At 62.7% G+C, this 57,671-nt stretch carries 50 protein-coding genes (2 of these 50 running past the window's edge); 15 read left to right on the top strand and 35 right to left on the bottom strand.

The window, feature by feature from the left end; translation table 11 throughout:
• From IGS60_RS18365 to IGS60_RS18355, 3 genes are all read left to right on the top strand, one after another.
• Positions 1-387 carry the 3' portion of a peroxiredoxin gene (locus IGS60_RS18365; RefSeq protein ID WP_034750445.1) on the top strand. 84 nt of this gene lie to the left of the window's left edge, so the window shows 387 of its 471 coding nt (coding positions 85-471); its start codon lies beyond the left edge, outside the window; the stop codon is at positions 385-387.
• Positions 388-676: 289 nt separating this feature from the next.
• Entirely contained in the window at positions 677-2,488 is a 1,812-nt protein-coding gene (locus IGS60_RS18360) for a PhoH family protein (RefSeq protein WP_230505765.1), read from the top strand.
• Between the two features lie 136 nt (positions 2,489-2,624).
• Complete coding sequence (locus IGS60_RS18355; RefSeq protein ID WP_230505764.1) at positions 2,625-3,299, top strand: site-2 protease family protein; 675 nt, start codon at positions 2,625-2,627, stop codon at positions 3,297-3,299.
• A gap of 24 nt (positions 3,300-3,323) precedes the next feature.
• Here the strand turns inward: IGS60_RS18355 and IGS60_RS18350 are convergent, their stop codons facing one another.
• Positions 3,324-4,691 (bottom strand): NAD-dependent succinate-semialdehyde dehydrogenase, encoded by a 1,368-nt coding sequence (locus IGS60_RS18350; protein ID WP_230505763.1) that lies wholly within the window; start codon positions 4,689-4,691, stop codon positions 3,324-3,326.
• Between the two features lie 50 nt (positions 4,692-4,741).
• Here IGS60_RS18350 and yidD point away from each other — a divergent pair, with 50 nt between their 5' ends.
• The 3 genes from yidD to IGS60_RS18335 all read left to right on the top strand — a co-directional run bounded on the left by yidD (position 4,742) and on the right by IGS60_RS18335 (position 6,890).
• A complete protein-coding gene (gene yidD, locus IGS60_RS18345; protein ID WP_230505762.1) occupies positions 4,742-5,410 on the top strand; it encodes a membrane protein insertion efficiency factor YidD in 669 nt (222 codons plus the stop codon).
• A gap of 255 nt (positions 5,411-5,665) precedes the next feature.
• Complete coding sequence (locus tag IGS60_RS18340) at positions 5,666-6,607, top strand: bestrophin family protein (protein ID WP_230505761.1); 942 nt, start codon at positions 5,666-5,668, stop codon at positions 6,605-6,607.
• An 82-nt stretch (positions 6,608-6,689) separates the two neighbouring features.
• Positions 6,690-6,890 (top strand): heavy-metal-associated domain-containing protein, encoded by a 201-nt coding sequence (locus tag IGS60_RS18335; protein WP_070219128.1) that lies wholly within the window; start codon positions 6,690-6,692, stop codon positions 6,888-6,890.
• 47 nt (positions 6,891-6,937) lie between these two features.
• Here IGS60_RS18335 and IGS60_RS18330 read toward each other — a convergent pair whose 3' ends face one another.
• From IGS60_RS18330 to IGS60_RS18295, 8 genes are all read right to left on the bottom strand, one after another.
• Positions 6,938-7,666: a glutathione S-transferase gene (locus IGS60_RS18330; protein WP_205602270.1), complete on the bottom strand. Its 729-nt coding sequence runs from the start codon at positions 7,664-7,666 to the stop codon at positions 6,938-6,940.
• A gap of 21 nt (positions 7,667-7,687) precedes the next feature.
• Positions 7,688-8,107, bottom strand: coding sequence for a Cu(I)-responsive transcriptional regulator (cueR, locus tag IGS60_RS18325; RefSeq protein WP_070219126.1), 420 nt, complete (start codon positions 8,105-8,107; stop codon positions 7,688-7,690).
• Position 8,108: 1 nt separating this feature from the next.
• Positions 8,109-10,514 (bottom strand): heavy metal translocating P-type ATPase, encoded by a 2,406-nt coding sequence (locus IGS60_RS18320; RefSeq protein WP_230505760.1) that lies wholly within the window; start codon positions 10,512-10,514, stop codon positions 8,109-8,111.
• 72 nt (positions 10,515-10,586) lie between these two features.
• Positions 10,587-11,306, bottom strand: a complete 720-nt coding sequence (locus IGS60_RS18315; RefSeq protein WP_306798498.1) for a FecR family protein — start codon at positions 11,304-11,306, stop codon at positions 10,587-10,589.
• Positions 11,307-11,313: 7 nt separating this feature from the next.
• Positions 11,314-16,404: an S-layer family protein gene (locus IGS60_RS18310; RefSeq protein ID WP_230505759.1), complete on the bottom strand. Its 5,091-nt coding sequence runs from the start codon at positions 16,402-16,404 to the stop codon at positions 11,314-11,316.
• 16 nt (positions 16,405-16,420) lie between these two features.
• Entirely contained in the window at positions 16,421-18,031 is a 1,611-nt protein-coding gene (locus IGS60_RS18305) for a ShlB/FhaC/HecB family hemolysin secretion/activation protein (RefSeq protein WP_230505758.1), read from the bottom strand.
• 209 nt (positions 18,032-18,240) lie between these two features.
• Positions 18,241-20,496 carry a CHASE2 domain-containing protein gene (locus IGS60_RS18300; protein WP_230505757.1) on the bottom strand — a complete coding sequence of 752 codons (2,256 nt, stop codon included), beginning with the start codon at positions 20,494-20,496 and terminating at the stop codon, positions 18,241-18,243.
• The gene (locus tag IGS60_RS18295) at positions 20,493-22,115 is read right to left on the bottom strand and encodes an HD family phosphohydrolase (RefSeq protein WP_070221163.1); all 1,623 of its coding nucleotides are present in this window, start codon (positions 22,113-22,115) and stop codon (positions 20,493-20,495) included. Before IGS60_RS18295 ends, IGS60_RS18300 begins: the two co-directional genes overlap by 4 nt.
• 198 nt (positions 22,116-22,313) lie before the next feature.
• Between IGS60_RS18295 and IGS60_RS18290 the strand changes: the two genes are divergently transcribed.
• Positions 22,314-23,210, top strand: a complete 897-nt coding sequence (locus tag IGS60_RS18290) for an MBL fold metallo-hydrolase (RefSeq protein ID WP_070290539.1) — start codon at positions 22,314-22,316, stop codon at positions 23,208-23,210.
• Between the two features lie 169 nt (positions 23,211-23,379).
• Here the strand turns inward: IGS60_RS18290 and IGS60_RS18285 are convergent, their stop codons facing one another.
• From IGS60_RS18285 to rpsF, 7 genes are all read right to left on the bottom strand, one after another.
• Positions 23,380-24,393 carry an inorganic phosphate transporter gene (locus IGS60_RS18285; RefSeq protein ID WP_070221141.1) on the bottom strand — a complete coding sequence of 338 codons (1,014 nt, stop codon included), beginning with the start codon at positions 24,391-24,393 and terminating at the stop codon, positions 23,380-23,382.
• A 39-nt stretch (positions 24,394-24,432) separates the two neighbouring features.
• On the bottom strand, positions 24,433-25,059 hold the full coding sequence (locus IGS60_RS18280; RefSeq protein WP_010400015.1) for a DUF47 domain-containing protein: 627 nt from the start codon (positions 25,057-25,059) through the stop codon (positions 24,433-24,435).
• Positions 25,060-25,152: 93 nt separating this feature from the next.
• Positions 25,153-26,538 (bottom strand): replicative DNA helicase, encoded by a 1,386-nt coding sequence (locus tag IGS60_RS18275; protein WP_034750488.1) that lies wholly within the window; start codon positions 26,536-26,538, stop codon positions 25,153-25,155.
• Positions 26,539-26,673: 135 nt separating this feature from the next.
• Positions 26,674-27,129, bottom strand: a complete 456-nt coding sequence (gene rplI / locus IGS60_RS18270; protein ID WP_034783456.1) for a 50S ribosomal protein L9 — start codon at positions 27,127-27,129, stop codon at positions 26,674-26,676.
• A gap of 27 nt (positions 27,130-27,156) precedes the next feature.
• On the bottom strand, positions 27,157-27,447 hold the full coding sequence (rpsR, locus tag IGS60_RS18265; protein WP_010400024.1) for a 30S ribosomal protein S18: 291 nt from the start codon (positions 27,445-27,447) through the stop codon (positions 27,157-27,159).
• Positions 27,448-27,472: 25 nt separating this feature from the next.
• On the bottom strand, positions 27,473-27,772 hold the full coding sequence (gene priB / locus IGS60_RS18260; RefSeq protein WP_034783455.1) for a primosomal replication protein N: 300 nt from the start codon (positions 27,770-27,772) through the stop codon (positions 27,473-27,475).
• Positions 27,773-27,792: 20 nt separating this feature from the next.
• Entirely contained in the window at positions 27,793-28,182 is a 390-nt protein-coding gene (rpsF, locus tag IGS60_RS18255; RefSeq protein WP_034750499.1) for a 30S ribosomal protein S6, read from the bottom strand.
• Between the two features lie 275 nt (positions 28,183-28,457).
• On the opposite strand from rpsF, the gene lexA reads away from it, so the two are divergent.
• A complete protein-coding gene (lexA, locus tag IGS60_RS18250; RefSeq protein ID WP_034750502.1) occupies positions 28,458-29,093 on the top strand; it encodes a transcriptional repressor LexA in 636 nt (211 codons plus the stop codon).
• A gap of 236 nt (positions 29,094-29,329) precedes the next feature.
• On the opposite strand, the gene IGS60_RS18245 is transcribed toward lexA, so the two are convergent.
• The 16 genes from IGS60_RS18245 to leuC all read right to left on the bottom strand — a co-directional run bounded on the left by IGS60_RS18245 (position 29,330) and on the right by leuC (position 47,512).
• Entirely contained in the window at positions 29,330-30,571 is a 1,242-nt protein-coding gene (locus tag IGS60_RS18245) for a cystathionine gamma-synthase family protein (RefSeq protein WP_230505756.1), read from the bottom strand.
• A gap of 43 nt (positions 30,572-30,614) precedes the next feature.
• Positions 30,615-32,138 (bottom strand): amidophosphoribosyltransferase, encoded by a 1,524-nt coding sequence (purF, locus tag IGS60_RS18240; RefSeq protein WP_034750508.1) that lies wholly within the window; start codon positions 32,136-32,138, stop codon positions 30,615-30,617.
• Positions 32,139-32,176: 38 nt separating this feature from the next.
• Positions 32,177-32,665 carry a CvpA family protein gene (locus IGS60_RS18235; protein ID WP_070221159.1) on the bottom strand — a complete coding sequence of 163 codons (489 nt, stop codon included), beginning with the start codon at positions 32,663-32,665 and terminating at the stop codon, positions 32,177-32,179.
• Between the two features lie 20 nt (positions 32,666-32,685).
• The gene (locus IGS60_RS18230; protein ID WP_070221138.1) at positions 32,686-33,672 is read right to left on the bottom strand and encodes an SPOR domain-containing protein; all 987 of its coding nucleotides are present in this window, start codon (positions 33,670-33,672) and stop codon (positions 32,686-32,688) included.
• Between the two features lie 24 nt (positions 33,673-33,696).
• On the bottom strand, positions 33,697-34,995 hold the full coding sequence (folC, locus tag IGS60_RS18225) for a bifunctional tetrahydrofolate synthase/dihydrofolate synthase (protein ID WP_230505755.1): 1,299 nt from the start codon (positions 34,993-34,995) through the stop codon (positions 33,697-33,699).
• A 108-nt stretch (positions 34,996-35,103) separates the two neighbouring features.
• Positions 35,104-35,976 carry an acetyl-CoA carboxylase, carboxyltransferase subunit beta gene (gene accD, locus IGS60_RS18220; RefSeq protein ID WP_010400390.1) on the bottom strand — a complete coding sequence of 291 codons (873 nt, stop codon included), beginning with the start codon at positions 35,974-35,976 and terminating at the stop codon, positions 35,104-35,106.
• A 197-nt stretch (positions 35,977-36,173) separates the two neighbouring features.
• Positions 36,174-36,971 (bottom strand): tryptophan synthase subunit alpha, encoded by a 798-nt coding sequence (trpA, locus tag IGS60_RS18215; RefSeq protein ID WP_070311155.1) that lies wholly within the window; start codon positions 36,969-36,971, stop codon positions 36,174-36,176.
• A gap of 99 nt (positions 36,972-37,070) precedes the next feature.
• Positions 37,071-38,321 carry a tryptophan synthase subunit beta gene (gene trpB / locus IGS60_RS18210; protein WP_230505754.1) on the bottom strand — a complete coding sequence of 417 codons (1,251 nt, stop codon included), beginning with the start codon at positions 38,319-38,321 and terminating at the stop codon, positions 37,071-37,073.
• Positions 38,314-38,997, bottom strand: coding sequence for a phosphoribosylanthranilate isomerase (locus IGS60_RS18205; RefSeq protein ID WP_230505753.1), 684 nt, complete (start codon positions 38,995-38,997; stop codon positions 38,314-38,316). The genes trpB and IGS60_RS18205 overlap by 8 nt, the downstream gene beginning before the upstream one ends.
• Before the next feature lie 22 nt (positions 38,998-39,019).
• The gene (truA, locus tag IGS60_RS18200) at positions 39,020-39,823 is read right to left on the bottom strand and encodes a tRNA pseudouridine(38-40) synthase TruA (protein WP_230505752.1); all 804 of its coding nucleotides are present in this window, start codon (positions 39,821-39,823) and stop codon (positions 39,020-39,022) included.
• A gap of 381 nt (positions 39,824-40,204) precedes the next feature.
• A complete protein-coding gene (locus IGS60_RS18195; RefSeq protein ID WP_368858620.1) occupies positions 40,205-42,682 on the bottom strand; it encodes a FimV/HubP family polar landmark protein in 2,478 nt (825 codons plus the stop codon).
• Positions 42,683-42,937: 255 nt separating this feature from the next.
• On the bottom strand, positions 42,938-44,065 hold the full coding sequence (gene asd, locus IGS60_RS18190; protein ID WP_230505750.1) for an aspartate-semialdehyde dehydrogenase: 1,128 nt from the start codon (positions 44,063-44,065) through the stop codon (positions 42,938-42,940).
• Positions 44,066-44,110: 45 nt separating this feature from the next.
• Positions 44,111-45,181, bottom strand: coding sequence for a 3-isopropylmalate dehydrogenase (gene leuB, locus IGS60_RS18185; protein WP_230505749.1), 1,071 nt, complete (start codon positions 45,179-45,181; stop codon positions 44,111-44,113).
• Positions 45,182-45,192: 11 nt separating this feature from the next.
• Positions 45,193-45,840 (bottom strand): 3-isopropylmalate dehydratase small subunit, encoded by a 648-nt coding sequence (gene leuD, locus IGS60_RS18180; protein ID WP_034783435.1) that lies wholly within the window; start codon positions 45,838-45,840, stop codon positions 45,193-45,195.
• Positions 45,841-45,891: 51 nt separating this feature from the next.
• Positions 45,892-46,014 (bottom strand): entericidin A/B family lipoprotein, encoded by a 123-nt coding sequence (locus tag IGS60_RS18175; RefSeq protein ID WP_010400408.1) that lies wholly within the window; start codon positions 46,012-46,014, stop codon positions 45,892-45,894.
• A 94-nt stretch (positions 46,015-46,108) separates the two neighbouring features.
• Positions 46,109-47,512, bottom strand: a complete 1,404-nt coding sequence (gene leuC / locus IGS60_RS18170; RefSeq protein ID WP_230505748.1) for a 3-isopropylmalate dehydratase large subunit — start codon at positions 47,510-47,512, stop codon at positions 46,109-46,111.
• Positions 47,513-47,824: 312 nt separating this feature from the next.
• Here leuC and IGS60_RS18165 point away from each other — a divergent pair, with 312 nt between their 5' ends.
• Positions 47,825-48,961, top strand: a complete 1,137-nt coding sequence (locus IGS60_RS18165) for a S41 family peptidase (protein ID WP_230505747.1) — start codon at positions 47,825-47,827, stop codon at positions 48,959-48,961.
• A 65-nt stretch (positions 48,962-49,026) separates the two neighbouring features.
• Here IGS60_RS18165 and IGS60_RS18160 read toward each other — a convergent pair whose 3' ends face one another.
• Both IGS60_RS18160 and IGS60_RS18155 read right to left on the bottom strand, forming a co-directional pair.
• The gene (locus IGS60_RS18160) at positions 49,027-50,922 is read right to left on the bottom strand and encodes a chemotaxis protein CheA (RefSeq protein WP_230505746.1); all 1,896 of its coding nucleotides are present in this window, start codon (positions 50,920-50,922) and stop codon (positions 49,027-49,029) included.
• Positions 50,922-51,776, bottom strand: coding sequence for a protein phosphatase CheZ (locus IGS60_RS18155; protein ID WP_070291820.1), 855 nt, complete (start codon positions 51,774-51,776; stop codon positions 50,922-50,924). Before IGS60_RS18155 ends, IGS60_RS18160 begins: the two co-directional genes overlap by 1 nt.
• A 466-nt stretch (positions 51,777-52,242) precedes the next feature.
• Here IGS60_RS18155 and IGS60_RS18150 point away from each other — a divergent pair, with 466 nt between their 5' ends.
• From IGS60_RS18150 to IGS60_RS18125, 6 genes are all read left to right on the top strand, one after another.
• A complete protein-coding gene (locus tag IGS60_RS18150; protein ID WP_070221114.1) occupies positions 52,243-52,710 on the top strand; it encodes a universal stress protein in 468 nt (155 codons plus the stop codon).
• 154 nt (positions 52,711-52,864) lie between these two features.
• On the top strand, positions 52,865-53,509 hold the full coding sequence (locus IGS60_RS18145; RefSeq protein WP_070221113.1) for a response regulator transcription factor: 645 nt from the start codon (positions 52,865-52,867) through the stop codon (positions 53,507-53,509).
• 336 nt (positions 53,510-53,845) lie between these two features.
• A complete protein-coding gene (locus tag IGS60_RS18140; RefSeq protein ID WP_070221155.1) occupies positions 53,846-54,652 on the top strand; it encodes a Crp/Fnr family transcriptional regulator in 807 nt (268 codons plus the stop codon).
• A 251-nt stretch (positions 54,653-54,903) separates the two neighbouring features.
• Positions 54,904-55,101 (top strand): hemin uptake protein HemP, encoded by a 198-nt coding sequence (hemP, locus tag IGS60_RS18135; protein WP_034750559.1) that lies wholly within the window; start codon positions 54,904-54,906, stop codon positions 55,099-55,101.
• Between the two features lie 85 nt (positions 55,102-55,186).
• Entirely contained in the window at positions 55,187-55,513 is a 327-nt protein-coding gene (locus IGS60_RS18130) for a hypothetical protein (RefSeq protein WP_070312866.1), read from the top strand.
• Between the two features lie 48 nt (positions 55,514-55,561).
• A complete protein-coding gene (locus tag IGS60_RS18125; RefSeq protein WP_230505745.1) occupies positions 55,562-56,791 on the top strand; it encodes a DUF2325 domain-containing protein in 1,230 nt (409 codons plus the stop codon).
• A 15-nt stretch (positions 56,792-56,806) separates the two neighbouring features.
• On the opposite strand, the gene IGS60_RS18120 is transcribed toward IGS60_RS18125, so the two are convergent.
• On the bottom strand, positions 56,807-57,671 hold the 3' portion of the coding sequence (locus IGS60_RS18120; protein WP_230505744.1) for a sulfite reductase subunit alpha. The gene runs 500 nt beyond the window's last position; 865 of the gene's 1,365 nt are visible here — the last part of the coding sequence; its start codon lies off the right edge, out of view; the stop codon is at positions 56,807-56,809.

The following is a 57,671-nucleotide window of genomic DNA, read 5'->3' as shown; positions in this document are numbered from 1 at the left end:
CCGGCCAAGGCCACGGTACTGTTTTTCTATCCGAAGGACAACACCCCTGGCTGCACCACTGAAAACATCGCCTTCCGTGACGCGTATCCGCAATTTGTCGCCGCCGGCGTGGAAATCTACGGCATCAGCCGCGATTCCCTGCGCTCGCACGAAAGCTTCAAAGCCAAGCTGGAACTGCCGTTCGAGCTCATTTCCGACCCGGACGAAGCCGTTTGCCTGCTGTTTAACGTCATGAAGATGAAACAGATGTACGGCAAGACCGTACGCGGCGTCGAGCGCAGTACGTTTGTGATTGACGCCCAAGGCCGATTGGTGAAAGAATGGAGAGGCGTGAAGGTCGCAACTCACGTGGAAGAAGTGCTGGAATTCGTAGCGCATCTGAATTGATCGTTCATTTTGATCCAATGCGCGTTGTCGGCTTCCAGCAAGCCTGGTTCAACCGCAGTTCAGTTCACGGTACCTATCGCCATTTTGAGTCAACGAAGCGCCTCCATCCACTCCGCCAGACGGGCCTGCAGCCCGCCGATGGCGTCCATGACCGGCCATGCTGCCGGCCTCCCGGCAGTTATTCGTCCTGTAGCATTGTTGTTCCCCCGCATCCACCCCATGAGAAGTGCCGCCAGAAGCTGGCTGCCCATGGGCGATTCATTCCAGAAATTTTTTGATTGAGATCCTGATGCCACTGCCAAAATTACCGAGCAAGCCAGCCACCATCCTGGCCACCCAAGATTACCCAACCGCAGGCGCAGCGCGCCCGGCCACCAAAACCCCGGCAGCCAAGAAAGTGGCTGCACCGATCATTGAAGCGGCGATCGCCGAAGTTGCCAAACCGGTCCGCAATGCGGCCACGAAGATCAAGCAAGTGGCGGCCCTGATGGTCGCCAAGCCGGCTCCTGCGCCCGCACCGGTTGCGGCCGCGCCTGCCGCCGTTGCCGCGCCTGCAGCGAAAGCCAAGCCGGCGGCAAAAGGCAAGGTCACGCCGATCAAGCCCGTCAAGCAGGCAGAGCAGCCGCATCCGGCCAAGCATAAGCCTGTGGAAGTGCAGCTCAAGTCGTCCGCCAGCCGCGCCGCCGATCAGCGCGGCATCAGCAAGCTGTTCGTGCTCGACACGAACGTGCTGATGCACGATCCATCGTCGCTGTTCCGCTTCGAGGAACACGATGTGTACCTGCCGATGATGACCCTGGAAGAGCTGGACAACCACAAAAAGGGCATGACGGAAGTGGCCCGCAATGCGCGCCAGGTGTCGCGCACGCTCGATGCCCTGATCAGCAACACGGATGACGACGCCATCGAACACGGCATCCTGCTGTCCAAGCTGGGCAACAAGGACGCCAAGGGCCGTCTGTTCTTCCAGACGCGTTTGCAAAGCGCCGACCTGCCGGTAGGCTTGCCAGTGGGCAAGGCCGACAACCAGATCCTGGCCGTCGTGCGTTCGCTCGAGTCGGAACAGGAAGGCCGCCCCGTCGTGCTGGTGTCGAAAGACATCAACATGCGCATCAAGGCGCGCGCCCTGGGCTTGCCGGCCGAAGATTACTTCAACGACCATGTGCTGGAAGACACGGACTTGCTGTACTCGGGCATCGTGCAATTGCCGGACGACTTCTGGAACAAGCACGGCAAGGACATGGAATCGTGGCAGGAAAGCAAGAACGGCTACAGTTCCACCTTCTACCGCGTGACGGGCCCGTTCATTCCATCGCTGCTGGTCAACCAGTTCATCTACCTGGAACCGAAAAACGGCGAAACGCCGTTCTACGGCCAGGTGAAGCAGATCAACGGCAAGACGGCCGTGCTGCAAACCCTGCGCGACTTCAGCCACACGAAGAACAATGTGTGGGGCGTCACGGCGCGCAACCGCGAGCAGAACTTCGCGTTGAACCTGCTGATGAATCCGGAATGCGATTTCGTCACCCTGCTGGGTCAGGCCGGTACCGGCAAGACCCTGCTGGCCCTGGCCGCCGGCCTGGCGCAAGTGCTGGAAACCAAGCTCTACAATGAAATCATCGTCACCCGCGTGACGGTGCCCGTCGGCGAAGACATCGGTTTCCTGCCAGGCACGGAAGAAGAAAAGATGTCGCCATGGATGGGCGCCTTCGACGACAACCTGGAAGTGCTGAACAAGTCCGACTCCGATGGCGGCGAATGGGGCCGTGCGGCAACGCAAGACCTGATCCGCTCGCGCATCAAGATCAAGTCGCTCAACTTCATGCGCGGCCGCACCTTCGTCAACAAGTTCCTCATCATCGATGAAGCGCAAAACTTGACGCCAAAACAGGTCAAGACCCTGGTCACGCGCGCCGGTCCCGGCACGAAGATCCTGTGCCTGGGCAACATCGCCCAGATCGACACGCCGTACCTGACGGAAGGCTCGAGCGGCCTGACCTACGTGGTCGACCGCTTCAAGGGCTGGACCCACAGCGGCCACGTCACCCTGGCCCGCGGCGAGCGTTCGCGCCTGGCCGACCACGCCAGCGAAGTGCTGTAAGTTATAGCGGGCGGCGTCAGCTGCCCCAGTCATTCGAAGCCCCGGCTGCAGCGATGCAGGCGGGGCTTTTTTCATGTGCGCGACTATTTCCTGCGGCATGTTCTAATACCGCTCCTTCTTTCTGGACACCTTGCCGATGCCTCCCGCCCTGCAGTTGCTGCTCTGCTTCATCGTTTTCATGCTCCTCCACATTTCCGTCATGGCGGCCTGCGCCAGGCTGTTCGGCATCACGGTGCGCAGCATCAGCTATGGCGTCGGTCCCACCCTGCTGACCTGGGGCAAAGTGCGCGTCAAGCTGCTGCCGCTGGCCGGCAATCTGGTGCTGAAAGATACGCGTGAGGAAACCTTGTATGACGACGATCCCTGCCTTGACGCCTACAACTTCCAGCCGCTGTGGAAGCAGGCGCTGCTGCCATTGAGCGGCGTGGCCGTGCTGCTGGCCTTGTCACTGGGCATCATGGGAGCCTCGGGCTGGGAGCGCTTTATCGCCGCCTTCGGGCACATCGTCGCTGGCGCGCTGGCGCCGTTGTCGAAGGCGCAGGAATTGCTGGGTGCAGGGGAAACATTTGCCCGCACGCATGGTTTTGCACTGGTGTTCGCCCTGTTCTCGCTGAAACTGTGCGCCTTTAATCTGCTGCCGTTTGCCGGTCTGAATGGGGGCCAGGCGCTGCTGGCCATCGCGCGCGGCGGCAAGCCGTATGTGACGTGGGAAGAGACGGCAGCAAAATGGCTGTTGCTGCCGGGGCTGGCGATCTTGCTGGCGTGGGCAGCGGCGTTCGGCTGGTATGGCTGGCAGGCGCTGGGGGCGTAAGGAAACGCCCCCAAGGTCGCCCGGTCAGCCGACCAGCACCAGCTTGCGGTTGACGAATTCCATGATGCCCAGGTCGGACAATTCGCGGCCGTAACCCGAATGTTTCACGCCGCCAAATGGCAGTTCAGGCGCCGTGACGGCGGGCGAGTTGATGAATACCATGCCCGTGTCGATGCGGCTGGCCATGCGTTTGCCGCGCGCGACGTCTGCCGTGATGATGGTGCCACCGAGGCCGAAGGGAGAATCGTTGGCCAGGGCGATCGCCGCGTCGTCATCCTTGACGCGGAAAATCATGGCGACGGGGGCAAAGAATTCCTGGTAGTAGACGGGATTGCCAGGCGTGACTTCGGTGAGAATGGTCGGCGCCATGAAGTAGCCGGCACGCTCGATGCGCTTGCCGCCCAGCAGCACTTTCGCGCCGCCTTCCACGGCCTGGCCAACTTGCTTGACGGCCAGCTCCAGCGCCGATTTGCTCGACAGCGGCGCCAGGGTCGTGGCGGGATCCATCGGGTCGCCTGGCTGCAGCTTGGCCAGTTCGGCCTGGAAGCGCTCGACAAAGGTATCGGCAATGCTGTCGAGCAGGATAAAGCGTTTCGAGCCGTCGCACACCTGGCCCGCATTCTGGATGCGGCCGATGACGGCCAGCTTGACGGCCAGGTCCATGTCGGCGTCGTCCAGGACGATGAAGGCATCGCTGCCGCCCAGTTCCATCGTGGTTTTCTTCAGGGCCTTGCCGGCCGTGGCCGCCACGGAGGCGCCGGCGCGCTCGCTGCCCGTCAGCGCCACGCCCTGCACGCGCGGGTCGGCAATGGCGGTGGCCACTTGCTCGCTGGACAAGAATGCGTTGCTGTAGGCGCCTGCCGGCGCGCCCGCGTCAAGGAACAGTTTTTCAAAGGCCAGTGCGCACTGGGGCACGTTCGACGCGTGTTTCACTACCAGGGTATTGCCCGCCATCAAATTCGGACCCGCAACCCTGGCCAGCTGGTAATACGGGAAATTCCACGGCTCGACGCAGAAGATCACGCCCAGCGGCGCGATTTCCACGCTGGCCTCGCCGCGCTTGACGTCAAGTTGTTTGGGCGCAAGGAATTGCTCAGCATTATCCGCGTAGTAGTCGAGGATTTTCACGCACAGCGACACTTCCTGCCGCGCTTCCTTGAACAGCTTGCCCATTTCCATGGTGATCAATTTGGCGAAGGCATCGCCTTGTTCCTTCAGCAGCATGGCCGCTTTCTTGACGACTAGCTTGCGCTCGGCAAAGCTGCGCTGGCGCCAGTCGCCCTCGAAAGTCGCGGCTGCCTGGGCCAGCATACTGTCCATTTGCGCATCGCTATGCGGCGTGAAGGTCTGCTCGATCTGTTCGCTGTAGGGATTCGTGGTCTGATAGCTCATCTGGTTTCCTTGGTCTTGGCCCCCGGGAGTGCGTGGGGTAGCTGGACAGTATGCTGGCGGACGCGCCGCGCGACAGTACGCACGCGAACATAGCGGCGAATGGCCGCAGGCGGCATGGCGAGCACCGGCCTATCTCTCTTTGCCACGTGTCCCATGCATGCGGGCTTGCCGCTATTCTTTTTTGCAGACCTGTCGTATGCTCGAGTCAGTGCCGCAAGGCAAACGGCAAAGGAAGCAATATTTTCACCTTCGACACCTGCGGCAAGCACCTGGTCCTGTGGGCGATCCGCGTCTACCAGCGCCATCTATCTCCCTGGAAAGGATTTCGCTGCGCCTACCGCGTGCTGACGGGGCGCGACAGCTGCTCCGCCTATGGCTACAAGGTCATCGCGCGTCACGGCTTGCGCGCCGGACTGGCGCTGCTGCAACGGCGTCTGCGCGCCTGCGGCGAACGCCATCGCCGATACCTGGCGCTGCATCCGCAGACGCGGCGCAGTGCGCGCCGCCAGGCCCAGGCGGGATTTTGCGACTGCGACGTACCTCTGCTGGACTGCGCTTGCGACTGCGCCGACGTGGCCAGCCTGGCTGACTGCTCCCGGCCGGGCCGCGGCAAGAACCCGGCGTGGTTCCGCAACGGCTATACGGCCAGTGCCGCACTGAAACGGCAGCAGGAAGAACACCGCAAGAAGATCAGGCAGCGACAGGAATCGGATAGCTAAATTCACACAATAACTTACAAATGAAATATTCATTCATGAAATGAATAATACCCATTATCACTGTGAATTGGCTGGAAACGGATCGGCGGCCTATACTTAAACCGTCTCCCCTACACTGCTTCCCATGCACACCCTGCTCAGCCCGCATACATCGCGGGCTTTTTGTTCCCGGCCATTGCCACTGCATCTTTCCTCTTTTACCGATTACCGGGCCCGCCGTTCCCCGCCAGCCCAGCCTCCAGCAAGGAGCGCAGCATGATCGTGCGCGAGCGTCCTTCGGCGCTAAGGCTGTTCCTCGTGGTGCGCGGCTCCGTCCTGCCGCGCATCCGCACCACGCTCATCGTCAATACCCTGATCGCCACCCTCGTCACCTGGTGCCACGGCACCTTGTTCGACCACAAGGTGATCTTGACCACCATCCCGTTTACGCTGATCGGCTTGCCGCTGGCCATCTTCCTGGGCTTTCGCAACACGGCCGCCTATGACCGCTACTGGGAAGCGCGCAAGCTGTGGGGCGAACTGGTCTTGCGCAGCCGTAATTTCTCGCGCCAGTGCCAGACCATGATACGCGGCAACACGCCGGCCCACGCGAGGCTGGGCCTCGATGACGTGCGCGTGCGCATGATTTACCGCACCATCGCCTTTTGCCACGCCCTGCGCCACCAGCTGCGCGACACGCGCGGACCGGCCGACTTGCAGCCGCTGCTGCGTCCAGCCGAATGGGAAGCGGCTTGCCAGGCATCGAATCCATCGGACTACCTGATGCTGCAGATGGGCCACGACCTGGCCGACTGCGTCCGGCAAGGCCGCATCGACAGCATCCTCACCGCACAGATCGATAACACGGTTTCGGCCATGGTAGCGGCGGGCGCGTCGTGCGAACGCATCCGCAGCACGCCGATTCCGTTTTCGTATTCGCTGTTGCTGCACCGCACAGCCTATCTGTACTGCTTCCTGCTGCCGTTCGGCCTCGTCGATTCGCTAGGCTTCATGACGCCGTTCGTCGTCGCCATCGTTGCCTACACTTTCTTTGGCCTCGATGCCCTGGGCGACGAGATCGAGGAGCCGTTCGGCGAAGACGCCAACGACCTGCCGCTGTCGGCCATGTGCCGCGCCATCGAAATCAGCTTGCGCGAATCCGTGCAGGACGAGAACGTGCCGCCGCCCATGCAAGCGGACGATTTCCTGCTGAATTAATGCGCACGCCAGCTTCCCCTTGACCTTCCCACCGGGGCAAGGATTACAGTGAACGTACCTAATCATTCAAGGAGTGCTTGCCATGTATCAGTTACAAGTTGAAAACATGAGCTGCGGCCATTGCGTCGGCTCGGTCACGAAAGCGGTGCAGGCCATCGATCCGCAAGCCCAGGTGCAGATCGACCTGGCCAGCAAGCGCGTCACGGTGGAATCACCCGCCGAACTGGGCGCCATCAGCGCCGCCATCGTGGAGGCGGGCTACCCCGTTACCAGCGCGCAGTAACAGCCACAACAGCATTACGACAGCCGGCCTTTGCGCCGGCTGTTTTTTTATCCGTCCAGCTCGGGATAGTGGCGGAAGATGCCTTCCTCATTGAATGCAATTCTGCGCTTCGACTGCAGGTAGCGGGCGATGTTCGGCCGCGCCGCCACCATATCGTGCAGCTCGGACAGGAACGGATATTCGGGTGCCAGGCGCGCCATGGCTTGCGGAAACGCATAACGCAAGCCGGCCAGCATCTGGAACAGCGACAGGTCGCCATACGTGAGCTTTGCGCCCACCAGATACTGGCCCCGGCTGCGATTATTCAGCAGGACCTGGGTAAAATAATCGAGGAATTTCGGCAGCCGTGTTTCGCGGAAATCCGCGCTGCGCAGCATGGCCGCCTGTTTCTGTTCCTCATAATATTGATTCATCGACAGCGGGTGATGCGTGTCGTGCACTTCCGTCAGCCAGTCGGCCATGGTCAGTTGCAGCTGGTTCAGCCATAAACGGCCGCTTTCCGCGCGCGGTGCCAGGCCCAAGCGCCGGCCCAGATACAAGAGGATATTCGTCGTCTGGCCGATCAGCATGTCGCCGTCGCGCAGCACGGGCGGTGCGTAGGCGGCCTGTGGCGTAGCACCGCCATCGAGGCAGGCCAGCATGGCGGGAACGCCTTGCCCCTTGCGTTCAGGTAAACGGGCGATGTCGCGGTAGTCGGCGCCCGCCTCTTCCAGGGCCAGGCGGATGAATTCGCCGCGTCCCTGTATCGTGGGCCAGTAATACAGTTCATACGCCATACGCACCTCCGTTGATTTAACTCAATGGCAGCAAGCCTTCGCTTCCGTGTCGCTGGCCAGCCCCAGGCTTTGCAGGATGGGGCAATCGGGCTTGTCATCGCCATGGCACGACTGCGCCAGGTGAGCCAGCGTGTCGCGCATTTCCGTCAGTTCGGCGATGCGCTTGTCGAGCTCGGCGACGTGGGCCAGGGCGATGCCTTTCACGTCAGCGCTGGCGCGCTGGTCGTTTTGCCACAGCGACAGCAGCTCGCGGATCTGCTCCAGCGAAAAACCCAGCCCCCGCCCGCGCTTGATGAAGCGCAAGGCGTGCAAGTCGTTCGGCGTGTAGATGCGGTAGCCGGCGTCGCTGCGCGCGCTGGGTTTTAACAATGAAATACTCTCGTAGTAGCGTATCATTTTTGCCGATACGCCCGTTTCACTGGCTGCCTGGCCGATATTCATCCTATGACTCCTTGGTATGCGCGCTGCCTGCATGACTGCGGGCTTTCCAGCGGCGCAGCAACAGGGCATTGCTGATCACGCTGACGGAACTGAAGGCCATCGCCGCGCCCGCCACCATGGGGTTGAGCAAGCCGAAGGCGGCCAGCGGAATGCCGATCAGGTTGTAAATGAAGGCCCAGAACAGATTCTGCCGTATCTTGCTGTAGGTGCGGCGCGAGATATCGATGGCGTCCGCCACCAGGGCCGGATCGCCGCGCATCAGCGTGATGCCGGCCGCATGCATGGCCACGTCCGTGCCCGTCGACATGGCGATGCCCACGTCGGCAGCGGCCAGCGCGGGCGCATCGTTGATGCCGTCGCCCACCATGGCCACCTTCGCGCCCTCGCCTTTCAGCGCAACAATTTTAGCGGTTTTATCGGCCGGCAGCATTTTCGCCGCCACCGTGTCGATGCCCAGCAGCTTGCCGACGGCGTCGGCGCTGCCCTGGTTATCCCCGGTCAACATCACCGTGCGGATGCCCAGGCTGTGCAAATGGGCAATAGCCGCCTGCGCATTCGGCTTGACCTGGTCGCTGAAGGCGAACAGGCCCAGCAGCTCCGATCCCGAAGCCAGCCACGAGATCGTATTACCCGTGTTTTCCAGCGACAAGGCTTGTGCCGCCAGCGGTTCCATGTCCACGTTTAACTCCTGCATCAGGCGCGTGCTGCCCAGTTTCAGGTCCAGGCCGTCGACATGCGCCGCCAGGCCGCGGCCCGGCAAGGCCGCCAGAGCCGTGGCCGGCAAGGGTTCGATGTGGCGCGCGCTGGCCGCATCCAGCACGGCAGTAGCCAGGCTGTGTTCGCTGCCGCGCTGGATGCTGGCCGCCAGCTGCAGCAGCCGGGCATCGTCGATGCCGTGCGCATGCAGAGCTGCCAGGGCGGGCTTGCCGATAGTCAAGGTGCCCGTCTTGTCGAACACGACGGTATTGACGGCGTGCGCCACTTCCAGCGCTTCCGCATCCTTGATCAGGATGCCGTAACGGGCAGCCACGCCCGTACCGGCCATGATGGCCGTCGGCGTGGCCAGGCCCAGCGCGCATGGGCAGGCGATGACCAGCACGGCCACTGCATTGATGATGGCGTTCTCCAGCTCGCCGGTGGCGAACCACCAGCCCAGCATGGTCAGCAGCGCCAGCAGCAGCACCACGGGCACGAAGATGGCGCTGACCTTGTCGACCAGGTGCTGGATCGGCGCCTTGGCGGCCTGCGCGTCTTCCACCAGGCGGATGATGCGCGACAAGGTCGTCTCGCCGCCCACGGCCTGGGTACGTACCAGCAACAAACCATCGGCATTGATGGCGCCGCCCGTCACCTTGTCGCCCGGATGCTTATCGACCGGCAAGCTTTCACCCGTGATCAGCGATTCGTTGATCTGGCTGGCGCCTTCCACCACCACGCCATCGACGGCCACCCGTTCACCGGGGCGTATCACCACCAGGTCGCCCACTTTCACCTGTTCCACGGGCAAGTCGATCTCGACGCCGTCGCGGCGCACGCGGGCCGACTCCGGACGCAAGACTTGCAGCGCGCGGATGGCCGAAGCCGTCTGGCGCTTGGCGCGGCTTTCCAGCCATTTGCCCAGCAGCACGAGGGTGATGACGACGGCCGATGCTTCAAAGTACAAATGCGGCAGCATCTCGCCCGCCGTCAGCCATTGATAGACGGACAAGCCATACGCGGCGCTCGTGCCCAGCGCCACCAGCAAATCCATATTGCCGCTGCCGGCACGGGCCGCCTTCCAGCCCGCCTTGTAGAAACGCGCGCCAAAGTAAAACTGCACGGGCGTGGCCAGCGCGAATTGCATCCAGCCGGGCAGCATCAAATGGATACCGCCCCACTCGAGCAGCATGGGCAGCATCAGAGGGAAGGCCAGCACGGCCGCGAACGCCACTTTCATGCCGTCGCGGTTGGGGGCCACTGCGGGCGCGCTGGCCTGGCTGGCGGCAGGAGCCTTGGCCTCGTAGCCGGCCTTGTCGATGGCGGCGATCAGGGTGGCGGCATCGGTGCCGCCCGTGACCTTGATGCGCGCGCTTTCCGTGGCCAGGTTGACGCTGGCGGCCAGCACGCCCGGCACTTTCAGCAGGGCTTTTTCCACCCGGCCCACGCACGAGGCGCACGTCATGCCGGCGATGTTCAGATCGATCTCGCGCTGCGCCACCGTGTAGCCGGCCTTTTCCACGGCGGCCTGCAAAGCGGCCAGGGGAATCGGCGTGTCGGAACTGATTTTGGCCACTTCGGTGGCAAGGTTGACGCTGGCCTGGGTCACGCCCGGCACGGCGGCCAGGGCTTTTTCCACGCGGCCCACGCACGAGGCGCAGGTCATGCCTTCGACCGTGAACGATTGCAAATAAGGGGAAGCTGGCTGCATGGCGCTGATCCTGTAGATAAGAGGTGATGTCTACAGGATCGTCCCTACCATGATGGGAAGGTCAAGCGAAAATCAGCGTACTTCGCAGTCGATAATGTTCGACTTGCCCGACGTGCCATTGCTGGCGGTCTGGCCGATGCTGGAATTGAACGCAGACGGCGGCATGAACTTGATGCCGGGATTGACGGGCACCACCACCGGCGGCTGCCTGAAGTTGGGCGTAAAACCAAATTGCCCGGCAGAAAAAACTTGCGACCCGGCAGGATTGCTCACATGAATCAGGCCATCGAGCACCTGCACATACAGACCCGGCGCCAGCGGCTGGCTTACGCGGACCGGTCCCGGTCCCGGCAACGACGGCGTCGCAGGCGGGACGACGGTGGCAATGAACGTCGTGCCGCGAATGCCGATGGTGGCGGCTGGCGTCTTCATCTCGAAGCGCTCCTTGTTGCGCTTGCCCAGCAAGCCCGTAACGGAACGCAAGCCCCCCTTGAGCAGGCTGAAGACGGCATGGTCGCCATCGGGCTGCTCGGCCGTATAGCTGAATTGCTCGATCACAAAACTGGTATTCGGTTTCAAGGTGATTTCGCTATTGTCGATCAGCTTGATCAAGGCATAGGTCTCCTTTTCCGTCAGCAAGGTGTCGCCCTGCTCGACTTCCGACTTGATGGCCAGGATCTTCACCTTGCCATCGGCCTTCTTCGCCATCAGCGGACCACTCAATTGCATGACGGTACCGGCCACCTGGCCGGCCCAGGCATGCGCGCCCACGCACATCAAGGCCAGCCACAAGAAAGCCTTAATTGCAGTACATTTTTTTAACAGATTCATTTTTTGTAAGTCCTGTTGAGTCACCTGCGGAGGCGGTAACATCCTTGTCGTCCGGTACCTTGTCAGCAGGCTTGGCCGGCAGTTTGGAAACGAGCGGGACGTTGGCATAGTCGGCCTGCTTGATGACGTTCAATGTGTTATTGATGATGAAGTTGATGATCACGGGCTGTTCGACGGTCGTGACGGGCAGGAAAATGGCGTCCGCCATGCTTACCGTGCCATTCGGCGCCTGCAAGCCGACGCTGGTGCGCTGGCGATTGATGCGCACGCCCTGCGTGCCCGTGATGCTGCCCGTTTTCGCCAGCACGCTCATGCTGGCAGCGGCCGGCAAAGTGAAACTTGCCGTGTCCGCAAACAGCACATTGCCTTCTGCGCTGGCGGTAAAATTGCCGCCGCTGGCTACGCGGGAGTTGCCCTTGATACTGATGTCGCGTCCCGCCGCCAGGCTGATGTCGCGCGCCGCTACCAGTTGCGCGCCATCGCCCAGCAGTACGTCCGTGCCGGCATTGAGCGCGATGTCATTGCCCGCGATCCTGCCGTTGACGGTAACGGGGCTGTGCGCCGTCACGCTGACGTTGCCGCCATTGGCATCGATATTGCCAGCCGTGACGCCGCCCGTATTGTCGATGGCGATATTGCCCGCGCCAGTGGTCAGCGTTCCGAGCGCCAAGGCGCCCGGCGCCGAGGTATTGTTCAGCGCAATGCCGCCCCCGGCACGATTGCTGGCGCTAAAACTGCTGACCTGATTGCCCGCATTACTCAGCACGATGCCGTCGCGCGCCTGCGCGGTCAGGCTGCTGGCGAGCACCGCACCGTCCTGGCCGATGGCGCCGTTCAAGGCGCTCAGCTGCACATCGTTGGCCGCCAGGCTGGCGAAGCGCAAGTCGCCAGCCACTTGCGTGATGGCCAGCTGGCCCGCCAGCCGGATGGCGCCGGCAGTCTGATTAAAGCTGTTGGCGACGAGCAAGTTGCCATTGCCGCTCAACACGCCGCCGCCTTGCACGTAACGATCCGCCGACAGGCTGCCGTTCAGCAACAGGCTGCCGCCGTTGACTTCCAGGCTGGCCAGCAGGGAACTATCCGGCGCCTTGTCACCGAGGGTCAGGCTGCCGCCCGTCAGCAGTAAGCCTGCGGACGCCGTCAGGTTTTTCAGGATGGTGTTGCCGGCCGCCGCGCTGTAGGTCACGATGCCCTTGCTGTTGCTAAAGTCGACAGCCAGCACGTTCGCGCCTTCCGGCACCACGCCGCCGTCCCAATTGGCCGCATCGCTCCAAAAGCCGCTGCCGCTGCCTACCCAGGTCGACAATTGTTTTTGCGCAATCGTCGCCTGCGTCGTGCCGCCCGTCGAGGTCAGCAGGTAATTACCCGCATCGGCGCCGCCCAGGCTCAGGTTCGTCACGAATACCGTCTTGCCCGCGCCCGCATTCTTGTCGCTGAAGCTGGCCAAGGCCGACAGGTCCAGGCGGTCACCGGCAACCCGGTCATCGCCAAAACCGAGCGCGGCGCCCGTCGTGCCGTCATAGACCTTGTTGACGCCGTTAAATTGCACGTTGAGGGTGCGCGGCGTGATGGCGAAAGTCGTCGTGCCGCCCATGGTGATGTCGTACTTGGTCGACCACAGGCCCGTCGCCGCATAGCTGCCCACGTTGCGCGCGTTGCTGCCGTAACCGAGGCTGCCATTCACGCCCGTGTCGCCGTCGATCAATCCCACATAGGCGATCGAACCGAGGAAGGCGGCCAGCTGGCCATCGTAGACCTTGCCCGTGGCATTGCCCGCGAGGTTCACTTGCAGCGGCTTGAGGAAAGCCTTCAGCATCGGCGTCGTGTAGCCTTCGTAAATGCGCCACACGCTGCTGAAATTGTAGTCGCCGAAGCTGCCCTGCTGCCGCATCTGCGCCGTGCTGCGGCCGCTGGAGCCGCCGCCACCGGTCTGCACCAGCGATGTTTCATAATTGAAAAAACCATAGCTGAACGGGGAACCGGCGGACACGCGGCCGGCCACCGCGCCCACGGACGCGTAGCCGTCGCCGCTCACGGCGCCGCTGCTGAAGACATGGCTGACGCTGCCCGTGCTTTCACCGACCAGCCCGCCCATGTTTTCCATGGACAGGATGGGATCGGCGGTAACGGCCCGGCCCACGGCGCCGCTGGCATATGCATCGTCGATGCTGCCGCCGTTCAATCCCACGAGGCCGCCGATGCTGCGCGCGCCGCTGACATTGCCGGTGGCATAAGACTGGCTCAGCGCGCCCTGGTTGTTGCCGACCAGGCCGCCGATCATCTCGCGCGCGCCCGTCACCACGCCGGTGGCGTACGAAGTCGCGATGCTGGCGCCGGACGCATTCGATCCCGCCAGGCCGCCGATGGCGCCGCCGTTGTCGGCATTGACGCCGGTGACGGCGCCGCTGCTGGCCGACAGCGTGATGGCGCCGCCGTTGCTGCCCACCAGGCCGCCCACATTGCGCTGGCCGCTGACGGCGACGCCGCTGTTCACGCCGGATATAGTGCCGCTGACGACCTCGCCCGCCAGCGCGCCCACGTTCGCCCTGCCGGTGACGCTGCCGCCGCTCAGGGTCAGGTTGCGCAAGGTGCCGCCCTGCACCGTGCCAAACAGGCCTGCCGCCAGGCCAGGCACCAGGCTGCGGTCGATTTTCAAATTGCTGAGCGTAAATCCGCCGCCATCGAACACGCCGGAAAAACCGCTGCCGCTGCCGGCGATCGGCACAAAGCCCTGGCCATCGTTCCAGTTCGCCGTGCCGCTGGCGTCGATATTGCCGGCCAGGCGATAGCTGTTGCCCAGACCGAGGCTGGCGATGCCTTGCAAGCCATAGATATCGGCGAGCAGATAAGGTGTGGCGGCACCGTCGCCGCCGGCCACGCGCAGGAAACTGGCGCCGCTGCCGATGGTGAAGTTTCTAGCGCTAAATCCTGGCAGGGCCGCCGCGTTTTGCACCCAGGCGCCGCCGTCGAGCACAAAGCTGCCGCCCACCGTCACGGCGCCCGTGGCCGTGATGGCGGAACCGGAATTGAGGTGCAGATCGCCGCTCCTGGCAAGCGCATCCGATATCCGCAAGCCGCCCGTGTTCGTGCCGTCGCCGATGGTCAGCGACGCGGCCGAGATGCCGGCCAGCTCAACCGCGTTCAAACTGAGGGCCGTACCCGATTTGGTGCCCAGGTCGATGCTGCGCGCACTGCTCAGGGGCTTGATGATGACATTTGCGCCGCCCGCCGTGCCGCCGACGTCGATGCCGCCGGCAACGGTAATATTGTCGGCCTGCAGGGTCACCGTCTGGCCGGCGATGCCGTTGCCAGCAAGCTGGCCGGCGCCGCCCGACAGATTGATGCCGCCCAGCGCGTCATTCGCGCGCAAGCTCAGATTGCCGTTGCCGACATGGACCGCGGCGGCGCCCTCGATGCTGGCGCCCGATAGCGAAATGTTGCCGCCGTTGCTGGTAATGGCCGCGTTCAGATTGACGTTCGATCCCGGGCCATAGTTGCCGCTGGTGCTAGCAGGGTCATTCGCCGACAGGGTCACATTGCCGCCGTTGGTGGTGATGGCGGCGTAGACATTGATGGTTTCGCCCGCCTGCGCCGTCAGGCTGACGCCGGAATTGAGCATGTTCACCGAACTGCTGAAATTGATGCGATGCAGGGCTTGCAAGGTGACGTCGCTGGTGGCGCCGGAGATCGTATCGGCGCCGATGCTGGTGCTGCCGGTCGACGGCATATCGCTGAACTGATCGACATTGGCAAGGTTGCCGCCCGGTCCCTGCACCACGTCGATATCATACGGATCGAGCAGCCAGTTGCCGCGCTTGCCGCGCGCCGCGCTGGTATTGACGCGGATGCCGTCGACGGCCAGGTAATGGCCGGACGTTTCCACGAAGCCGCCGTCGCCGCCTTGCGCGCCGCCGCGCGCGGAAATGCTGCCGTGCACCTGGGCCGATTCATTGCCCCAGGCGATGACCTTGCCGCCGTTGCCGCTGACAATCGCATCGGCATTGACGCTGGCATCCTTGCCGACGAGTACTTGCCGCGCATTGTGCACGGCCGCGTTCTTGCCCTGGTAATCACCGCCCAGCAAGACCGTGCCGCCGCCAGTCGCGCCGCTGGCGTCGACCTTTGCATTGCCCAGCAAACCCACTTGCTCGCCCAGCACTTGAATCTGGCCGCCCGTGCCGGCCGCGCCCGCGGCGCTGGTGACGCTGCCCGCTTCGAGCAGCGCCTTGCCGCTGGCCTTGAGCACGATCCTGCCGTTCTCGCCGACGACGGCGCTGTTGGCGTTGAGCACGCCGCGCTGGCTGACCAGCGCGCCGGCCATGCCGATGCTGCCGCCCTGGGCGATGATCTGGCCCAGGTTCAGCGCCTGGTCGGCCGGCGCAGACACCAGTACGCGCAATTGCGGATTGCCGGGGTCGGCCAGCTGCACGCTGCGCCCGGCCGCCAGGATCACTTCGCCATTGGGCGCCGTGATGATGCCCGTGTTTTCCACGTTCGGCGCGATCAGCAGCACTTGCCCGCCCTTGCCCGCGTTAATCATGCCCGCATTGCTGACGCCGCCGGCCACGCCGCCGGCCGTGAACTGGCGCTTGCCGGCCAGGAAATCCTCATTCGTCATGCCCAGGCTGGAGGCGACCAGCCCGTTCACGTCCACTTTCGCCCCCTGGCCGAAAACGATGCCGTTCGGGTTGATCAGGAAGACCTTGCCGTTCGATTCGAGCGCGCCCAGGATCTTGCTGGGGTCTTGTCCCGTAATGCGGTTCAGTACGGCGCTATTGCCGCTTTGCTGGATGAAGCGCGTGATTTCGCCCGCATGGATGGAAAAACTCTGCCAGTTGATGATGGTGTTGGGCGTGTTCGTGATCGAAAAGATGTTGCCCTGCTGGCTGAACGTGGCCTGTCCGTTGACCACCTGCGGCAAGGCGGGGTTGGCCTGCGCGGCGCCGAAACAGCCGGCCAGCAGCAGTGCCAGCGCCGTGCGGCGCAAGGGCGGCGCAAGCGGTAATGAAAAGGCGGGCGTCAGGATGAAAGCGGAGGCGTGCTGGACGTGGTTGTGCATGGTGTTCATCCTGATGCTAGTAGGCCAAGGCGAGGCGGAAATGCAGGCGGTTGGCGCCCCGCTGTCCCGTGTCGCCGCCATTGACGACATGGGCGTAATCGAGTTGCAGATTGGCGTAGCGGCTCAGCAGCAAACGCAGGCCGAGGCCGCCGCTGCTGATGCCTTGCGACGCGCTTTCGCCGGGCAGCGCATGGTTGCGGCGCAGCCAGGCCGTGTCATAGAACGCCAGCGCGCGGCACTGGTAAGCGAGCGCCTGGCCGCACCAGTTCGGCGTGTACAGTTCCAGGTTCAGGTTGACGCCCGAATCGTTCGATACCTCGCGCTCGGCAAAGCCGCGCACGGACGCGGCGCCGCCGGCGCCGAACTGCTCGCCCGGCACCAGCGCGTCGGGCGTGATCTGCGCGTTGGCGAGCGCGCGCCATTGCCAGTCGCCGGCCAGCATGCGTCCCGCACTGGCGCTCAGGCGCACCGTGTTGTAGGCCGCCTTGGCGTGCGCGCGCACGCGGTCGAAATCGGCTTGCGCGCCGTGCTTGCCGCCAGGGATATTGTGCGCGAAGGTGACCGCCACGCTGGTCTCGCCCGTGGGCAAGGTCCAGTTGCCGATATAGCTGACGCTGAGCGGATGCACGGTGACGTCGGCGCCCAGTTCCATGCCGAACAGCTGCACGCTGTTGCGGTAAGCCTTGTAGTCGATGCCGTACACGAGCTTGGGTTCGAAATCGCCGCTGCGGGCAAAGTTCTGGTTGTAGCGGATGCCGGCCATGCTGCCCTGGCCGCTGACGGCCAGGTCGAAAATGCCGGCCGAGACACTGCCCGAATCGACGTTCGAATAGCTGGCAAAAAAATCCATCGAGTCGCCCAGCGCATACAGCGGCAAGTGGTAGCCGGCGCCATACACGCCCACCTTGTCCGGCTTTTCCAGGCTGCTCGTGTATTGCAGGCTGGCGACATGATCGAGGCCGAACAGATTCGCATGCTGCAGCACCACACCCACGTGCGTCTTGCCCGTTTGCGCATTGCCCGTATTGTCCACGTTGAGCATGGCTTTCCAGGGCTTTTCATCGGCCACCGTGACGATGGCGTCGATGGCGCCCGACGGTTCATCGGCTTGCAGCCGCACTTCGATCTTGCGCGCCGGGTTTTCATTGGCCAGCCTCAGGCTTTGCGACAGCGCCGGCAAGTTCGGCGTCTCGCCTTCGCGAAGAGACGGCAAGGCGCGTCGCACGTTGGCTTCGTCCACATGCGTATTGCCGCCGATGGCAAGCTTGCCCAGCGGCGTTTGCAGCACGCTCAGGCGCACCACGCCGCGCTCCAGTTCCTGCTCGGGCAATTGGACCTGCACGGCGCTGTAACCGCGCTCGCGGTAAGCCCCCTCCAGCGCCTCGACGGCGCGCGCGATGTCGGAAAAATCGCGCTGCGCTCCCGTGTAGGGCGCCAGCAGGGCCTGCACTTGCGCGGGCGTGAGCAGGGTATTGCCCTGGACGTCGAAGCGGCGGATCTCGAAGCGCGGCACGCCGTCGCCCTGCGTGGCAGGCGCGGCGTCATCCATGGAAACAGCGGCGCCGGCGGCGCCGACGGCGAACAGCAGCGCGGAACCCGCAAGCAGGTGCACCAAACGATATGTCATGTGAAGGATTTCTTGTGTAACCGGACAAGCGCGCGGCCCGCAGGCGCCAGCATGTCCGGCAATGGATTGAAGACAAATTTTAGACGGCTTTTAGTTTCCAGTCAGAAATTTCTAACATTTCCCCCTGTTTTTTATCGCAATGCAACAAACAATGCGCACGCCATGGTGAAAAATGCCGCAATCGCTTGCCTTTTCCGGCGAATGGCGGGCTATTTGCTGTGCAATGCTGTCACGCCATCCCAGTCCCATGGCGGTGGCGCGTTACGGTACTGCTCCAGGCGCGCCGCGTACAGCCGGTACAGGCCATCGCCGGGAAAGTCCGCCTGCAAGCGGGCCAGCTGCGCACCTGCCTGCGCCCAGTCGCGCGCGCGCAGCCGGGCCAGCACGGCGTGCCAGCGCTCGAGCTGCGCCAGTTCGGCCGCTGCGGCGCCGGCCAGCAGGCAGCGCGGCTCGAAGATGGCCACCGCTTCCTGCTTGCCCAGCACCCTGATCCGGTCGAGCTCGCGGTACAGGAAATCCGGGGCGGCCGCGCGCGTGGCCTCGCCCACCACGATGCCCACGCCATACAGCTTGCTGGCGCCTTCCAGGCGCGCGGCCAGGTTGACGCTGTCGCCCATCACGGTATAGGCGCGGCGGATGCGCGAGCCCATGTCGCCCACATGCATGGGCCCCGTATTGATGCCGATGCCGATGCGCAGCGCCGGCCAGCCGCGCGCGCAAAATTGCTGGTTCAGCCGCGCCGCGCTGGCCTGCATCAGCAGGGCGCTGGCCACGGCCCGGCTGGCGTGATCGCCAAAGGCGACGGGCGCGCCCCAGAACGCCATCACGGCGTCGCCGATGTATTTGTCCAGGGTGCCGCCATGGCTGTCGCGGATATCTTCCGACATGGCCGTCAGGTATGCGTTGATGTATTCGCGCAGCGCGGCCGGCGCCAGCTGCTCGGAAATGGCCGTGAAACCGCGCACGTCGGCAAACAGCACCGTCAGTTCGCGGTTCTCGCCCTCCATCGTGTAGCGGCGCGGATCGTCGGCCATCTCGGCCACCAGCTCGGGCGCCACGTATTCGCCGAAACGGGCCACCAGCGCGCGTCCCTTGCGCACCTCGAAAAAGTAACCCCACCCCAGGTTGGCGATGAATAGCGCAAGGATCAGCAGCAACAGCACGGCACCGCCCAGCACCAGGTCGTGCACGGCGTACAGGTACAGGTTGATGCCGATGGCGGCGGCCAGCGCGGCCACGGTGGCCAGCATCACGCCAGCCGGCGGCAGCACGGCCAGGGCGCCCGCCAGCAGCAGGCCAAACAGCACGATCTGCACCAGTTCCAACGCCAGCGCGTAGTCGGGCCGCGCCTTGAAACGCCCGTCGAGCATCGACTTGATCAGGTTGGCGTGCACCTCCACCCCCGGATATTCGGCATTCACGGGCGTGGCGCGGATATCGTTCAAACCGGGCGCCGTGGTGCCCACCAGCACGATGGTGCCCTTCAGCAGCGCGGCCGGCACCGTGCCGGCCAGCACATCGGCGGCCGACACATAGCGGAAGGCGCCGCCATCGGGGCCGCCCGCGCCGCGGTACTGCACCGTGGTCGTCAAGGCTTCGCCGACAGGAATCGCCATCGCGCCGCGTGGCGTGAACAGCATGATGTGTTCGAGGCCGCCATTGGCCAGTTCGCGCGCCGACAGGGTATCGGCCGTGCCCGTGAAACGGGGGGCGATGGCGCGCGCCTGCAGGTAGACGGCGACGGTGGCCAGAGACAGCGAAGGATAATAGCCGTCACCGATGCGCTGCAACAGGGTCGAGGAACGCACGACGCCGTCGGCATCGGTCAGCGCCGTGAAGATGCCGGCGCCCTGCGCGGCCGCCTGCAGGGGTGCGATATTGGCTTCGTAGCCGCGCGCCACGTAGGCCGTGACCGTGCGCCCGTTCAAATCGGCGACGGTAAAGGCGGGCCTGGGCAGCACGCCCTTCCTTTGCTGCTCCGAGACGCTGTAGCCGAGCACCACGGGCTGGCCGCGCATGGCCTCGGCAAACAGGCCGTCGTAATCCATGGCCGGGCGCAGCTTTTCCAGCTGCGCCGGCAAGCCGGCCACGCCGGCCAGTTCGCCGCGCGCCAGGCCTTGCAGCACGGCGTAGCCGGAACTGGTGTCCGCTTCGGGAAACGAGATATCGAAGCCCAGCGCGGCCACCCCGTAATGGCCGGTGAGCTGGCGCACCAGGCGCGCCTGCACGTCGCGGCTCCAGGGAAAACGGCCCACGCGGGCCAGGCTTTGCTCGTCGATGTCGACGATGACGATGCGGCGGTCGAGCTGCGGCGCATCAAAGCGCATGCGCCAGTCGCCCAGCATGGCGTCCAACCGCGCGATCGTGTCGTTGCCGGCCAGGCACAGCACGGCCGCCGCCACGGTCAGGACTACACCCAGCAGCGACCGCGCCCCATGCTTGCGCCAGGACTGCGGCAGCTTCAAGGGGTATAGCCCGGAATGGCCGCCTCGTCGACGGCATCGATCTGGCTCGGATGCATGTGCTTTTCAGCGAAGGTCAGATAGACCTTGCTGCGGATGAACACGTCGAACAGCTCCGGGTCGATATGGCCGTTCAGGCTGAAATTACCGAGGATGCGCAGCGATTCGGACAGCGACTTGCCCTTTTTGTAGGGCCGGTCGCGCGCCGTCAGCGCCTCGAAAATGTCGGCAATCGCCATCAGCCGCGCCGGCACCGACATCTGCTCTTTCGTCAGCCCGCGCGGATAACCCTTGCCATCCATGCGCTCATGGTGGCCGCCCGCATATTCGGGCACCTTTTGCAGGTGCTTGGGCCACGGCAGCGCTTCGAGCATGCGGATCGACACGCTGATATGGTTGTTGACGATGGCCCGCTCGGCCGCCGTCAGGGTGCCGGCGCGGATGGTCAGGTTTTCCGTCTCGTCGGCATCGAGAAAATCGCGCAGTTCGCCGTCGGCCGCGCGCCAGCGGCGCCGGGCGATCTGCCGTACCCTTTCCTGGTCGGCCTGCGCCATACTCTCGCCGCCGATGTTGACCGTGCGGATGAAATCGCGCTCTTCGCGCAGCGCCGCCTGCTCCTGCTCCAGCGCGCGGGCAATGGCGTCCTTCTGTTGCGGCTGCGCGGCCTGCAGGCGCAGGGCCTCGATCTCCGCGTCGCGCAGCAGCACTTCGTAGCGCGTGTCGATCAGGGCGATGCGGTCGAAAATGGTTTCCAGCTTGGTGGCCTTGTCGACCACGTGCACGGGCGTGGTGATCTTGCCGCAATCGTGCAGCAGGCCGGCCAGCCACAGCTGCTTGCGCTCGTTGTCGCTGAGCCGGAAATCGGCCAGCGGCCCCGTTTGCGTCGCATGCGCGGCGTCGGCCAGCAACATCGTCAGCTCGGGCACGAACTGGCAATGCCGTCCCGTGTACGGCGACTTTTCATCGATGCCGATATTGATCAGGGTAACGAGCGACTCGAGCAGCTCTTCCAGCTGAGAGATGAGCAGCTGATTCGTCAGCGCCACGCCCGCCTGCGCGGCCAGCGCCTCGATGAAGCGCTGGTCGGTGGAGGAAAAGGCGCGCACCTGGCCCGTCTCGCCATCCTTGGCATTGACCAGCTGCAGCACGCCGATCAAGTCGCCCTCGTGATCGCTCATGGGCACCGTCAGGATCGATTGCGTGTGGTAGCCATGGTGGCGGTCAAACTCGCGCATGCCGGAAAAATTGAAGACCTCGTCGCGGTAGACGTCGGCGATATTCACGCTGCGGCGCATGTTCGCCGCATACGCGGCCACCGACGCCAGGTTGGGCTGGCCGGCGCCATCGAACAGGGGTACGCCCGGCAAACCCATGTCCGCCCCCTGCGCGATGCCCAGGCTGTCGTTGACGCTGATGTCGAACGCCAGCTGGCGCCCGTCAAGCGCGGGCCGGTACAAGGTGGCGCCGTCGGCGCCGCTCATGCTTTTCGCCAGCAGCACGATGCGCTGCAGCAGCGCGCCAATGTCGCGCCCCTCACCGCCCAGGCCGTGGCCGAGCGCGACGCTGAGTTCGGTCAATTGCTCCAGTCTGTGGGCGATTTTCTCAGGGTGCAGCTGAGGCATAGTGGTGGCAATCAGGTAATGGGCAAGCAAAAAAGGGGAAGTCGGCAAGCGCCAGTGTAACGGCGACCCTGCGCACTGTACATTACTTAGTCACAACAAAATGAAATTACTTTCCGTAACGCAACACGCATAAATGTTGCCGCCAATCTCATTAATTAGAATAGAATCAACAATAATTACACTGTAACAAGGTACTGAATGAAATTCACGTTCAGGGGCGTGCGCGGCTCCATCCCCTCCCCCGGCCCGCGCACGGCGCGCTATGGCGGCAACACCACGTGCATCGAAGTGCGCACGGACAACGACAGCCTGATCATTCTCGATGCCGGCAGCGGCATCTTCGCGCTGGCGCAGCAACTGCCGCCGGGCCAGCCCGTCGACGCGCACGTCTTCATCACGCACAGCCACTGGGACCACATCCACGGCTTGCCCATGTTCTCGCCCCTGTTCGTGGCCGGCAACCGCATGCGCCTGCATGGCGCCCTGGACGGCAACAGCGGGCGCGGCATCGAGCACGTGATGGCGGTGCAGCTGCAGGGCAGTTATTTTCCCGTCAGCGAAGCGGCCATGGCGGCCTGCATCGAGTACCGCACCCTGGCGCCCGGCGAAGCCGTCGAAGTGGGCGGCGCGCGCGTGCGCGGCGCGGAAATGAACCATCCGGTGGTCAACCTCGGCTACCGCATCGACTGCGGCGGCGCCTCGCTGTTTTTCAGCGGCGACCATGAACCGTTCTACAACCTGCATCCGCCCGGCCACGCCGAGCATGCGGCCTGCGCGGCGCGCAATGCGCAGCGCCAGGCCGGCATCGATGCGCTGGTGGCCGGCGTCGATGCGCTGATCATGGATTGCTCGTACACGCGCGAAGAATACCCGGGCAAGCAGGGCTGGGGCCACGGCACCTTCGACGCCGCCTTCGACCTGGCCCTGCGCTGCGGCGCGCGGCACCTGTACTGCACCCACCACGAACCGACCCGCAGCGACGAGCAGCTCGAAGCCGTGTTTGCCGACGTGATGGGCCGCTATGCGAGCCGCCTGGCCGGCCTGCAGGTGTTCCTCGCCAGCGAAGGGCTGACGGTGGAACTGGCCGGCGCATAAAAAAAGGAACCTTACGGTTCCTTTTTTATACATGCGCCCAGTTGGCCCAAGGCCCTCTGAAAACCGTAGCGAGCAAGCCCGATATCGGATTGAGTAGCGGAGCTGTACTTTAGTACAGTGAGCAACGGAGATTCGATAGTGGGCTGCGCAGTAGGTTTGCAGAGGTGCCTTACATGATGTGGTGGCCAATCCACCAGGCCACTGCCGCCACGAACGCGGAGGCGGGAATCGTGAAGATCCAGGCCCAGACGATATTGCCCGCCACGCCCCAGCGCACGGCCGACATTTTTTGCGCCGAGCCGACGCCGACGATGGCGCCCGTGATCGTGTGCGTGGTCGACACGGGAATGCCCAGCGCCGTCGAGACGAACAGGGTGATGGCGCCGCCCGTTTCGGCGCAGAAGCCGCCGACGGGTTTCAACTTGGTGATCTTCTGGCCCATGGTCTTGACGATGCGCCAGCCGCCGAACAGGGTGCCGAAGCTGATGGCCGTGTAGCACGAGATGATGACCCACATCGGCGGCATCTGGTCGTTCACGTTCGAGTAGCCGGCCGCGATCAGCAGCATCCAGATGATGCCGATGGTTTTTTGCGCATCGTTGCCGCCGTGGCCCAGGCTATAGGCCGCGGCCGATGCCAGTTGCAAACGGCGGAACCACTTGTCGACCTTGCGCGGCGTCGAACGGACAAAAATCCACGACACGATCAGCATCATGATGGAGCCGAACACGAAGCCCAGCACGGGGGCGATGACGATAAAGGCCACGGTTTTCCACAGGCCGGCCGCGACCAGCGCGCCCGTGCCGGACTTGGCGACGGCGGCGCCCACCAGGCCGCCGATCAGGGCGTGCGAGGACGACGACGGAATGCCGTAGTACCAGGTAAACAAATTCCAGAAGATGGCGCCCATCAGCGCGCCGAAGATCACGTACTGGTCGATCACGGCCGGGTCGATGGTGCCCTTGCCCACCGTGGCGGCCACGGTCAGCTGGTGGAACACGAAGATGGCGACGAAGTTGAACGTGGCGGCCATGGCAACCGCGGTCTGCGGTTTCAATACGCCCGTCGAGACCACCGTGGCAATCGCGTTGGCGGCATCGTGGAAGCCGTTCATGAAGTCAAACAGCAGCGCGAGGACGATCAACAGGCCTAGCACGTAGATGCTGATTTGTATGGTCATTATAGTTTCTTTTCTGATTCTGGTTCAGGACAGGCCCAACGCTTACGCGTTTTCGACGATGATGCCTTCGATAATATTGGACACATCTTCGCAACGGTCGGTCACGGTTTCCAGAATTTCGTAGATCGCTTTCAGCTTGATCAGGTTGCGCACGTCCGGCTCGTCGCGGAACAGCTTGGACATGGCGGCGCGCATCACGTGGTCGGCGTCCGATTCCAGGCGGTCGATTTCTTCGCAGATGGCGACGATCTTGCGCGAGTTGTCCATATTGTGCAGCATGGCGACGGCGTCGCGCACTTTCTCGGTACAGGCCAGCACCAGTTCGGCCAGGCGCTTGGCTTCCGGCGTGACGGCTTTCAGGTCGTACAGCGAAACGGTCTGCGCTGCGTCTTCCAGCAGGTCGAGGATGTCGTCCTGGCGCGTGATCAGCTGATGGATGTCGTCGCGGTCGATCGGCGTGATGAAGGTCTTGTGCAGCATTTCCACGGTGGCGTAGGTGACTTTGTCCGCCTGTTTCTCGATGCTTTCGATCGCATGCACGCGGTTTTCCAGGTCGTCGAAATTGGTCATCAGGCCGAGCATCTCTTTCGCGCCCTTGACGCACAATTCCGCGTGCTGGTTAAACAATTCAAAAAACTTGCCCTCAGTGGGCATCAAGCGTCCAAACATGTCATTCTCCGTTAAGCATTGAGTCGTGTTATTTACTACAGAAAGCCGCCCCGTATGAGGGGGCGGCCAATGGAATATCAGTGCTGCTGAGTCTTAGTCGCCTTGGTAAAGCGCCAGGCCACCACTGTAATTGCCAAATTTGGTGTACTGCCCCATGAAGGTGAGGCGGATGCTGCCGATTGGACCGTTACGTTGTTTGCCGATGATGATTTCGGCCGTCCCCTTGTCCGGCGAGTCGGGGTTATACACCTCGTCGCGGTAAATGAACAGGATCACGTCGGCATCCTGCTCAATAGCGCCCGATTCGCGCAAGTCGGACATCACGGGACGCTTGTTCGGGCGTTGTTCCAGCGAGCGGTTCAACTGTGACAGCGCGATCACGGGGCAACCGAGTTCTTTCGCCAGGCCTTTCAAGCCACGCGAAATCTCGGAAATCTCCGTTGCGCGGTTGTCGCCCGGCGTATTGGCCGACATCAACTGCAAGTAATCGACGATGATCAGGCCCAGCTTGCCGCACTGGCGCGACAAACGGCGCGAACGGGCGCGCAATTCGATGGAATTGAGCGCCGGCGTTTCATCGATGTACAACTGCGCGTCGTTCATCTTCTGGATTGCATTCGTCAGGCGCGGCCAGTCTTCGTCGTTCAGGCGGCCCGTGCGCAGGCGGTGCTGGTCCAGCTGTCCGACGGAGCCGAGCATACGCATGGCCAGCTGGGCGCCGCCCATCTCCATCGAGAACACGGCCACGGGCAAGCCGCTGTCGATGGCCACGTTTTCGCCGATGTTGACGGAAAACGCCGTCTTGCCCATCGACGGACGGCCCGCCACGATCACCAGGTCGCCCGGTTGCAGACCCGAGGTCATGCGGTCGAGGTCGATGAAACCGGTGGGCACGCCCGTGATTTCACTCTGGTTGTCGCGGCTGTACAGTTCGTCGATGCGCTCGACCACTTGCGTCAGCAGGGGCTGGATGGCGGTCCAGCCCTGGGCGCCGCGCGCGCCTTCTTCGGCGATGGCGAAAATCTTCGACTCGGCCTCGTCAAGCATCTGCTTGACTTCCTTGCCTTGCGGGCTGAAGGCCGTGCCGGAGATATCGTCCGCGACGGTAATGAGCTTGCGCAGCACGCCGCGGTCGCGCACGATCTCGGCATAGCGCCGGATGTTCGCGGCCGATGGCGTGTTTTGCGCCATGGCGTTCAGGTAAGCGAGTCCGCCCACGTCATCGGCCTTGCCGAGCTGGGTCAGGGTTTCAAAAACAGTAATGACATCGGCTGGCTTGGAAGCGTTAACCATCTTGACGATTTGCTCGAAGATGATGCGATGGTCATAGCGATAGAAATCCTCCGCATGCATGAAGTCGGCGATGCGGTCATAGGCGGCATTGTCGCGCAGCAGACCACCGATAACGGATTGTTCTGCTTCGATCGAATGCGGCGGAATACGGAGGGAATCCAGTTGCGGATCAGAGGGGGCGTTCATGGCGCGAATTATACCCGCTTCGGCGTGCCGGCAAAAATAAAGGGCTGAAAATGAGCGAAAAAAAGGCCACAAAAAAGCCGGGCGAACCCGGCTTTTCATAGTGCGGCAGCGCTTGCGGGCCAGGCCCGCAGACGATTACGCGTTCGCGTCTGGAACGACAGCGATAACAACTTCCACGACCACGTCGGTGTGCAGAGCAACCGAAACGTTGTGCTCGCCAACGATCTTCAGCGGGCCGGTAGGCATGCGGATTTGTGCTTTTTCAACAGCAAAACCTTGCTTGGTCAGCGCTTCAGCGATGTCGAAGTTGGTGACGGAACCGAACAGACGGCCATCGACGCCAGCTTTTTGAGCAACTTGAACGGTCAGGCCGCTCAGTTTTTCGCCCTGGGCTTGCGATGCGGCCAGTTTGGCGGCAGCAGCTTTTTCCAGTTCGGCGCGCTTGACTTCGAATTCAGCCACAGCGGTTGCCGTAGCACGACGTGCCAGGCGTTGCGGGATCAGGAAGTTACGTGCGTAACCGTCTTTGACTTTGACGACTTCGCCGAGGTTACCGACGTTTACAACTTTTTCTAACAGAATGATTTGCATAGTTCTTCTCCAGGAATATCTGACCGATTAAGCGTGGTGCAGATCGGTGTATGGCAGCAGCGCGAGGAAGCGAGCGCGCTTGATTGCGGTGTCGACTTGGCGCTGGTAGTGCGCTTTGGTACCGGTCAGGCGTGCTGGCATGATCTTGCCGTTTTCCTGGACGAAGTCTTTCAGCGTGTCGACGTCTTTGTAGTCGACTTGCTCAACGTGAGCTGCCGTGAAGCGGCAGAACTTCTTACGTTTGAACAAAGGGTTTTGCTGTTTGCGTTTTTCTTTAAGCTTGAGCTTATTTTTGTCGAACTTTTTACCGAATGCCATGTCAGGCTCCTGTATCTAAAATGCGCTAGTCAGAATTGACTGCACTAAAATCAATGATGTGAAACACCAAACTCTTGCTGTTGCGGCTCTTCCTGGCCAGGAAACCCGTGAACTGATACACCCCGCCCAAGCTTGCCTGGCTGAACCGGCCTGAAATTTCGCCAGCGGCTAGCGCGGCAACATCAAACTCGGTCAAACGGGCAATCCCTGCTTCCATCTGCTGCGAACTGTGTTGCAATACTGCATTCACAATCGGCAGCCCTGCCGGGGTATAGCGCAATATTTCGCGCTCGGCAATGATGGCGGTGACTTGTAGCTGGTTCAGCGCACGATCCTGGTCAAGAATTAAGCTGCTGCTGCGGCTGGAGCGGCTGCTGGTGCTTCGGTGCGGTGGCTTTTGGCCGCGTCTTCGCGTTGTACCGATTTCATCATCGGCGAAGGAGCTGTTTCAGCTTTCTTCATTTTAACGGTCAGGTGACGCAACACGGCATCATTGAATTTGAATGCTGTTTCCAACTCGACCAGGGTCTCGTTGTCGCATTCGATGTTCAGGCAGATGTAGTGTGCTTTAGGCAGCTTTTGGATCGAGTAAGCCATTTGACGGCGGCCCCAATCTTCCACGCGGTGAACCGAACCGCCGCGGGTGGTTACGCTGGCTTTGTAGCGTTCGATCATCGCGGGCACTTGCTCGCTTTGGTCCGGATGGACGATAAAGACTATTTCATAATGACGCATGCAAACTCCTTCAGGTCGGATTGATAATCGCCCACCCCGGCGTCAAGACGGGTGTGGGAAGGTCAGCCGAAGATTATAACCGCCTTTTGCAAACGTTTCAATCATTGCTTGCGCCAGTGCCCGAAAAGCCCGCGGACCACCGTGCTTTTCGACCGGGAACAAGTATTTCTTGCGAAATTCGCCGAAAACACGGAAATCCCCTTGCATAGTGGGCGATACTGTACAAAAATACAGACTGTTCATATAGACAGCATTTTAGTATGCACCCACCGCTCATGATCAAGCTGACAGCACGACAAGAACAAATCCTGAACCTGATCAAGGACGCGATTGAAAACACGGGCTTTCCTCCCACCCGTGCCGAAATTGCCAATGAACTGGGTTTCAAATCGGCCAATGCGGCCGAGGAGCATTTGCAGGCCCTGGCCCGCAAGGGCGCGATCGAGATTTCGCCCGGCACCTCGCGCGGCATCCGCCTGATCGGCGCGGCAGCTGAAGCGCCGCCATCGAAAGTGCCGGCGGCGCTGCTGATGTCGCTGCCCCTGATCGGCAGGGTGGCCGCCGGTTCGCCCATCCTTGCCCAGGAAAACCTGGAAGCGAGCTACAACGTGGACCCCGCCCTGTTTTCGGCCAAGCCCGACTTCCTGCTGAAGGTGCGCGGCTGGTCCATGCGCGACGCCGGCATCATGGATGGCGATTTACTGGCCGTCAAAAAGGTCGACAGCGCCAAGAATGGCCAGATCGTCGTGGCCCGCATCGGCGACGAAGTCACGGTCAAGCGCTACAAGAAGACGGGTTCCGTCATCGAACTGCTGCCGGAAAACCCCGACTTCAAGGTCATCACCGTGTCGCCGGAAGATGAATTTGCCCTGGAAGGCCTGGCCGTCGGACTCATGCGCAGCTGGCATTAAGTTGCCTGCCGGGGTCAGACCCGCCGGGTTTGACCCCAGTTTTTAGTTGCGGCCCCTTCTCATGCCTGACACCTAAGTTCTGACACCTAAGTTTCCGTCATCGAACTGCTGCCGAAAGATGAATTCGCCCTGGAAGGCCTGGCTGTGGGACTGATGCGCAACTGGCATTAAACGACTGCACGAACAAAGGGCCGCAACAGCATGACTGTTGCGGCCCTTTTCATTTGTCCGACGACTTATACATCGAGTGCTTGGCGGAAATCCTCAAGCAGATCCACCTCATCCTCGATACCGACGGAGACGCGGATCAGCGATTCGGCGATGCCCATGCTGGCGCGGCGCTCGGCGCCCATCTCATAGAAGATCGTGTGGGCGACGGGAATGACGAGGGTGCGCGTGTCGCCCAGGTTGCTCGCGGGAATAGCCAGATTCAAACGATTGAGGAAATCGAAGCAATCGATGCCATCCTTCAATTCAAAGCTGAACAGCGAACCATAGCTGCGGAACAGGTCGCTCGCCAAGGCGTGCTGCGGGTGCGACGGCAAGCCCGGGTAGTGCACGGCCGCCACTCTCGGATCGGCGGCCAGCATGGTGGCCAGCGCCAGGGCGTTCGAGCAGGTGCGGTCCATGCGCAAGGCCATGGTTTCCGCGCCGACGGCGATATGGTGCGCCGCTTCCGGCCCCAGGGACGCGCCGAAGTCGCGCAAGGCCTTGGCGCGGATTTGCGCGATGCCCCACTGCGCGGGCGCCGCCTTCTTGTAGTTCTCGAAAATATTCGGATACTGCGTCCAGTCGAACACGCCCGTGTCCGTCAAGCTGCCGCCCAGCGCATTGCCGTGGCCGCCGATGGATTTCGTCAAGGCATTGACCACGAGGCCCGCGCCCACGGCTTTCGGGCGGAACAAATACGGCGTCGTCATCGTGTTGTCGACGATGTACAAGATGCCCTTTTCGCGGCACAGGTCACCGATTTTTTTCAGGTCGGCGATCTGCGTGCGCGGATTGGCGATGGTTTCCACGAACACGATGCGCGTGGCAGGCGTGATGGCGGCCGCCACGTTGGCCACCTCGGTGGCGTCGACGAAGGACACGGCGATGCCCTGCCCCGTCACCGTTTGCCACAGGCTGTTGGTATTGCCGAACAAAAAGGCCGACGAGACGACATGGTCGCCCGCGCGCAGCAGCGACTGCACCACGGCGCCGATGGCGCCCATGCCGGTGGCGAAGCACAAGGTCGCGACGCCGTCTTCCATCTTGTTGACCTTGTCTTCCAGCGCGGACACGGTGGGGTTGCCCTGGCGGCCATAGCGGAAACCGGGTTCCTTGCCCTGGAATACGGAAGCGAGCTGGCGCGCATCGGCATAACCAAACGCGACGGAAGTGTGCACGGGCTTGTGCAGCGAACCATGCTCGATGCCCTTGCGGCGGTCGTTATGCAGGATGGTGGTGGTAAAGCCGTAGTTTTTTTTATCGTTCATGATCGCGGAGCAAAAAAAGCCCGGCGCTAGCCGGGCAAGATAATTACGCTTCTGTCGTTGCCAGGTTCAGGTTCAGCTGGGAACGCGGCGTATCTTCGGGCGCTGCCGCCTTCGGATGGTGGCGCGCATATTCCAGACGGTCCAGGTATTCCTGCGACACGTCGCCCGTCACGTAGACGCCGTCGAAGCACGAGGCCTCGAAGTTGGTCAGGGCCGGGTTGACGTCGGCGATCGCCTGCTTGAGCGCGCCGATATCCTGATAGACCAGGTAGTCGGCCGTGATTTCGCGGCACACTTCTTCCGTCGTGCGGCCATAGGCGATCAGCTCGTCGCGCGTCGGCATGTCGATACCGTACACGTTCGGATAGATGACCGGCGGCGCGGCCGAGGCGAAGATGACTTTCGTCGCGCCCGCTTCACGCGCCATCTGCACGATTTCACGGCTGGTGGTGCCGCGCACGATGGAATCGTCGACGAGCAAGACCACTTTATCCTTGAATTCGGACGGGATCGCGTTGAGCTTCTGGCGCACGGATTTCTTGCGCGCCGCCTGGCCCGGCATGATAAAAGTGCGGCCGATGTAGCGGTTCTTGATGAAGCCTTCGCGGTATTCGATGTTCAGCGCCATGGCCAGCTGGATGGCGGCCGGACGCGAGGAATCGGGAATCGGCATGACCACGTCGATATGCACGCCTGGCAATTCGGCGCGGATCTTCTCGGCCAGGTATTCGCCCATTTTCAGGCGCGTGGCGTACACGGAGGCGCCGTCGATGACGGAGTCGGGACGGGCCAGGTAGACGAATTCGAACACGCAGGGGTTCAGGCTGGCATTGTCGGCGCACTGGGCGCTGTGCAATTTCTTGTCGGCATCGATGAAGACGGCTTCGCCGGGGCCGATGTCGCGCACGAAGCGGAAGCCCATGCCTTCCAGGGCCACGGATTCGGAAGCGATCAGGTATTCGGGACCCTGCTCCGTTTCATTGATGCCAAGGCACAGCGGGCGGATACCGTGCGGGTCGCGGAAGGCCAGCAAGCCCACGCCGGCGATTTGCGCGACGGCGGCATAGCCGCCCTTGACGCGACGGTTCAGCACGGTCACGGCCTTGAAGATGGCTTCCGGGTCCAGGTTCAGGCCCGTCGTCGCTTCCTGGATTTCATGCGCCAGCACGTTGAGCAGCACTTCCGAATCGGAATCGGTATTGATGTGGCGGCGGTCGTTCTTGAACATTTCCAGCTTCAACTGTTCCCAGTTGGTCAGGTTGCCATTGTGCGCCAGGGTGATGCCGAACGGCGCATTCACATAGAACGGCTGTGCCTCCTCTTCGCTCGACGAACCGGCCGTCGGGTAGCGGCAATGGCCGATGCCCGTCGTGCCTTGCAGCGAACGCATGTTGCGCGTGCGGAAGACGTCTCGCACGAGGCCGTTGGCCTTGTGCATGGAAAACATACTGCTGTGATTGGTCGCAATCCCTGCCGCGTCCTGACCGCGATGTTGCAGGAGCAACAATGCATCATAGAGCAATTGATTGACAGGTTGATGGGAAACGACGCCGACGATGCCACACATGGTGTGCTCCTAAACTGTGCTACTGATTTTAAAAAAATTCAAAATTTCACATGCTGCGCGTAAGCGGCAGGCAGATAAGGCTTGATGGCGCGCGCGCCCTGTTCCGCGAGCGGGCTGAGCAGCGCGTTTTTCCAGAATGGCTGCTGCGGTATGGAAGTCATGCCACACAAGATGACGGCGGTCAGCACGATCACAAGGCCCCGCGCCACGCCGAACAGGCTGCCCAGGGTGCGGTCGGCCAGACTCAGGCCTGTCACCTTGACGAGCGCGTCAACCGTCATGGACAGCAATCCCATCAAAATGCGCACGCCGATGAACAGCACCACGAAAGCCAGCAATAAACGGATCGCTTCGCCTGGCACGGCTTCCGGCAGAAATTTCGCCAGGGTGGCGCCATAGGCATTGGCAATGACGAACGCCACGATCCAGCTGACCAGGGACAGTATTTCCTTGACCAGGCCGCGCATCATGCTGATCAGCACGGAAGTCACCAGCACGAACAGCACCAGGTAATCGAAGATCGTCACGCGCATTCAGCCTTGCAACATCACGCCGGCACCAGCGAGCCGCCCAGGCCCAGCTTTTGCAACTTGGCGCGCGTCTTTTCCGCGTCTTCGCGGCTGCCGAACGGTCCCACGCGCACGCGGATGCGCTCGCCCGCCGGACTGGAGACTTTCTGCGTGTACGACTTGATGCCCGCTTCGCGCAGCTTGTCCTGCAATTCATCGACCTTGTCCTGCGTCGCCAGCGCCGCCACCTGCACCACGAACTTGCCGCTGCCGGCGTCGTGGGCCTTGTCTTGCGCTTTTTCTTGCGGCTTGTCTTGCGGCTTGCCTTCCAGGATGGCCAGCGCGCGCGCGGCATCGTCGGCCGATTGCGCCGGCTTGGCAGGCTTGGCCTCAGGCTTGGCTTCGGGCTTTACTTCATGCTTCGGTTCAGGCTTGGGCTCGTGTTTCGGCTCCGGCTTGGCTTCATGCTTCGGCTCGGGCTTCGGTTCCGGCTTCGGCTCCACCTTGACAGGCTTCGGTTCGGGCTTGGGTTCGGGTTTCGGCTCCACATAGGCCGGCTTGACCGGTACAGGCTGGGCGGCGGCCAGCACGGGGGCCGGCGTGGGCTTGGCCGCAGGCGGCAGCGGCGCGTCGACGATTTCCTCGGACTGGTCCAGGCCATTCGATGCGGCCTGGACCGGCACGGCCGGCACAGGCGCCGGTGCAGGCGCCGCCTTTTCCTTCGACGGAATGTCGATGGCGATATCGTTGAACGGTGCTTTCGGCTCCGAATCGAGCAGCATCGGCAAGCCGACGGCGACGCCCAGGGCCAGGGCGACGGCCCCGACCAGGCGGCGGCGTGCGCGCTTTTTTTCAGGCAAGACCGGATCCGGTGCTTCCTTGCCGCCACGGCGCGATCCGCCGCCACCCGAGGTGTTGGCGGCGCGCTTGCGGGTCGGCGACTGTGCTTCGCCAGGGACATAAAAGCCGCTGTCTTCGCCAGAGGATTCTTGCTTGTTTTTAAACAGTTTCGAGAACAAGCCCATGCGTGATTTTCAGTCGAGTGCGTTTCAGTGAAGTGAGGATTTTCGGGCCTTCATCACGCCTGCAACGGTGAGGAAAGAACCAAAGACCACAATTCTATCATTCTCACCGGCCCGGCTCATTGCATTTGCAAAAGCTTGTGCCGGATCATCGAAAATAGACACAGTATGTTCGCTGCTGTCGGGCTTATCATCGAGCATGATCTGCACCTTGGCGGCCAGCTCGGAAGCCGTGGCCGCGCGCGGCGAAGGCAGGCCCGTCAGGCACCAGTGGTCGACGTGCTCGCTCATCGCGGCCAGCACGCCATCGATATCCTTGTCGTGCATGGAACCGAATACGGCATAGGTGTACGGGTGGAAACCCATATTACCGAGGTTCTGGTTCAGCGCCGACGCAGCGTGGGGGTTGTGCGCCACGTCGAGGATCACGCTGGGGCGACCAGGCAAGACCTGGAAGCGGCCCGGCAGTTCCACCGTCACGAGGCCAGTGCGCACTTCCTGCGCGCCCACGGGCAGTTTCAGCTTCAGCACTTCCAGCGCGGCCAGCACGGCCGTCGCATTGAGGATCTGGTTGGCGCCGCGCAAGCTCGGGTAGGCCAGCGAATTGCGGCGCTGCTCGCGCCCGCCGTAGTTCCACTGCTGCTTGTCGCCCGAATAGTTGAAATCGCGGCCCATCAGCCACAGGTCGGCGCCGATGGCCTCGGCATGGTCGATCAACGATTGCGGCGGCACGGGATCGCTGCAGATGGCCGCCTTGCCCGGACGGAAGATGCCCGCCTTTTCAAAGCCGATCGCTTCGCGCGTGTCGCCCAGGTAATCCGTGTGGTCGATATCGACGCTGGTGACGATGGCCACGTCCGCGTCGATCACGTTGACGGCATCCAGGCGCCCGCCCAGGCCCACTTCCAGGATGGCCACGTCCAGCTTGGCTTGCGACAGCAGATGCAAAATCGCCAAGGTGGTGAATTCGAAATAGGTGAGCGGCGTATCGCCGCGCACGGCTTCGACGGCCTGGAAGCTGGCGACGAGCTGCTCGTCGCTGGCCATCTCGCCCAGCACGCGCGCGCGCTCGTTAAAATCGAGGAAATGCGGCTTGATGTACAAGCCCACTTTGTAGCCGGCACGCAACAACACGGATTCCAGCATGGCGCAGGTGGAGCCCTTGCCATTCGTGCCCGCCACCATGATCACGGGGCAAGTAAAAGCGAGCTGCATGCGCGCCTTGACGGCTTGCACGCGGTCCAGGCCCATGTTGATCTGGGTTTCCGAATGGCGGGTTTCCAGCATGGCGAGCCAGTCCGGCAATGACGTAGGGAGGTTTTGCATGGGAGACTTCTTGAAGGATGCGATGCGCAAGGCGCAGAAGAGATATAACGAGGCAGGACGATGCAGGTCGGGTTAGGCCAAAGGCCGTAACCCGACGCCAGCGGTAAATTAAGCCAGCACTTCAACAGCCTGGTTTTGCAACAAGGCCAGCAGACGGGCGATTTCTTCGCGCATCTTGCGGCGGTCGACGATCATGTCGACGGCGCCCTTGGTGACGAGGAACTCGGCGCGCTGGAAGCCTTCCGGCAGTTTTTCGCGCACGGTGTTTTCAATCACGCGCGGGCCGGCAAAGCCGATCAGCGCTTTCGGTTCGGCAATGACCACGTCGCCCATGAAAGCGAACGAGGCGGACACGCCGCCCATGGTCGGGTCGGTCAGCACGCTGATGAATGGCAATTTCTTTTCCGACAGCTTGGTCAGCATGGCCGTGGTTTTCGCCATCTGCATCAGCGACAGCAAGCCTTCCTGCATGCGCGCGCCACCGGTGGCGGTGATGCAAATGAACGGCACTTTCTGTTCCAGCGCGATCTGCGCGCCGCGCACGAAGCGCTCGCCCACGACCGAGCCCATGGAGCCGCCCATGAATTCGAATTCGAAGCACGCCACGACTACTGGCAGGCTCATGATGGCGCCGCCCATGACGACCATCGCATCCGTCTCGCCCGTCGCTTCCATGGCGGACTTCAGGCGGTCCGGGTATTTCTTGCTGTCTTTGAACTTCAGGGTATCGACGGGCAGGATTTCCTGGCCGATTTCATAGCGGCCGCCCGCGTCGAGCAGGCTGTCGAGGCGTTCACGCGCACGGATGCGCATGTGGTGGTCGCATTTCGGGCACACGTGCAAATTCGATTCCAGGTCCGTACGGTACAGCACGGCTTCGCACGACGGGCACTTGACCCACAGGCCTTCCGGCATGGTCTTGCGCGCGGCCGCATCAGAACGCTGGATGCGCGGTGGCAGCAGTTTTTCCAACCAACTCATATTTTCTCCTTGGGCCCTTGTAGGGGTAGCGTCGGTGGACGCCCCCGGCAGACGGTCAACGGTGACGCCCCGCGGGGCGCCACCAAAAATTTTATCTATTGCACAATAACAGGCAAATCAGTGGCCGAAGTGTAGCCGTTTATCGCCGGGCTGTCGAACTTTGCCGCCAACGCATCTTGCGTAAACGGCAAGCTTGCTCAGGCGTCCAGTGCGGCGCGGATGCCTGCCGTAAAGCTGCGCACGGCGTCGACGGCGCCCCCTTCCGGGGCATTTTCAATCTCCTGGATGATGCGGCTGCCGATCACGACGGCGTCGGCCACCTTGGCCACGGCCTTGGCCGTGGCGCCATCGCGGATGCCGAAGCCCACGCCGATGGGTAATTTTACATGCTGGCGGATGGCCGCGAGGCGTTCCGCCACCTGTTCCGTATCAATGTTGCCGGCACCCGTGACGCCCTTGAGCGACACGTAATAGCTGAAACCGCCGCCAACCTTGGCCACTTGCGCGATGCGCTCTTCGGTCGAAGTGGGCGCCAGCAGGAAAATCAGGTCGAGGCCCGCTGCGCGCATGGCGGCGCCGAACTCCTCGCACTCTTCCGGCGGATAGTCGACGACGATGGCGCCATCGGCGCCGGCTGCTTGCGCTGCTGCAATGAAGGCGGCGCTGCCGATGCGCTCGATGGGATTGGCGTACCCCATCAGCACCACGGGCGTCGTCTGGTTCGTTTCACGGAACTGGCGCACGTAGCCGAACACGTCGTGGATGCCGACATTGAATTTCAAGGCCCGTTCGCAGGCGCGCTGGATGACGGGGCCTTCGGCCATGGGGTCGGAAAACGGCACGCCCAGCTCCAGGATGTCGGCGCCGCCCTCGACGAGCGCGTGCATCAGCGGCACGGTGGCGTCAGGGCCAGGGTCGCCGGCGGTGATGAAGGTGACCAGGGCGGTCTTGTTGTTGGATTTTAATTGGGCGAAGGTAGTGGCGATACGGGACATGGTGAGCTTTCGTGGTGATGGATAGAGGAAGTAATTTCAACCCAGGAGCAAAGACCGGGGTCGGACCCTGAGGGTCCGACCCCAGCCGTTATTGGGGTCTCAGGAGAAATTGAGTCCCATGCGTTCCGCCACGGTATGCATGTCCTTGTCGCCACGGCCCGACAGGTTGGCCAGCACGATCTGGTCTTTCGGCAAGGTGGCCGCCAGCTTGGCCGCGTAGGCCAGCGCGTGCGACGACTCCAGGGCCGGGATGATGCCTTCGATATGGCAACAGTCGTGGAAAGCCTGCAGCGCCTCGTCGTCCGTGATCGACACGTATTGCGCGCGGCCCGAATCTTTCAGCCACGCGTGTTCCGGCCCCACGCCCGGATAGTCGAGGCCGGCCGAGACGGAATGCGTCTCGATGATCTGGCCGTTGTCATCCTGCAGCAGATAGGTACGGTTGCCATGCAACACGCCCGGGAAGCCGGCCGTCAGCGAAGCCGAATGCTTGCCTGTGTCCAATCCCTCACCAGCCGCTTCCACGCCGATCAGTTTTACATCCTTCTGGTCGATATACGGGTAAAAGATGCCCATGGCATTCGAGCCGCCGCCGATGCAGGCGACCACATAGTCGGGCTGGCGGCCCGTCATTTCCGGCATCTGCACCAGACATTCCTCGCCGATCACGGACTGGAAGTCGCGCACCATCATCGGGTAAGGATGGGGGCCGGCCACGGTACCGATGATATAAAAGGTATTCTCGATGTTGGTGACCCAATCGCGCATGGCTTCGTTCAGCGCATCCTTGAGTGTCTTCGAACCCGATTCGACGGGCACAACGGTCGCGCCCAGCAATTTCATGCGGTACACGTTCTGCGCCTGGCGCTTGACGTCTTCGCTGCCCATGTAGACCACGCATTCGAGGCCGAAGCGCGCGCAGATGGTGGCCGTGGCCACACCATGCTGGCCCGCGCCCGTCTCGGCGATGATGCGCGGCTTGCCCATGCGCTTGGCCAGCAGGGCCTGGCCGATCACGTTGTTGATCTTGTGCGCGCCCGTGTGGTTCAAGTCTTCGCGCTTGAAATAGATTTGCGCGCCCCCCGCCATCTCGGACCAGCGCTTGGCGTGGTAGATGGGCGAGGGACGGCCGACGAAGTGTTTCAGCTCGTAGCGGAATTCTTCGAGGAATTCCGGGTCCGCGCTGTAGCGCGCATAGGCGTCTTTCAGTTCGGCCAGTGCATGCGTGAGCGTTTCGGCAACGAAGGAGCCGCCGTACGGGCCGAAGTGGCCGCGCAGGTCGGGAAACGGGTAATCGGTGGCGTGGAACAATGCGGCGGCTGCGCCGGGCGAGTTGGTGTGGTCATTCATGGTGGTTTCCTCTGGCAATGATGGCATCGGCATCCCCCACCGCGGCGATGAACGCGCGGACTCGGGATGCGTCCTTGATGCCCTTGGACGCTTCGACACCACTGCTGATGTCGACGGCGTAAGGGCGCACGCGCACCACTGCGTCAGTCGCGTTTTGTACGCTCAAGCCACCACTTAAAACGACCCGAGGCGCGAGTTCTTCTGGAATGAGGGACCAATCGAATACCTTTCCTGCACCGCCGTAGGCATCCACATAGGTATCGAGCAAGAGGCTCGAGAACAAGGGGCTGGCGGCGCGATAGCGCTGTTCGTATTCTAGCAAATCTTCAAAGCGGGTGTCGGGTTTGACGCGGAACACTTGCGTAAACGGCGTATTCACGGCACCGGCGAGCGCCGCGCTGTGCTCAGGCGTCTCGTCGCCATGAAATTGCAGCAGAGATAAAGGCGCCACGGCCCTGGTGGCCCGCACCTCGTCCACGGTGGCATTGACGAACAGGCCCACCGTCGTCACGTAGGGGGGCATGGCCGCGATCAGGTCCGCTGCCTGCCCGGGCGTCACGTAACGGGGGCTTTTCGGATAAAACACGAAACCGATGGCGTCGGCGCCCGCCGCCACGACAGCCTGGATGTCTTCGACGCGGGTCAGGCCGCAGATCTTGATGCGTGTGCGTGGCATGTTAATCCTTTATTGATGCAGATCAAAACCAGGGCAAGGCGCTGCTGCTGTCTTGCGGCAAGGCCCATTTCGGATCGTAATCGATCTGTGCCAGGTACAGGCCGTCCGGCATGAAGGTGGGCGCCGCCGCGTGGCGGTCCTTACTTTCCAGCAAATGCCCGAGCCACTCGGGCTTTTCGCGCCCCGTGCCGATGTAGACGAGCGAACCGACCAGGTTGCGCACCATGTGGTGCAGGAAGGCATTGGCCGTAATCGTAAAAATGACGCAATCGCCGCGCCGCTCGATGCGGATGTCGTGCATCAGCTTGACGGGCGACTTGGCCTGGCATTGCGCGGCGCGGAACGCCGTGAAATCGTGCCAGCCCAGCAGCGGTTGCACGGCCTGGCGCATCAGTTCCACGTCCAGCGGGCGGAAAAAGAAACCGGCGCGCCCCTCCACCAGCGGCGAACGGGTAGCGTTGTTGTACAACACATAATGATAGGTGCGCGCGCGGGCGCTGAAACGGGCGTGAAAAAAGTCATTGACCGTCGGATCGCCGTCGAGTTCCTTGGCCCAGCGCACGGCGATCGATTTGGGCAGGAAGGCGTTGACGCCGCGCACCCACGAGTGCACGTCACGATTCAGTTCCGTATCGAAATGAACGACTTGCTCAAGCGCATGCACGCCCGTATCCGTGCGGCCGGCGCAAGTGGTGGCCAGGCGCACGCGGGCAAACTGTTCCAGCGCGTTTTCCAGCTGGTCCTGCACCGTCTGCCCGTCTTCCTGTTTCTGGTATCCATGCCAGGCCGTGCCGTCGTACTGCAGGCCGAGGACGATACGCTTCAATGGCGTTGCTGTCGTAATATTTTGCATCGAAGCATTATACCGGCGCAAAGGCGGCCCCGCCTCCCGACGACACCAGCGCCTGAGACGGCGTTCAGGGCCAGGCGCATGGTCGAAGACAGTACGAATAGTACGGCGAGGCCGTGCAACGCAGCCATGGACGTCGTATCTGGTGCTGGAAAGCGAACGAGACGGCGTTCAGGGCCAGGCGCATAGTCGAAGACAGTACGAATAGTACGGCGAGACCGTGCAACGCAGCCATGGACGTCGTATCTGGTGCTGGAAAGCGAACGAGACGGCGTTCAGGGCCAGGCGCGCGGTCGAAGACAGTACGAATAGTACGGCGAGACCGTGCAACGCAGCCATGGACGTCGTATCAGGTGCTTAGCTCAGCAAAGCTCTCATGGTATTCGCCTTGGCGACCTGCTCTTCGCTGCCGCCCTTGATGACCTCATCGATCAGCTCGCGCGCGCCTTCCTTGTCGCCGATTTCCTGGTATGCGATCGCCAGGTCCAGCTTGGTATCCATTTCCATGTGGATGGCCGACAACGGGTCGTCCACGCCCACGCTGGCCGTCTTGCCATCGTTGAGGTCCAGGTCGATGCCGGACAGGTCGAATTCCTGTGCGGGCGGTATCGCTTCCGGCAAGCTCGCCGGCGCTTGCGCATCGTCGAACAGGCTGTCGAGGGAAGGCTCGGCCGCCGCGACGGGCGCGGCAGCCGGCGCCACGGGTTCGTCGAGGTCGAAGTGGGCCAGGTCGACATCCTTCAACGGATCAGGCAATGGCGTCAAACCGGCGCCCACGCCATTGACGGGGCCGGCAGGCGGCTCCAGGTCCAGGCCGAAATCCATGCTGGCGTCATACTGCGCATCGTGCGCGGCAGGGACCGGCTTGCTGTCCGGCCCAGGCATGACGATCGGCTCGCTGGTGGAAACAGGTTCGAAATCGAGGCTGTCGAGGTCAAAGTCGAGGGGGGCGCGCGCATCGCGGGCCGTCACGGAGGAGACCGGCTCGGCCGGCGCCAGGTCGGCCAGCGGCGCGGGCGGCTCGTCGGGCAAGTCCATGCTCTGGCCATGCACGTCGTCGCCGGCTGCCTTGCTCAGGCTGACCACGGCGTCGTCTTCCGTATCGCCATACAGGGGATTGGTGGGATCGAGCGCCAGTCCCAGCGCGGCCGCCTGCGGCCACTCCTCGCCCTGGCCACGCGTCAGACTGTAGAGCTCGCTGGCCTGGTCTTCAAACGCGCGCACGTCGTTGCGGGCCGAATAGATTTCCAGCAGCTTCAGGCGGGCCGCATGGCGTTCCGGGTGGATGCGCAAGGCTTCCTTGAGGATGTCTTCCGCCTGACCATCGCGGCCGTAAGCGATATACACGTCCGCTTCGGCGACGGGGTCCGTTTCATTCGCATCGAGCATGCTGGCGCCCGCCGCGGCGGCCACGCCGGCAGCGGCCGCGCCCGTACCGAACAGGTGATTGCTCGCTTCGGACTGCTGGTCTTCCGGCGCCAGGCCGGACGGCGGCGTCACGGGCGCTTCCGGTTCCGGCTCGACCACGGGGGCGATATCGCCCTGGGCTGGCTGCGGCGTCTCCTTGCGGCGCCGCGCGACCACCAGTGCGGCCACGGCCGCCAGCAGCGCGGCGATGCCGATGCCGATGGCGCCCAGGTGGTCATTGATCTTGTCGGTAATCGTCGGCTCCAGCGGCGATGGTTTTTTCACCAGCGGCACCGGTTTGACCTTCGGTGCGGCAGGCTGAGGTGCGGGCGGCTGCGCCTCGGCCGGCGCGCTGGCGGGTGCGCTGGCAGCGGCCTCGGCCGGTTTGGCGGGTGCGGGGGCGCTCTTGTCGGCCATGGCCTTGCTCTTGACCGCCATCAACTTTTCCAGGTCGCTGACGTTCTTTTCCAGCTCCTTGACGCGTGCAGCGGCTTCATCGACCTGTTTCGCCTTGGCGATCTTGTCTTCCTCGCTGGCGACGGCGCTCTTGCCGGCCGACTTGGCCGCCGGCTCCGCCTTCGACAGTTTCAGCTTGTCTTGCGACTCGCTCACGGCCGTCGGCTTTTCCTGCACCTTGGTCGCACCGATCTTGCCGGCCGTGCTTTGCGTCGCTTGCGCGGCCTTGGCCGGCTTGCTTTGCGACACCTGACCTGCCAGCTTGTTGCGGTAGGCCTCGAAATCGATGGCGTGCGCCGTCACGATGCCCTTCGCTTCAGCCGCACCGGTAGCGCGCACGGCGTCCGCGCCAGGCACGGCCAGGATGCGCCCGGCCTGCATGCGGTTCATGTTCTCGCCCTTGAAGGCGTCGGGATTGGCGCGGTACAGGGCGACGAGCATCATGTCGAGCGACACGCCCGAAGGCTTCAGTTCGCTGGCGATGCGGCTCAGGGTGTCGCCCGTCTTGACCTTGTATTCCCCGGCCGGCTTTTTCGCCGCAGCTGGCGCAGCATCGGCCGCCGCCTTGCCTTTGCCCGGTTCGGCCGGCGCCGTCACTTGCGCGCCGCGCGTCTGGCGCGCTTCCGGCGTGTCGAGCACGAACGCATATTCGCGCACCTGGCGACCGCTCTTGCCGCTCAGTTCCAGCAAGAGATCCACCATGGGCTCGGCCACCGGTTGCGCCGAGCTGATGCGGATGAAGGGCTTGCCATTGCGGTTTTCCACGGCAAACGTCAAGGCGTTCAATGCGGGATTGAATTCCACGTTGGCCTGGCGATAGGCCTCCGGCGGCGCCAGCTTGGCCAGCAGGCTGGCTGCCTCGCCTGGCTTGATGGCCAATAATTCGACCTCGGCGCGCAGCGGCTGGCCGGCGGCGGACAGCACCGTGATCTTGCCCAGCTCGGCTGCGGATGCCGCCGGTGACAATAACACCGCACAGGCGACAGCGCTGCTGAGTGTTTTAATGGCAAGGGAGGCGACCCGGGGACGAGTGTGTACAGGCATAGTTGGCGGCATCTTAGTTGACATGGGAAAACAGTTACTTTTCCAGAGGTATCAACATATCATCATGCCCAGAGCTATGCAAGCTCCGCATGGTTGAGCCTTGACGGGCTCAGGACGAAAAAAAAGCCGGGAAAACAGCCCCGGCTTGATCCGCATCAGCAATTAATTGCTGATTTATTGCTGTTACGCATCCAGCAGAATACGCAGCATGCGGCGCAGCGGCTCGGCCGCGCCCCACAGCAACTGGTCGCCCACGGTGAATGCGGACAGGTATTCGCCGCCCATGCTCATCTTGCGCACGCGGCCGACGGGAATCGTCAGGCTGCCCGTGACGGCTGCCGGCGACAGGTCGCGCACGGACGCTTCGCGCGTGTTCGGCACGAATTTCACCCATTGATTGTTGCTGGCGATGATGTCGTTGATTTCATCGAGCGGCACGTCTTTCTTCAGCTTGATGGTCAGCGCCTGCGAATGGCAGCGCATGGCGCCGATGCGCACGCACAGGCCGTCAACGGGAATTTCCTTGGTGCCGAAATCGATGCCGCGGCCGAGGATCTTGTTCGTTTCCGCGCCCGCCTTCCACTCTTCTTTCGACTGGCCGTTGCCCAGGTCCTTGTCGATCCACGGGATCAGGTTGCCGGCCAGCGGCGCGCCGAACTGCTTGATTTCATCCGGGGAATAGCCGTGCTGGGTGGCCAGCACCTGGCGGTCGATTTCCAGGATGGCGGACGCCGGGTTTTCCAGCAGCGCCTTGACGGAGCTGTTGATGGTGCCAAATTGCGTCAGCAGTTCGCGCATGTGCTGCGCGCCGCCGCCCGAGGCCGCCTGGTACGTCATCGACGTCATCCAGTCGATCAGGTCGTGCTGGAACAGGCCGCCCAGGCCCATCATCATGCACGACACGGTGCAATTGCCGCCGATGTAGTTCTTGACGCCCTTGCCCAGCGCATCCTTGATGACGTGCAGGTTGACGGGGTCGAGCACGATGACGGCGTCTTTTTCCATGCGCAAGGTCGAGGCCGCATCGATCCAATAACCGTTCCAGCCCGCTGCGCGCAGCTGCGGGAACACAAAGCTCGTGTAGTCGCCGCCCTGGCAGGAAATGATGATGTCGCACTTGGACAGTTCGGCGATGTTGTTGGCATCCTTGAGGATGGTTTCATTCTTCGCCATGGCCGGCGCCGCGCCGCCCGTGTTCGAGGTGGTGAAAAACACCGGTTCAATGTGGGCGAAATCGCCCTCTTCCTGCATGCGCTGCATCAGGACCGAACCGACCATACCGCGCCAACCTACCAAGCCAACTAATTTCATTACCATTCCTCAAGATGAGACGGCGACTGCCATCATTGAAATATTTTATCCTAATGCACGCACTACGGCATCACCCATGGCCTCGGTACCGACCAAAGTCGTGCCCGCTTCGTGGATGTCGGCCGTGCGCAGCCCCTGCGCCAGCACCTGCTTGACGGCGCCTTCGATGCGGTTTGCCTGCTCTTCGCGGTTCAGCGAATAGCGCAGCATCATGGCGGCCGACAGGATCGTCGCCAGCGGATTGGCGATGCCCTTGCCCGCGATATCGGGCGCCGAACCATGCGACGGCTCGTACAAGCCCTTGTTGTTGGCATCGAGCGAAGCGGACGGCAACATGCCGATCGAGCCCGTCAGCATGGCGGCCGCGTCCGACAAGATATCGCCGAACATGTTGCCAGTCACCATGACATCGAATTTCTTCGGCGCCCGCACCAGCTGCATGGCCGCGTTATCGACATACATATGTTCGAGCGCCACGTCCGGGTATTCCTTGTGCACATCGGTGACGATATCTTTCCAGAACTGGAAGGTTTCCAGCACGTTCGCCTTGTCCACGCTGGTGAGGCGCTTGTCGCGCTTTTGCGCGGCCTGAAATGCCACGTGGGCGATGCGGCGGATTTCGCCTTCCGCATAGCGCATGGTGTCGAAGCCTTCCCGCTGGCCCTTGAACGGACCGTCCGGGCACTCGCGCACGCCGCGGGGCTGGCCGAAATAAATATCGCCCGTCAATTCGCGGATGATCAGGATATCCAAGCCCGACACCACTTCCGGCTTCAGGGTCGAGGCGCCCGCCAGTTCCGGATACAAAATGGCCGGACGCAGGTTGGCGAACAGGCCCAGGTTCTTGCGCAAGCCCAGAATCGCCTGTTCCGGGCGGAACTGGCGCTCGAGGTTGTCGTATTGGTAGTCGCCCACGGCGCCGAACAGCACGGCATCGGCCGCTTTCGCCAGGGCCAGCGTGCCTTCCGGCAAAGGGTGGCCATGGGCCGCGTAGCCGGCGCCGCCCACGGGCGCCGTTTCCAGCTCAAACGATTCGCCCAGCACATTCAAGACCTTGACGGCTTGCGCGACGATTTCAGGACCGATGCCGTCGCCGGGTAAGATTGCAATTTTCATATTTTAATCGTTTAAATGACGTTGGCCAGCCAGGGCTGAGCAGAAAGATGGCGTTCTTCGAAGGCGCGGATGTCGTCGGCGTGGCGCAGGGTCAGGCCGATATCGTCGAGCCCATTCATCAGGCAATATTTGCGGAAGGCATCGATCTCGAACGGGTACGAGACGGAACCGTTGCTGGTGCGCACGCATTGCTGCTCCAGGTCCACCACCAGCTTGAAGCCGGGGAAAGCCTTGACTTCATTGAACAGGTGCTCGACCTGGCTTTCCGACAGCACGATGGGCAGCAAGCCGTTCTTGTAGCAGTTGTTGAAGAAGATGTCGGCAAACGAGGGCGCGATGATGGCGCGGAAGCCATATTGATCGAGCGCCCACGGCGCGTGTTCGCGCGAGGAGCCGCAGCCGAAGTTCTTGCGCGTGAGTAAGATCGAGGCGCCCTGGTAGCGCGGCTCGTTGAGCACGAACTCGGGGTTCAGCGGGCGGCGGCTGTTGTCCTGGCCCGGTTCGCCATGGTCGAGATAGCGCCATTCGTCGAACAGGTTGGGGCCGAAGCCGCTGCGGTGGATCGATTTCAGAAATTGCTTCGGAATAATCGCGTCGGTGTCGACGTTGGCGCGGTCCAGCGGGGCGACCAGGCCTTCGTAAATCGTAAATTTATCCATGCTGTTTCTACTCGGTAAGACGCGCGGCGCGGGGCGCCGCCACGTCACGGTTTATTTTCCGCCGGCGCCAGTGACGACCTGGCCGACTTTCTGCACATCGCGGCCGATGCCCGAGACGGTGTTGCAGCCGGACAAGATGACGGTGGCGATAAGGAGGGCGAAGAGTTTTTTCATGATGATTTCAGTCTATGTGCTAATGGTTGCAAATCCCGTTAGTGTAAACCACCGGCAAATGCTGGGGTCAGACCCAACGGGTCTGACCCCAAATTCATCGCAATCCCCGCACGTCGACAAAGTGGCCGGCGATGCCCGCCGCCGCCGCCATCGCGGGCGACACCAGGTGGGTACGACCGCCCTGCCCTTGCCGGCCTTCGAAGTTGCGGTTCGAGGTCGAGGCGCAGCGTTCGCCCGGTTCCAGGCGGTCCGCATTCATGGCCAGGCACATGGAGCAGCCCGGCTCGCGCCACTCGAAGCCGGCATCCTTGAAGATGCGGTCGAGTCCTTCGCGCTCGGCCTGGTCTTTCACCAGGCCGGAACCGGGCACGACCAGCGCCAGGGTGACGTTCGAGGCGCGGTACTTGCCGCGTACCACGGCGGCCGCCGCGCGCAAATCTTCGATGCGCGAATTGGTGCAGGAACCGATGAAGACCTTGTCGATGCGGATGTCCGAGATCGGCGTGTTCGGCTTCAGCGCCATGTAGACGAGCGCCTTTTCGATGGCGTCGCGCTTGACGCTGTCTTTCTCATTGTCCGGATCCGGTACGCGGCCATCGATGCCAACCACCATCTCGGGCGAGGTGCCCCACGTCACTTGCGGTTCGATCTCTTGCGCGTTGAGCGTGACGACGAGGTCGAAACGGGCGCCCGGGTCCGAATGCAGCGTGCGCCAGTAGGCCACGGCGCGTTCCCAGTGCGGACCGGCCGGCGAAAACGGACGGCCCTTGACGTAATTGATGGTGGTATCGTCCACGCCGATGATGCCGGCGCGCGCGCCCGCCTCGATGGCCATATTGCACACCGTCATGCGGCCTTCCATCGACAGGGCGCGGATGGCCGAGCCGCCGAACTCGATACAGTAACCGGTGCCGCCGGCCGTGCCGATCTTGCCGATGATGGCCAGCACGATATCTTTCGCCGTCACGCCGGCCGGCAGAGCGCCGTCGACCTGCACCAGCAAGGACTTGGATTTCTTTTGCAGCAAGGTTTGCGTGGCCAGCACGTGTTCCACTTCCGACGTGCCGATGCCGTGCGCCAGCGCGCCGAACGCGCCATGCGTGGACGTGTGCGAATCGCCGCAGACGACCGTCATGCCGGGCAGGGTCGCGCCCTGTTCGGGGCCGATCACGTGCACGATACCCTGGCGCTTGTCGTTCATGTTGAAATAGGTCAAGCCGTAGTGCTTGGCGTTCTTGTCCAAGGTTTCCACCTGCAGGCGCGAGACGGGATCGGCAATGCCGTCGACCCGGCTGGTGGTGGGCACGTTATGGTCGGCCACGGCCAGGTTGGCGGAAATGCGCCACGGCTGGCGGCCCGCCACACTGAGGCCATCGAAGGCTTGCGGGCTGGTGACTTCGTGCAGCAAGTGCCGGTCGATGTACAAAATTGTCGTGCCATCATCTTCGGCCCGAACAACGTGGGATTCCCAGAGTTTGTCGTAAAGCGTCTTCATCATGATTTATGCAGCGTTGCCACAGCCTGTAGTAAGTGATCAAGTGATACCAGGTCATACGGTGATCCACAAGGATTATGCCATATATTGCGCGACACAGAACCGAAACAGGCAAAAGCGTGGGATTGGCGATACAAAGTTTGGCCGCATTGTTGGATATGAGCTGGAAATTGCCGATATCGGCATATCGGCGACATGACGGCCCCATCTGCGGGTAGGCCGCCGAACGAGCCACGGCGCGGCCAGAAATCGATACTTTTTCTTTAATCTTTCGTGTATTGTATTTCGATAACAATTTCAGGAAAGACTGTATTGATGAGACTGTGTTCTTTTGCCGCCACGCTCCTGACTACTTTGACAGTCAGCCATACGCAAGCGGCCACGCCGGGCGAGACCTGCCTGCAGGACTTGCGCGTCCTTCCCGCCTTTTTGCTGGAAAACGATACTGGCGCGCGCCAGCATCTGGCACAAAAAGGTCAAGCGTATTTCGATCAGGCATTGGCCAGCGCCAGCACCGCGGCGGCCAGGGTGAACGATGAGGCTGCCTGCAATACGGTACTGTCCGGTTACCTGAGCCAGTGGCGCAAAGGCCACCTGCAGATCATGCCGACCGGTGCGCTGAAACATGAGACACCAGCTGCAGCACCATCCTCAACCGCCGCGCCAACGGCCACCATCGATGACAGGGCGCCATCGCTGCAGCTGCTGTCGCCGCACACGGCGCTGCTGACCTTACCGAGTTTTTTTCCCGGGTACGCCGGGCTCATCAATGATTTACTGGAAAGCAAGCGCGACGAACTGGCCAGCCGTCGAAACTGGATTATCGATGTGCGGCGCAACAACGGCGGCAGCGACAGCACATATGCGCCCTTGCTGCCATGGCTAGCTTCAGGCGAGAGCGTCAATATCGGTGGCGAATGGCTGTCCACGCCGGCCAATATCGCCAGCCAGGAAAACATCTGCGCGCTGTACGCTCCCGGCGACGCCACCTGCACGAAATATATGGCACTGGCCGTCACCCGCATGCGCAGCGTGCAGCCCGGCCAGTTCGTGGCGCAAAGCACCAACGGGCCTGTCAGCTATGCGAGTGTGTCTGGCCAGGCAGTACAGCCGTCCAGGGTGGCGGTGCTGGTTGACCGCGATTGCGGCAGTTCCTGCGAACAGTTTCTGCTGGAAGCGCGGCAAAGCTTTCGCGTCAAGCTGATCGGACGCAACAGCGGAGGCGCGCTCGATTATTCGAATCTGCGCATGCACCCCCTGCCCTCGGGACGGCGCCAGCTGGCCTACGCCACCTCGCGCTCGGCCCGCTTGCCATATCTGCAGGTCGATCTCGACGGCATCATGCCCGACATCTACCTGCCCCCGCCGAAGGACGAGGCGGAGCGCGCCCAGGAAATCGTGCGCGTGCAGCGCTGGCTGGAAGGCGGCACCTTACGCCCTAACAACATCTGACACCGCTGGCGCCATAAAAAAAAGCCCGCTATGCCTAGCGGGCTTTCTAACGATTGAAGCAAGACTCAGGCAGCTAGACGAACGCTTCCCCGGCAGCCGTCCATCAGGAACGACAGACCCACGACCAGCACCAGCTCGCCTTCGGCCGAGCGGGCCGTACCCGTGATGCCTTCCACGGTGATGGCCGTCATCGGCTTGATCACCAGGTCGGCCGTGCCGTCGACGGCTTCCACGGCAAGAATGTACGGCTGTGGCGCGGCGACGACGATGCCGACGCGTTCGCTGCACGATTCATAGCCCAGGGCACCGGCCAGCGACCGTACGGGCAATGGACGGCCCTGGTCTTTCAGCACGGGCGCGCCACCCACTTCCATGAAGGTTTCCGGCAATTCGACGACGCGCTGCACCACCGCCATCGGCAGCGCCAGCGCGGCGCCCGAGGTCGACACGAGCATGGTCGGCACGATCGACAGTTCGATCGGCAGGCGGATGGCGAACTTCGTGCCCTTGCCCAGCGTCGACTCGATGTGGATGGCGCCGCGGTTTTTCTCCACGGCCGTTTTCACCACGTCCATGCCCACGCCGCGGCCGGAAACGCTGGACGCCACTTCCTTGGTCGAGAAGCCCGGCAGGAACACCAGCTGGAAGCATTCGTCGTTGCTCAACTGCGCGTTTTCGCTGATCAAGCCCTTTTGCTGAGCCTTGCTGCGCAGGAAGACCGGGTCCATGCCCTTGCCGTCATCCTGCAGCACGATCATGACGCTGTTGGCCTCTTGCCAGGCTTTCAGCGAAATATACGACTTGGCGGGCTTGCCGGCGGCCAGGCGCGCTTCCGGCGATTCAACGCCATGGTCGAGCGAGTTGCGCAGCATGTGCACGAGCGGATCGTACAGGCTGTCCACGACGACGCGGTCGACTTCCGTTTCCGCGCCTTCGATGGTCAGCTCGACATCCTTGCCCAGGTCTTTCGCCAGCTCGCGCACCAGGCGCGGGAATTTCTGGAACAGGCGGCCGACAGGCTGCATGCGCGTGGCCAGGGTGGCCCGCTGCAGTTCGGTCGAGTAACGCGAGGCGCGCTCCAGGGTTTCCGCCAGGGTCGCCATCAAGGTGGCGGCCTGGCCTTCGAATTTGAATTGCAGCAAGCGTTCGAGCAGCACGGCGGCCTGGTTGGCGGCCTGCACGGATTCGCCCGCCACTTCCAGCAGCGCGTCGAGCTTGACGGCGTCGACGCGGATGCTGTCTTCCTTGACGGGCGCGGCATGGCGCACTTCCGGACGCTCTTCGCGTCGTTCGGCGCCATCCCATGCCTTGGCGGCCGGCTTGGCGGCAGCGGCAGCAGCGGCGGGCGCAGCGGCGGCCACGACGGCAGGGGCAGCGGCGACGGCGGACACCGGCGCGGCAGCGACCCGGCTGCCCTCGGGCACGACGGCGTTATACATGCCTTCCCAGTCCAGGCCATCGGCGCCGGCAGTGGAGACGGCGGCGGCAGGCGTGGCGGCAGGCACTTCCGCAACCTCGGCAACGGGCGCGGCCACTTCCGCCACCACGGCGGCGGCAGGCACAGGCGCATCCATGCCCTTGCCTTCGATGGCGTTCGTCAGGATGTGTTCCAGCTCTTCCGGCATGGCCGGCAAGCTTTCCGGCGCGGCGCCATTGGCCAGTTCCGTCAGCTGATCAGCGACGAAACCGGACGCCTGCAGCGCCGCCTCGATGGCGATGGGGGTGACGGGCGCGGCGCCCGTGCGCAAGGCGTCAAACAGGTTTTCCGTCAGGTGGCAGGCCGCCACCAGCGCGGGCAAGCCCATGAAGCCGGCACCGCCCTTGATCGTGTGGAAGGAACGAAACACCGCATTCAGTGTTTCCTTGTTGTCAGGATCGCGCTCGAGGCGCAACAAGTGCTCTTCAACATTAACCGCAAGATCCATCGCCTCAACGACGAAATCCTTGAGCATATCGTCCATTAGAATCCCAAATCCGCAAGAAGGTCGTCTACATTATCCTGGTCCAGCGCCACCGACGGCACGGACGGGCCCTGCATCAGCGGCACCGGCTTTTGCGCCAGTTTCTCGCGCACCTCGGCCGGCGCGTTATCGCGCAACAGCTGGGCCAGTTCGTTTTCCACGGTCTTGGTGATGTTGACCACTTTTTTGATCAGCTGGCCCGTGATGTCCTGGAAGTCCTGCGCCATCATGATTTCCAGCAAGCGCGCTTTTTCCGCTTCCGTCGCTTCGGCAACGGCTTGCGCGAACTGGCGCGAGTCGCCGGCCAGGGCCTTGAATTCTTCCAGGCTCAGCTTGCCGTCGAACAGCGCCGTCCAGCGGCCGTCCATGTCCTTGGCTTTCTTCGACAGCACATCCTGCGCCGGCATGCCTTCGTCGAGCGTGTTCAGGACCTTGTTGGCGGCCTGTTCGGTCAGGGTGGCGACGTATTCCAGGCGGTCCTGGGCGTCGACGATCTGCGACGACGCTTCCGTCAGCGCCTTGTCGTAGCCCAGTTCGCGCAGCGAATCGTGCAGCAGGCGCACGATGCCGCCCAGACGCTCGAACATCGGCTTGTCGGACTGGTCGACGGGATCGGCCGCGTCGCCAGACGCCTCGGCGCTGGCCACAGGCAGCGCTTCCGCCTCGGCGGCCACGGGCTCGGCGGCTGCCGGCACGGCGGCGTTGGCCGACACCGAGTCGAACAGCGCGTCGAAATCGTCCTCCGCAATCACGGCGGGAGCGGGCGCGGCGGCAGGCGCGGGCTGAGCCGCGGCCGCACTTTGCGCAGATACTTCATCGAATAATGCGTCGAAATCATCAGCGGCGTTGGTCATATCCCTGCTTCTCCATAATTTGTCAAAATTCCGCCTGAACTGTGCGTTTTACAGACTGATACCCACAATTTCTCGATTAAGATGATTTGAGGCAATACCGCTGCGATGGTGCGAGTGTAGCAGGGCGCCGCCCTGTTGGTAAATCTCAAAACGCGCTTCCTGGTGCAAAGCTGGCCTACAAGAGCTTTTCCACAAGGAAATATGTGTTCCAGCTGTTGTATTTTGAAATACTACCATTGGCGTGCGTGCAAGACCACGCACAGCAGAAGAAATCCTGCTTCCGGGCGTCTGCGCAACAGCGCCACATGGACATCGTTGCAGCTACACACGATCTTTCTGCCAATGTTGTCTATACTGAAGGTGCAGTTGTATTGATAATTATCAAGTCTTTGCATGAATACAATGCTGCCGCCGCGTCTACAATAAGAGGCGTTGCGCGCGCTCAGTCACCGCCAAAGGACCTGCCATGTATAAGAAAATTCTGATCGCCACCGATGGCTCCACCGTCTCCAACCTGACGGCCTGCGCCGGCGTTGCTTTTGCCGAACAGATGCACGCCGACATCCTTGCCTTGTATGTGGCGCCCGAATACCAGTACCCGGTGTACATCGAAATCATTCCGCCAAGCTATCCCAGCGAGGAGGAGTACCGCATCGCCATGCGCAAGGCCGGCGCCGACCACTGGCAGCCCATCCTCGACGCGGCCGCCAAGCGCGGCCTGGAAGCGACGGGCCTGACGGCCTTTTCCGACAGCCCGGCCCTGAAGATCGTGGAAGTGGCGCAATTGCAGCATTGCGATCTGATTTTCATGGGTTCGCATGGCCGCAGCGGCTGGGGGCAATTGCTGTTGGGCAGCGTGACCAATAAAGTGCTGTCGCACTCGAAATTGCCCGTGCTCGTGCATAGGCTGATCAAGGAACCCCCGTCCGAATAAGAGGTCACATGACCACCGGGGCCGCCGTTGCCGGCATATGCAGAAAAAGGCATAATGCGGCCGCCTCAGTTAAAATGACAACGTTTCTCGTTTCTCAACATTTGATTGTCCGGTGACGGACAGAGCAGATTTCACGCATCCAGATTGCCCGCTTATGATACGTATTGTAATTGCCGACGACCACACCATCATGCGAGAAGGCTTGAAGCGCATCCTTGACGGCGCGCCGGATATCGATATCGTGGGCGAAGCCATCGACGGCTTTGAAGTACTCAATCAGGTGCGCCAGGGCGGCTTCGACCTGCTGCTGCTCGACCTGTCAATGCCGGGCCGCAGCGGCGTCGACCTGATCCGGCAAATCCGCAGCGAGGCGCCCAAGCTGGCCATCCTGATCCTCACCATGCACGAGGAAGAACAATATGCGGTGCGCGCCATCCGCGCCGGCGCGCAAGGCTATCTGACCAAGGAAAGCGCTGGTACCCAGCTCGTGGGCGCCATTCACAAGGTGGCGTCGGGACGTCCCTACATCAGCGCCGAGGTGGCCGAGCAGCTCGTGCTCAACATCATGATGCCGAATGAAAGCTTGCTGCACAAACAGTTATCGGACCGCGAGTTCGAAGTCTTTTCCCTGCTGGTGGCGGGCAAGTCGATCACGGAAATCGCCAACAACCTGCACCTGAGCGTGAAGACGGTGAGTACGCACAAGACGCGCATCATGCAAAAAATGGGCATGAGTTCGCTGTCCGAAATGGTGCAGTACGCCGTGGCGCACCGCCTGCTCTCCCCCTTCAAGACGTAAGCCCGGCGGCGCGCGCCCGCGCGTCGACCGTAGGAACAATCCTACTCCCCCTACCGTAGCTCCTACTGCCATATTCAGCCACTGCTGATATTAATTGCATATGGTTGTTGGCATACTGAAACCAGTAATCAAGTTGCTGGGAAGTTATTTCATCACACAGCAAGTCGTCAGCGAATTGAGCTTTACCAGCCTGGACGCGCGCCGCCCTTTCCCTGCCCGCCGTCTGCGCACCCTGTCATTCAACTCTGAACTACCTGTCACCAGGAGATGAACATGCTGTCCACGCAAACGCCCGAAACCCGCGCCGCCGCCCCATCGCTGGCCCCCTCTTCCCCGATGGAAGCAGGGCGCCAGCGCCAGGGGCGGCTATGGTCGAACCTGAAGGAAGTATGCGATCTGCTGCATATCTCCAGCGCCTGCACCATCGCCGCCGACGAACTGCTGTTCCAGCACGTGCAATTCAAGACGGGCCAGCGCGTGCATACCATCGGCCAACCGTTCGACACCTTGTACATCGTCAATTCGGGCTTCCTGAAAACCGTGCTCATCGACGAATTCGGCAATGAACAGGTACTGAGCTTTCCCATGAAGGGCGACATGCTGGGCGTCGACGGCATCCACTCGCGCCACTACTCCTCGGAAGCGGTGGCCCTGTCCGACTGCGACCTGATCTTGTTGCCGTTCAAGAAGCTGACGGCGCTGGGACGTGTTCACCTGGAACTGGAAAACGTCATGTACGGCGTGATGAGCCGCGAACTGGTGCGCGAACAGGCGATGATCGGCATGCTGGGCGCCTTGAGCGCCGAAGCCCGCGTGGCGCGCTTCCTCGTCTCGCTGGCCGACCGCTTCGCGCAGATGGGCTATTCGAGCAAGCTGTTCAACCTGCGCATGACGCGCCACGAAATCGGCAGCTACCTGGGCCTGACCCTGGAAACGGTGAGCCGCACTTTGTCCGCCTTCAATGAAATCGGCCTGATCTCGGTTGACCAGCGCACCATCGGCATCAAGGATCCGGACGCCCTGAAAACCCTGCGCCGCCTGCCGCCGTCGCGCTCGCGCGCCAAGCAGCTGGCTGCCGCCAAGCTCAAGGCCGACACCACCGCCGCCGCGGCCGCCTCGGCGCAATTGCTGGCCACGATTTAACGCCATCCCGATTTCTTCCAGCTTGGCACAGGCTTGACCCGACCAAGGCGCGCACCGCCTTGGCGGGTCTTTTTTGCTGCCGCTCCCCTTCCATGCCGCGCCAATGGCCGTCTTCGCGCAGCGCCATGCTCCACGCTGCCATCCCATCGCAAAAAAGCACGGCTTGCGCATAAATAAGCCTTGCTTTTCGGGCCACATTCAACAATAATGCAAATACGAATCATTCTCAACTGAGATAAAGAAAGCCCAACATGCAAAGCTCAAAACCAGCCTTGATCCAGGATGCCGCTACCGCCCACGTCCGTCCTCCCGTCAGCATGGCCCAGCCAGCGCGCCGCATCACCAGCGAAGCGCTGCTGCAGCAGGGCCGCGAAGTGGAGATTGAGCACAGCGGCAAGATCTATCGCCTGCGCGTCACCCAATTGAACAAGCTGATCCTGACTGCCTGAAGCAGCACGGCAGCCAGTCACCACGCTCGCCAGCCAGTCGCGCCCCGTGCGCGCAGCCAGCCAAACCACCGCACAGGAGTGTTTGATGGCGAACGACCGACCTTCCCCGATGTTTCCTTCCCCGCAAGGCCAGCAGCCTGAATTGCTGCTGTCGGCCGTGCTGCACCTGATGTCGCACTACCATGCGGACAGTCCCTGCGAGAAACTGGCCGCAGTCATCGAACGCCATCTGCAAGCGCTGGCCGGCTCGCCCGGCCTCGGCCCCGTGCTGCAAGCGACTTGCCAGCAACTGTCGCAGCAATGGGCCACCCTGGTGGCGCTGCACCGGCCCGCGCCGCCGAAGACCACCTTGCTCGAGCGCCTGGCACGCATGCTGAGCGCCAGACGTCCTGCCTCGCCGCTGCCGCACTAATTTCTATTTCTCTTCCACCGCTGCCCCACCGCCCAACAGGATATCGCCATGTGTGACAAAGACCAGTCCCTGCCCGTCATCAGCAATTGCGCCCACGCCGACACGGAAACGGCCGCGCTCGCTTCGCGCCGCCGCCGGCTGTGGGAACTGTCGCATACCTGCCATTGCCCGCTGGTCGGCGTAGGCTTGCCCTTGGGCTACCTGCGCAAGCTGGTGGGCAAGATGACGGGCGGGCGCGTGCTGGCCGACGACTACGAAGTGCACGTGGGCGCCGTGACGGAATGCGGCGCGCGCAACCGCCTGTCCGAAGCGCTGCAAAAGGAACTCGAACGCCGCTACGCTCCCGTGATCCTGCGCTTTCGCGGCGCCAAGACCACGGAACAGGTAGCGCAACTGTGGCGCACGGCCGTCGCCAACGGCGACGTGTCGGGCGCCTTCTGGGCCGGCCTGACGCACCCGCGCTGCGACGCCGAGCTGGAAGAGCAGATGTGCCGCGACTTGCACATGATCCAGCACCAGGCCGGCGCCTGCGTGCGCGCCGACATGGGCAAATTTACGGCCTTGCAGGAAGAAAATGCGCGCCTGACGCAGGAACTGGCCAAGCTGCAGCAGCGCAGCCAGGCCGCACTGACGGAAAAAACGGGCGAACTGGAACGCCAGGAAGCCGTGCTGCTGCGCACGCGGGCCGAGTCCATCGGCAAGGATAGCGTGATCGACGGCTTGCGCGCAGAACTGGCGCAATTGCAGGCGGCCATCCCGGCACTGGAATCGCGCACGCGCTTGGTCGAACGCCTGGCGCAAATGGATGAGCGCGAAAAGGAACTGCGCCAGCAAATCGCGGAATTGAAACAGGCCCAGCCGCGCCCTGCCGCCGCCGTGCCGCCACCGGCGTCCAAGCTGGAAGTGCCGACCGGCGGCAAGCTGAAAATGCCGATCCGCCTCGTCGATCAAAGCGTCTTGTGCGTGGGCGGACGCAGCGGCAATGTCGCCACCTACCGCGCCCTGATCGAACGGGTCGGCGCGCAGTTCGCCCACCACGACGGCGGCCTGGAAGACAATGCCAACCTGCTCGACTCGAGCCTGGCGGCCGCCGACCTGGTGATTTGCCAGACGGGCTGCATCAGCCACAGCGCCTACTGGCGCGTGAAGGATTATTGCAAGCGCACGGGCAAGCGCTGCGTCTTCATCGACAACCCCAGCATCTCCAGCCTGGCGCGCGGCTTGCAGGAAGTGAGCGGCGACATGGACACGGCGCCGCTGGCTGCGATCCAGCCATAAGCAGTCCCTGCTGCATTAATACACGTCGCGCCGGTAGCGCCCTTCGGCCGCCAGCGCGTCGAGCGCGGGCCGGCCCAGCATCTCCTGCAGGGCCTGGTCGACGCCGCCCGCCATGCCGGCCAGGCTGCCGCAAATATAGATGGCCGCGCCCTGCTCCAGCCACAGCCTGACTTCATCGGCATTGCCGCGCAGGCGGTCCTGCACGTAGGTGCGCTCGGCCTGGTCGCGCGAAAACGCCAGGTCCAGGCGCGGCAAGTCGCCGCTGGCATGCCAGCCTTCAATCTCTTCGCGATAATGAAAATCGTGGGCCAGGTTGCGCTCGCCAAAGATCAGCCAGTTGCGCCGCTGCCCTGCCAGCACGCGGCTCTTCAGGTGGCCGCGCAAGCCGGCGATGCCGCTGCCGTTGCCGATCAAAATCAATGGCCGCTGGGCATTGTCTTCCAGCCGGAAGCGTTTGTGCTGGCGCAAGCGCAGCTGCACCACGTCGCCCACCTTGGCCTGCGCCGTGAGCCAGCCCGAGGCCAGGCCCAGGCTGCCATCGGGATGCGCATGCTGGCGCACCAGCAAGTGCACGCCGCCATCGCGCGGAATCGAAGCGATCGAGTATTCGCGCGGCTGCGAGGGATCGGCGGGCGCCGTCACCTGCACCAGGTCGCCCGATTGCCAGTCAGGCAAAGCACCCGCTACCGGCGCCAGTTCCACGTGATAGATGGCGCCGCCGGCGCTGCCCGGATTGAGCAGCTGCCTGTGCGTCAGGCGCCAGTCGCCGAAGGCGGGGGCGCTCCAGTCGGGCGCGTCGCTGGTGCCGGCCAGGTGACTCAGATGCTGGAACCATTGCTCGATGCTGTCGCTGGCGCTGCGGTCGACTTCGATGCGCTCG

Origin of the sequence: Janthinobacterium sp. FW305-128 (genome assembly GCF_020858135.1) — a bacterium.
Lineage (GTDB): Bacteria > Pseudomonadota > Gammaproteobacteria > Burkholderiales > Burkholderiaceae_D > Janthinobacterium.
The sequence above is the reverse complement of the archived record's forward strand: the minus strand, read 5'-3'. Positions and strand labels throughout refer to the sequence as shown.

Excerpts from the sequence above, each read along its gene's own strand:
- yidD (WP_230505762.1), top strand. The coding sequence starts at position 4,742 with ATGCTGGCGGACGCGCCGCGCGACAGTACGCACGCGAACATAGCGGCG.
- hemP (WP_034750559.1), top strand. The coding sequence starts at position 54,904 with ATGCAAAGCTCAAAACCAGCCTTGATCCAGGATGCCGCTACCGCCCAC.
- IGS60_RS18140 (WP_070221155.1), top strand. The coding sequence starts at position 53,846 with ATGGAAGCAGGGCGCCAGCGCCAGGGGCGGCTATGGTCGAACCTGAAG.
- trpB (WP_230505754.1), bottom strand. The coding sequence starts at position 38,321 with ATGAATGACCACACCAACTCGCCCGGCGCAGCCGCCGCATTGTTCCAC.
- IGS60_RS18165 (WP_230505747.1), top strand. The coding sequence starts at position 47,825 with ATGAGACTGTGTTCTTTTGCCGCCACGCTCCTGACTACTTTGACAGTC.
- rplI (WP_034783456.1), bottom strand. The coding sequence starts at position 27,129 with ATGCAAATCATTCTGTTAGAAAAAGTTGTAAACGTCGGTAACCTCGGC.
- rpsF (WP_034750499.1), bottom strand. The coding sequence starts at position 28,182 with ATGCGTCATTATGAAATAGTCTTTATCGTCCATCCGGACCAAAGCGAG.
- leuC (WP_230505748.1), bottom strand. The coding sequence starts at position 47,512 with ATGATGAAGACGCTTTACGACAAACTCTGGGAATCCCACGTTGTTCGG.
- IGS60_RS18320 (WP_230505760.1), bottom strand. The coding sequence starts at position 10,514 with ATGCAGCCAGCTTCCCCTTATTTGCAATCGTTCACGGTCGAAGGCATG.
- IGS60_RS18275 (WP_034750488.1), bottom strand. The coding sequence starts at position 26,538 with ATGAACGCCCCCTCTGATCCGCAACTGGATTCCCTCCGTATTCCGCCG.
- trpA (WP_070311155.1), bottom strand. The coding sequence starts at position 36,971 with ATGTCCCGTATCGCCACTACCTTCGCCCAATTAAAATCCAACAACAAG.
- IGS60_RS18360 (WP_230505765.1), top strand. The coding sequence starts at position 677 with ATGCCACTGCCAAAATTACCGAGCAAGCCAGCCACCATCCTGGCCACC.
- IGS60_RS18355 (WP_230505764.1), top strand. The coding sequence starts at position 2,625 with ATGCCTCCCGCCCTGCAGTTGCTGCTCTGCTTCATCGTTTTCATGCTC.
- IGS60_RS18310 (WP_230505759.1), bottom strand. The coding sequence starts at position 16,404 with ATGCACAACCACGTCCAGCACGCCTCCGCTTTCATCCTGACGCCCGCC.
- IGS60_RS18125 (WP_230505745.1), top strand. The coding sequence starts at position 55,562 with ATGTGTGACAAAGACCAGTCCCTGCCCGTCATCAGCAATTGCGCCCAC.
- IGS60_RS18205 (WP_230505753.1), bottom strand. The coding sequence starts at position 38,997 with ATGCCACGCACACGCATCAAGATCTGCGGCCTGACCCGCGTCGAAGAC.
- IGS60_RS18280 (WP_010400015.1), bottom strand. The coding sequence starts at position 25,059 with ATGTTTGGACGCTTGATGCCCACTGAGGGCAAGTTTTTTGAATTGTTT.
- IGS60_RS18130 (WP_070312866.1), top strand. The coding sequence starts at position 55,187 with ATGGCGAACGACCGACCTTCCCCGATGTTTCCTTCCCCGCAAGGCCAG.
- IGS60_RS18335 (WP_070219128.1), top strand. The coding sequence starts at position 6,690 with ATGTATCAGTTACAAGTTGAAAACATGAGCTGCGGCCATTGCGTCGGC.
- IGS60_RS18305 (WP_230505758.1), bottom strand. The coding sequence starts at position 18,031 with ATGACATATCGTTTGGTGCACCTGCTTGCGGGTTCCGCGCTGCTGTTC.
- cueR (WP_070219126.1), bottom strand. The coding sequence starts at position 8,107 with ATGAATATCGGCCAGGCAGCCAGTGAAACGGGCGTATCGGCAAAAATG.
- IGS60_RS18290 (WP_070290539.1), top strand. The coding sequence starts at position 22,314 with ATGAAATTCACGTTCAGGGGCGTGCGCGGCTCCATCCCCTCCCCCGGC.
- asd (WP_230505750.1), bottom strand. The coding sequence starts at position 44,065 with ATGAAATTAGTTGGCTTGGTAGGTTGGCGCGGTATGGTCGGTTCGGTC.
- IGS60_RS18175 (WP_010400408.1), bottom strand. The coding sequence starts at position 46,014 with ATGAAAAAACTCTTCGCCCTCCTTATCGCCACCGTCATCTTGTCCGGC.
- IGS60_RS18150 (WP_070221114.1), top strand. The coding sequence starts at position 52,243 with ATGTATAAGAAAATTCTGATCGCCACCGATGGCTCCACCGTCTCCAAC.
- IGS60_RS18295 (WP_070221163.1), bottom strand. The coding sequence starts at position 22,115 with ATGCCTCAGCTGCACCCTGAGAAAATCGCCCACAGACTGGAGCAATTG.
- folC (WP_230505755.1), bottom strand. The coding sequence starts at position 34,995 with ATGCAAAACCTCCCTACGTCATTGCCGGACTGGCTCGCCATGCTGGAA.
- purF (WP_034750508.1), bottom strand. The coding sequence starts at position 32,138 with ATGTGTGGCATCGTCGGCGTCGTTTCCCATCAACCTGTCAATCAATTG.
- accD (WP_010400390.1), bottom strand. The coding sequence starts at position 35,976 with ATGAGTTGGTTGGAAAAACTGCTGCCACCGCGCATCCAGCGTTCTGAT.
- IGS60_RS18145 (WP_070221113.1), top strand. The coding sequence starts at position 52,865 with ATGATACGTATTGTAATTGCCGACGACCACACCATCATGCGAGAAGGC.
- IGS60_RS18245 (WP_230505756.1), bottom strand. The coding sequence starts at position 30,571 with ATGAACGATAAAAAAAACTACGGCTTTACCACCACCATCCTGCATAAC.
- leuD (WP_034783435.1), bottom strand. The coding sequence starts at position 45,840 with ATGGATAAATTTACGATTTACGAAGGCCTGGTCGCCCCGCTGGACCGC.
- IGS60_RS18160 (WP_230505746.1), bottom strand. The coding sequence starts at position 50,922 with ATGGACGATATGCTCAAGGATTTCGTCGTTGAGGCGATGGATCTTGCG.
- IGS60_RS18230 (WP_070221138.1), bottom strand. The coding sequence starts at position 33,672 with ATGGGCTTGTTCTCGAAACTGTTTAAAAACAAGCAAGAATCCTCTGGC.
- IGS60_RS18330 (WP_205602270.1), bottom strand. The coding sequence starts at position 7,666 with ATGGCGTATGAACTGTATTACTGGCCCACGATACAGGGACGCGGCGAA.
- rpsR (WP_010400024.1), bottom strand. The coding sequence starts at position 27,447 with ATGGCATTCGGTAAAAAGTTCGACAAAAATAAGCTCAAGCTTAAAGAA.
- lexA (WP_034750502.1), top strand. The coding sequence starts at position 28,458 with ATGATCAAGCTGACAGCACGACAAGAACAAATCCTGAACCTGATCAAG.
- IGS60_RS18155 (WP_070291820.1), bottom strand. The coding sequence starts at position 51,776 with ATGACCAACGCCGCTGATGATTTCGACGCATTATTCGATGAAGTATCT.
- IGS60_RS18340 (WP_230505761.1), top strand. The coding sequence starts at position 5,666 with ATGATCGTGCGCGAGCGTCCTTCGGCGCTAAGGCTGTTCCTCGTGGTG.
- IGS60_RS18350 (WP_230505763.1), bottom strand. The coding sequence starts at position 4,691 with ATGAGCTATCAGACCACGAATCCCTACAGCGAACAGATCGAGCAGACC.
- leuB (WP_230505749.1), bottom strand. The coding sequence starts at position 45,181 with ATGAAAATTGCAATCTTACCCGGCGACGGCATCGGTCCTGAAATCGTC.